We start from the raw sequence: 57671 nt of genomic DNA, 5'->3' as shown, positions 1-57671 counted from the left end.
TAAGCCGATAATATTCAACGACGCGACCAAGCCGAACTCTCGCAGTATTTCACTGTTCGTGATCACAAACGTGGCGAAACCGGAAGCTGTCGTCAGGTTGGTCAGGAATGTCGCGTTCCCGATTCTGATAATGACTCGTTGCAGTGATTTTATTTTGTTGCCATGTGCACGGAATTCCTGATGGTACTTGTTGAGCATGTAAATACTGTTCGGAATCCCAATGACAATCAGCAGTGACGGAATCATTCCGGTTAAGAGGGTGATTTTATAGCCTAGTAAACTCATGGTTCCCACAGCCCAGATTACCCCTGTTAGCACAATACTCAATGGAATGATAACCGCTTTAACGGATCGGAAAAACAGGAACAGTACAATGACACAAAGCAGCATCGCCAGCGCACTGAACAAGTAAATTTCTTTTTTGATACGGATGGAAGTAATTACCCGGATGTAGGGTAGCCCGGAGTAGTGTATTTCCAGATTCGTTTCTTCCGAAAACTGGTCGCAGCGTTCTTTAATGTCTAAAATTAACTTTTCGCGCAACTTGGAGTGCATCTTATCTTTATTGACCGTGATGCCCAATATATAGGCTTGGGTCTCCGAATTGTAGAGCAATCCATGATAGAAAGGCAGGCTGTTAAAATTTTGCGCCAAACTATCGAGCTGATTTTGAGAGGTGATTTCCTCGGGAAATACCTTGTACATTTCAAACTTACGTTCCTCTGCATTTTTGTGCAGGTTGTATGAACTTGAAACCGAAATCAGATCTTCGACGCCATCAATTTGCTTTAGTTCGCGGTTTAATTCCTGCCATTTTCGAAAATGAGCCAATTTAAAAAAGTCAGGATCTTCGATACCAACGACAATTAAATTGCCTTCTTCACCAAAAATATCGAGAAAGCGTTGGTAATCAACGTAGGCGCTGTCTTTTTTAGGGAGAAGCTGAGCATATTCATAGGACATTTCAACTTGCTTGGCCTGGTAACCCATGAAAATGGTTATTAAAGCAAGTGTAATTAGTACGGTGATTCTGTTTCTAAGGATGATTCTTGAGAGCCTGACCCACATAATGAAATTCTTCAAAAAAATGATGTGCGAAAGTAGTTAATAATATTTGGAATACGAAAGATGCAGATTGCACCTTTAGCAAACTTTAACTTTGATTTTCCGCAGCTAATTGCAGGGTGCAATTGTATCCGTTATAACTGGTTATACGATGGTCGGATTGGTCGGACACTCGGCCAGTCCGTTGGAAGCCGAATTTTAACTTTTTGGTGCTGATAAACGTATTTCCTAATAAAAACCAAACACGAATTGGCATGAAAAAGTACTATTACCTTGTTGCAACGCCCGAATCTCTGATTGTTTCGCATTTGGCTCCCGGAGAGTTCGGTAATTATTTGGCAATTGGGACAAAAAAGCAAATCAGGGGGCAAGCGATTTATTTTGAGATTGATCCGGATAAAACCACTTTGCATCAGGATTATATCGATATGAAGATGAAGCCCTATGAGGACGGAGAGCCAAAACGTTCGGTTTATTTGTCAATTTACCGGGCATTTGAGAAAACGCCCATCAACGCCTTTCGAAATCTTTATCTGGTAACCGACGATGGGCGGGTGTTAGAAATTCAAGCGCATGATTACGTTAAGAATGGCAAAGATCCGATTCATCTCTATCAGCAACTAGTGCCTAACACAACCCGGGTAGCCAGTAAGCTGGAGCCGGTAGACTTTATCCGGTTGCTGACCGATGCCCGGAAGTCGGTTTCTGCACCCAAGGTATTTCTCTGCGATTTACTGCTGAACGAATTGGTTCACGATCCATATGCACCCATCCGGAATTTGCCTTATCCTAATCCGGATCATTTACGAGATTGTTTGATCAAATTGAAAGAATCGCCGGGCAGGCAAACCAAGACAGTGCTTCGTTGCCTGGTTGGTGACATTTCGTACCGGACAATCAAAACCGGATTCTATGTCGGCGATCAAACGCATTATCTGTTTTATCCAATGCCTTCAATGAAGGATTTGGAAGGGAAACACTTTTTATGGTGGAGATCCGCTTTAACACGGCATTTTTAATCGAATCTGATAAATTATTAGCAGTCTGAGGGATAGCTAGGTTTTGTTCGGCTTTCTCTCTGGACTGCCCGAATTTTCTTTGTTTTTGGAGTGATTTTTTTTTGAAAAAAGTTTTTTGTTTTCAAAAATGCTCTTATTTTTGCATCGCTTTTGAAACACAAAGCAACAGTTCTAAAGACAAAAAAATTCCCTAGTAGCTCAGTTGGTTAGAGCGGCGGACTGTTAATCCGTAGGTCGTAGGTTCAAGTCCTACCTGGGGAGCCAAAATGTTAAGTAGAATTAACGAAAGAGCTTGAAATCAATGATTTCAGGCTCTTTTTGTTTTTAGCCTACCCTGAAATGTTGGTTTGCAGCAGCGAAACAACGATTAGCCCGACAAGAATTAGCAGGATAATCGCAATCAGGACCCGAATCAGTGGAGGGAGATCTTTTTTTTCCAGATGGTGAACATGTTCTTCCCAGTGCAGATGCGCATTTTCTTTCGCTTTGGAGGGAGGGTAGCCAAAGTGCTTCTTGAATTTTTTACTGAAGTAAACGGGGCTGCCAAATCCAACTTTTCTGGTAATTTCCGGAATGGTCAAATTGCTGTCTTCCAATAGTTGTCGGGCTTTAATCAGGCGTTGGCGGCAGATATATTTCCGGGCCGACATTTGCACGGATTCTTTAAATCGCCTGTTTAATTTAGACCGACTGATCCCGATCTTAACAGCCAACTCAGAAGCGTCAAATTGCTCGTTTGTGTAATGCTCTTCAATGATGCTTTTCACCTTATTGAGAAACTCCTGTTTTGTTGGCGACAGCTTTGTCATTTAGCTATTTTGAGTTGGTTCCCAGATTTTTAAAGGTACAAAAAATGCAAGACTATTGCTATCGGTTAGCATGGGGCGCATTGGCTGTTTAATCCGGCAGCAGACCAGGTACTTTGTTTGGGGGAGGGGCGAATGCATCAACAAGGCGGAACATCCTCGCAATTAGAAATCGGCTAGTTTCATTGGGGCTCAGTTTATTTAAATTCAACCATTTTGGCGGCCGATTTGTTAATGGGGTGAGCCTTTTCGAAATTCGGTTTTGTCTCCAATGTGAGGCGCCGGGTGAAATGGGTTTTTTCAAAATGAAATGAAAACAGCTATATGATTAGTGTAAAACTATTACTTTTTGGACTTTTTGTGCTTGTGGTTGAGTATTATTCCTTTGTGGCAGTGCGCACTACTTTGCGCTCGGGGAGTGGGCAAATGCACAGCCTTATTCTGGTGGGATACATTCTTTTAAGCTTGGCGACTTTGTGGAGCCTTTATGCTTTTCCGCATTTTGGGCGAACAGCCTGGCCTTCGGTTTGGTTGAAATTAGTTGTGAATGCCTTCATCGGTGTCTTTATCGGGAAGACGCTTGTTGCGGCCATCCTGTTAGTAACGGATTTGATTTTAGTTGTTCCGAATTTGGTTAGTTTTCTGTACTCGTTTAAGGATCATCCGGTTGGGAGTCCACCCGAAGGCTCTCGGTTTATCAGTCGGTTTACCTTTATTTCTCAGTCGGCATTGCTTGTCGGCGGAGCGCTGACAGCGGGTTTGGCTCTGGGGATTGGAAATCGCTACCGATACAAAGTTCGGCACGTAAACTTAGAGTTGAAGAATTTACCGGAAGCTTTTAAGGGGATGCGAATTGTTCAGATTTCGGATATTCATGCGGGAAGTTTTGATGATCCGTTGGCTGTTTCTGAAGGGGTAGAAGCGATCATGCGTGAGAACCCCGACCTGATTTTATTTACGGGTGACCTGGTGAACGACCGGGCTGATGAGATCGTACCCTATATCAATGTCTTTAATCAGCTGAAGGCTCCCCTTGGGGTCTACTCGGTTTTGGGGAATCACGACTACGGCGACTACTACAAGTGGCCCTCGCCCGAGGCGAAAAGGCAAAATTTGGAGCAACTCAAGCAATATCATGCAGAAATGGGCTGGCGGTTGCTGGTGAACGAGCATGTATTGTTGAATCGAGATAATCAGCAACTAGCGTTGATTGGCATTGAAAACTGGGGCGCGAAAGGTTTTACCCAATATGGCGATCTGAAAAAAGCCGTAGCTGGTCTGGATCAGATTGATGTTCCGGTGAAAATATTGCTCAGTCACGACCCGTCGCATTGGGAGGCCGAAGTGCGACAGCACTATCAGGACATCGACCTGACCTTAAGCGGACATACGCATGGGATGCAATTCGGAATTGATATTCCCGGCTTTAAATGGAGTCCGGTACAGTACATGTACAAGCAGTGGGCGGGTTTGTATCAGCAAGAAAACCAGCACCTTTATGTAAATCGTGGTTACGGCTACATTGGCTATCAGGGGCGGGTTGGCATATTGCCGGAAATTACCTTGATTGAACTTAGCTGATGAAAAGGTCTACAAAATGATTTCCGGTGTGATTTGTGGAAATTTCCCGGGCTTTCCCTCTTTGTCCTTCATCACCTGGAAAATGACACGGATGAAGAAAGCGCTTCTGAATGAAATGTTTATTTTTGCCTCATGAAAAACGAAAAACCTCAAAAATCAATTGTCGGAATCGGTAGTGCCTTGGTTGATGTGCTCATTCAACTTAAAAACGACCAATTGTTGGAGCAGTTCGGATTAGCGAAAGGCAGCATGGAGCTGGTTGACGCGGAACTGTCGAAGCGTATTCTGGATGCGACAGCCAGTTTGAATCCGGGCATGGAGACCGGAGGTTCAGCAGCAAACACCGTTCGCGGAATCGCGCAGTTGGGTGGAAAAACGGCATTTATCGGAAAGGTTCACGACGATGCGATGGGGCAATTCTTCAAGCAATCATTCGAAGCACTGACGATCCAACCCCATCTTTTTCAGGGCTCAATTCCATCGGGTGTTGCAGCAACGCTTATTTCTCCGGACTCCGAACGTACTTTTGGAACCTATCTGGGAGCGGCCAGCGAATTGTCGGTCGATGATTTGTCGGACGAGTTGTTTGCTCCGTACGATTACCTGCATATTGAAGGCTACCTGGTATTTAATCACCAGTTAATTGAGGGGATTTTGAAGATCGCCAAAAAGAATGGCCTGATTGTTTCGTTGGATATGGCCAGTTTTAATGTGGTTGAGGCTAATCTGGATTTCCTGAAACAGTTGGTAAACAACTATGTTGATATCGTTTTTGCGAACGAAGAGGAAGCGAAATCGTACACCGGCAAACAGCCCGAGGAGGCTTTGGCTGAAATAGCGAAACAATGCGATATCGCGGTTGTGAAAATCGGAAAAGAAGGTTCGTTGATTCAGTCAGGGGCAGAGGTAATTCGTGTTCCGGCTACTCCGGTGAACGCTATCGACACAACCGGTGCCGGCGATGTTTATGCTTCTGGATTTTTATTCGGTTTGGCGAACGGACTTGGGCTGGAGCATTGCGGAAAGCTCGGAGGATTGATGGCTGCTGAAGTGATTCAGGTACTTGGAGCCAAAATTCCTGATGAATGCTGGCCAAAGATCTTTGCGGAATTACAAATCATGCAGGGAGAATAGTGTTTGTCGTGAAATGCCTGTTGTTTATTCACCGGGTAACTTCGGGTCACCCGGTGAATAAACAGCCAGCGCTTAGAACAAGCCGTGAATGGTCGCGTCAATCTTATCGATAATACTGCTTAAATCTTCCGGGTTGTTCGTGATGTCAATTTTGTCGACATTGATAATAAGTAGTTTACCGTCCTTGTAGCGGTTGATCCACGCTTCGTAGCGTTCGTTCAGCTGTTTCAGATAGTCAATGCGGATTGAGTTTTCATATTCGCGACCCCGCAACTGAATTTGATTGACAAGGGTTGGCACGCTGGCCCGCAGGTAGATCATCAGGTCGGGTGCCTTTACCAATTTGCTCATCAGCTGAAAAAGGCTGGTATAGTTCTGAAAATCACGGGTCGACATTAGTCCCATAGCGTGTAGGTTGGGAGCGAAAATCTCAGCGTCCTCAAAAATCGTTCGGTCCTGAATGACTGTCTGTCCCGAGTTTTGGATGTCGAGTATTTGGTTGAACCGGCTGTTTAAGAAATAAATCTGCAGGTTGAACGACCAGCGTTGCATGTCCTCATAAAAGTCATTTAAATACGGGTTTTCGTCAACATCCTCATAGTGTGGTTTCCAGCCATAATGTTTGGCCAACAGTTCTGTCAGTGTTGTCTTTCCGGCGCCGATATTTCCGGCTATTGCAATATGCATGAGTGCTTATTATTTTTTTGTTTGAACTTCAAATTTATAAAATGCCTTTCGGGCACAAAGCCTATTTCGAAAATTTATTTTTCTCCAGTTCCAAAAGCTGATCCAAATAAATCCGATCGTTTGCCAGACGGGGAATCTTGTTTTGCCCACCAATTTTGCCCCGTTGTTTCATCCATTCGTAAAACAGGCCTTCGGGGGCAACGGTTATCTGTGGGCGTTCCAATGTGATGCTTTTGTGCCGTTTGGCTTCATAATCAGAATTTAAGGTTTGAAGGGTGCCGTCCAAAACCGAGATAAAATGCTCCAGATCATTTGGATGTTGTTCGAATTCAATAATCCATTGATGTGCTCCTTTCTGATTTTGACTCATAAAGACCGGCCCGGCGGTGTATTCGCGAATCGTCGCTTGTGTGCGTGTACAGGCCATCAGCAGCGCTTCCTCCGCATTGTCAACGATCAGCTCCTCGCCAAAAGCATTGATGTAGTGCTTGGTACGCCCGGTGATCCTTATTTTGTATGGATTACGTCGGGTGAATTTTACCGTGTCGCCAATCAGGTAGCGCCAAAGGCCACCGTTTGTGCTAATCACCATCGCGTAGTTTTTTTCCAGTTCAATTTCATCGAGCGATAAGGCCGGAGGGTTTTCTTCGTGAAAACGATCCATGGGGATAAACTCGTAGTAAATGCCGTAGTCGAGCATTAGCAGCATGTCGCTGCTTTCCGGGTTGTCCTGTATGGCAAAAAATCCTTCCGAAGCATTATAGGTTTCCATGTACTTCATTTGATCCGAAGGAATAATTTGCCGGTATTGCTCGCGATAGGGATCGAATTTGATTCCTCCGTGGATGAAAACTTCCAGGTTTGGCCAAACATCCAGAATATTTGTTTTTCCTGTCGCCTCAAGCACCCGTTGCAGCAATACCAAATTCCACGAGGGAACTCCGGCCAGCGAAGTAACATTTTCATCGCGGGCTTGCTCAATAATTTTGACGACCTTTTCTTCGAATTCCTCTATCAGGGCCACTTCAGCCGGTGGAATGCGGATAAAGTCGGACCAAAATGGGGTGTTCTCAATTAAAATGGCCGACAAATCGCCGTAAAACGAATTGTTGTTGAAGCTGTTTACGCGGTGGCTTCCGCCAAGCGTGAGCGATTTTCCGTAAAGGACTCTGGAGTCGGGATTGTTTTTCAGGTACAGTGCAAGCACATCCTTGAAACCCCGGTAGTGAACATCTTCGAGTGAGTGCTTGCTTACCGGAATAAACTTGCTTTTATCATTTGTAGTACCCGACGATTTGGCGAACCATTTTGTCTCTCCGGGCCATAAAACATTTCGTTCTCCCTTTAAAAGACGATTAATGTAGGGTGAATAGTCTTCGTAAGTCCGAACGGGAATCCGACTTTTAAAATCGGACTCGGTCATCATGCTCCTAAAATTATATTGCTGGCCGAATTGGGTGTCCCGTGCCTGATCAATCAGTTCGAAAAGTACTTCCCGTTGCGTGTCAATCGGGTACTTCTTAAATAAATCAATTTCGTAAATTCGTTTGTAGTTCAGCCAGTTGACAATGGAGTTGATGATAGTCATAAATAGATTTGTTACATTCCTTACGAAAATAAGCGTTTCCCTGTAACCGAGTTCAACAAACGGATAAATTTTAAGATAAAAAGTCAAGCTCAGGCCGATGGGCGGGCGGATGGATTTATTTTTTAATTTTACAAAACAAACAACAGCTTATACCGGCACATGAGTTATATCGACATTATATTCGGAGTTTTACTGCTTATTGCTGCAGTTCGTGGGTTTATGAAAGGTTTTATCGTTGAGCTGGCCTCGTTGGCCGCTCTTATATTGGGAATTTGGGGGGCAATTCATTTTTCGCACATTACCGCTGATTTTATCGTTGAAACCTTTCACTGGGAAAGCAAACATACAGGGGTTGTCGCTTTTTTGGTCACTTTTGTGCTAATTATTGTAGGCTTGCATTTGTTAGGCAATGTGCTTACCAAAGTGGTTGAAGCAATCGCGTTAGGGTTTCTGAATAAGCTGGCCGGTTTGCTGTTTGGTATTGTGAAAACGGCGGTAATTTTAAGTGTCGTACTGGTGTTTTACGAACGTCTGGATTCCGGGAGCTATTTAATTTCGGAAGAGGCCAAAGAAGAATCGCAGGTTTATGTGCCTCTCAAAAATCTGGTGCCAACGCTTCTGCCGTTTCTGAACTTTTGGGACGAGGAACAACCGGAAGCTCCTGAAAATCGGATAGACAAAGCGTAGAAGCGGGGCAAAACTTCAGTGGGCTTCAGAATCGCATTCAATAAAAACAGCCTGTCCGGAGATTCATTTTCAATTATACGTTCCTAAACTCCCGCTGTCGGCGATCCGGTTCGGCGGGTCTTCGTTGCTTGCAATGTAGCCTTAGAAGCGGCAACTACTGCAAGTTTCAACCTAAATTATCTGTGTTGGCGGAAAGCTTAATGGTTCATTTTTATATCTTTGACCGAATTTTGATTTCGCCCGCCTAGGAGCCGGAAATCAAAACGAGAGAATTGAATTAAAGATCATTAAATACAGACCAATACAATGAATTTTGTTGAAGAATTACGCTGGAGAGGCATGTTGCATGATATGATGCCCGGAACTGAGGAACAATTGCAAAAAGAAATGACATCGGCCTATGTGGGCTTTGATCCAACAGCAGAATCCTTACACATTGGAAGTTTGGCGCCGATCATGTTGTTGAAGCGTTTTCAGCTGGCCGGTCATAAACCAATTGCGTTGGTTGGTGGTGCTACCGGAATGATTGGTGACCCGTCGGGCAAATCTGCCGAGCGTAATTTGCTGAATGAGGAGACCCTGCAACGTAATCTAACCGGAATTCGGAATCAACTGGCTAAGTTTCTCGATTTTGAAAGCGACGCGGAGAATAAAGCCGTTATGGTGAATAACTACGACTGGATGAAAGATTTGAGCTTTCTGGACTTTATTCGCGACGTTGGAAAGCATATTACCGTGAATTATATGATGGCGAAGGAATCGGTTAGAAAACGATTGAATCCGGATGCGAAAGCCGGAATGTCGTTTACCGAATTTACCTACCAATTGGTGCAAGGGTACGACTTCTATTGGTTGAGCCAGAACATGAACTGTAAACTGCAGATGGGTGGTTCGGATCAATGGGGAAATATCACAACCGGAACAGAACTCATTCGCCGTAAATCGGATAGCGAAGCCTTTGCGCTGACGATTCCGTTAATTAAAAAAGCGGACGGTACAAAATTCGGGAAAACCGAAGCCGGTAACGTTTGGCTGGATCCCAATCTGACTTCACCTTACAGCTTTTATCAGTTTTGGTTGAATACAACCGACGAAGATGCGGAGAATTATATCCGGATTTTTACGATGTTGGGTAGAGAGGAGATCGACCTGTTGATCGAGACACATCGCGAAGCACCGCACCGTCGCGAGTTGCAGAAAAAATTAGCTGAAGAGGTAACCGTATTGGTGCATTCGCGCGCGGATTACGAAATGGCTGTTGAGGCTTCTCAAATTTTATTTGGAGCTGGTACTGCCGACACCTTGCGCCGACTGGATGAGCAAACTTTCTTGTCGGTTTTTGAAGGTGTTCCACAGTTTAGCGTGGCCAAGGCTGAGCTTTCTGCCGGAATAAACGTGTTGGACCTGTTGGCTGAAAAAACAGCTGTTTTCCCGTCGAAAGGGGAGCTGCGCCGAACCATCCAGGGCAATGGCCTGAGTATTAATAAAGATAAAGTTGCCAGTCAGGATGTTGTGGTAAACGACGAATACCTGATTGGTGGAAAGTATATTCTGGTTCAAAAAGGGAAAAAGAATTACTTTTTGTTAATTGCTGAATAAGATGAAATTACGACAGATCTTTGGTGGTAAATCAAAGATCTGTTCGTTTATTCTTACGACCATAAAACTGCCTCTCTATGAATGATTATCTGGAAAGCCTGCCTTTGTTGAAGTCCTTGTTGAAGTGGAAATTACACCTGGCGATCATCGGTGTTGGTGCCATTTTGCTGGCAGTCTTGTTTTCGTCTCCGCTATTTATCGAGCCACTGTTTAAGTCGCAAGCACGAATATATCCGACCAATATTCAGGCGTTTTCCGAAGAGTCGGAGAGTGAGCAGCTGTTGGAAGTCATCTCGTCATCGGATATCAAGCGAAAAATGATTGCCACTTTCAATCTGGCCGACCGGTACAAGATTAAGGCGGACGATCCCTATGCCCAAACGCACCTGCTGAGGCAATACAATAAATATGTTTCGTGCACAAAAACGCGCTACGAGACGGTAGAAATTCGGGTGTTGGATGCAGATCCAATGGTGGCTTGCGCGATGGTTGACTCGCTGATCGCGTTTTATAACAGCAAGATGATGGAGCTGCGCCGGGAAAAGCACGGTCAGGAATTGGCTGGCTTTCAGAATGATTTGCTTCGCAAGCAGGTTGAAATGGATTCGCTAAGTAGCCGGATGCAGGTTTATCGCCGCGATTATGGCTTGCTCGATTATTACAGCCAAACGCAACAATTAACGCTGGGCTACGCCGAAGTACTTGCCCGGGGTGCTGCCCGGTCGTCGGTCGATGATTTGCAAAAACGACTGAACCTTCTGGCAGATAAAGGAGGTGAATTTTGGCAAATGCAAAATGAGATGAATGATCTGATTGGTCAACGTGACCGTATCAGCAAGAAGATTGAAGAGATTTATAGTCTGATCAATCGCCGTGACAATTTTGCCTTGGTGGTTGAACAAGCTTTTCCGGCCGACAAAAAATCGTTTCCAACCCGTTGGCTGATTGTTTTGGTGAGTTTGCTGGCGGTTGAGTTTCTGGCGGTTCTTGTCATTTTCTTTCTAGAGTCGTTTAAACCGCAAAAATCCTAGAAATTGCCTGCCGGAAGGATTAACATATTTCTGTTTTACACGGTTTCCGCGTGTTTTCTGGCATTGAACTTTTATCTGGTCGTTGTTCACGATAGCTTGTGGTTTGCAGCTTTACCGGTTGCTCTGGCATTTGCATTGGCTGCAATCGCACGAATTGACTATTTGCTGCTGTCGCTCGCCTTTTTTACGCCTCTTAGTTTGCCGCTAAAAGAAATTATCCCGGGTCTTTCGTTCGATATGAACCTGCCTACTGAACCCTTACTGTTTGGCCTGTTGCTCTTTTTTATGCTGAAACTCTCGCAGCGTCAAATTCCCGATCGAAACCTGCTACGCCATCCGGTAACTTTGGCAGTCGCTTTCTATCTGGCGTGGATGCTGTTTACCAGCTTAACGAGCAGTATGCCTTCGGTTTCCCTAAAATATTGGATTTCAAAGTTGTGGTTCGTTGTCGCTTTTTATTGGTTCGGCTATGCGCTCCTTCAGCATAAAATGAGTATTTACCGGTTTGTTTTACTTTACGGAATTGGCTTTTTGCCGGTGATCGGTTATGCCTGGTGGCGCCACTCGGGATATGGTTTTTTCGATCATCAGGCAGCGAATTACGTGATGAATCCTTTCTTCAAGGATCACACATCCTATGGTGCCATGTTGGTGTTTTTTATACCGGCATTGTTTGCGATGTGGCGAAACCAACAGCTTACGCGTCTGGTTCGGATGCTGTCCCTTTTCTTGTTGTCGGTGTTTTCTGTTGCCTTGGTTTTTTCGTATACCCGTGCTGCCTGGCTTAGCCTTGTTGTGGCGATTGGCGTTTCCGGTATTTTATGGCTGAAAATCCGCTTTCGAACCGTTCTTGTGCTGGGGCTGGTTTTTGTCGGAATCGTTTTTCTGTTTCAGGATCAGTTGGTGGAGCGGTTGGAGACAAACAAGCAGGAGTCGTCGGCAGAACTGGAGGGGCATTTGAACTCAATTTCGAATGTATCTACTGACGCTTCGAATGTGGAGCGCCTGAACCGGTGGAGCAGCGCTATTGCCATGTTTCGTGAAAAGCCACTGCTGGGCTGGGGACCCGGTACGTATATGTTTGAGTATGCCCCGTTTCAGCGTACTGATTTGCGGACGATTATCAGCACCAACTCTGCGGACGGAGGGAACGCGCATAGCGAATATCTGGGGCCGTTGGCCGAGTCGGGTATCCTGGGGCTTGGCAGCTTTTTGTTGCTTGTTGTGCTCATTCTGAGAACCGGTTTTCGGGTGTATGCTCAGGCCGAAAACAAAACCGATCGGGCGATGGCGCTTGCCGTTTTTCTGGGATTGGTAAGTTACCTGGTGCACGGCTTCTTGAATAATTTTCTGGATACCGACAAGGCCGCTGTGCCTTTCTGGATGTTTACCGTTTTTTTGGTTGTCCAGGATCTTCGGTTCAAACAGCGCAAGCTGAGCTAAATCGTTTTTCCCGCTCTTTCTTCCCGTTTCTTACAAGGTCATTTTGTTGAAACAAAGAAAGGCCTCCGAGTCGGAAGCCTTTCAACGATTAATCCACGAATGGATCGTTTATTTTTTGACACGTTCGCTGTAGCTACGCTCGCGGGTATCGATTTTCAATGTTTCGCCGGCATTGATAAACATCGGTACCATAATTTCAGCACCTGTTTCCAATGTGGCCGGTTTCAAGGCTGTTGAACTGGCTGTGTTGCCTTTTTCGCCTTGAATGGTTTCGGTAACTTCCAACTCAACAAATGGAGGAAGTTCGGCAGTTAAAGCCGTTTCAGTCTCCGCATGGAAGTTAATTTCAATAATTTGACCTTCTTTCATCAAGTCGGCATTCTCAATCAATTCCGGATCGATTGTAACTTGTTCGAAGGTTTCGGTGTGCATGAAATTGTATCCCATATCATCCTTGTACAGGTACTGGTACGGACGACGTTCAACACGTACGGTAGTTACTTTTACGCCCGAGTTAAAGGTGTTTTCAATTACTTTTCCGGTTTTCACATTCTTCAGTTTTGTCCGAACAAATGCGGCACCTTTTCCAGGTTTTACATGTTGGAACTGAATGATTGTAAAGAGTTGACCATTGAACTCAATCGTCATTCCGTTCTTAAAATCAGCTGTACTTGCCATATTTCGATTTAATTATAAGTTTTCCAAAATTGCTGCAAAAGTATAAAAATAATGGCAAAAAAAGCTGCACTTCCCAATTTTTAAATGCCTTTAATTTAGCGGGTTGTTTGATCTCCGGATTTTGTTTTTCGGTTGATCGTATTCACTTACTCGAAAGTGGGCTGACCTTTCTTTTGGTAGGAAATAAGTTCGGCGCGAACAGCACCAACGTTTAAATCCAGCTCAAGAATCAACGGGACTTTGTTTACATCTTTGGTAATATAGAATTTCAAACTGCTGGACGTTTTCAGCAATTTTCCTTCTTCAACCCGGGGCGAAATGACAAAACACTCGATTTCGCCCAATTTCGATTTCACCCTTTCAGTGCCCAAAAAGACAGTCGTCATCATAAAATACTTGTCGGCGTGGTATACCGGAAGCGTGAATTTGTCGCCAACCTTTAAGGATTCAAGCAGGTTGTTCTGCCGCAGATATCCGAAAACACTCAGGATGTCGAGCATGTTGTGTGGTACTTTCCGGCCGCCCGAACGTTCACTGAAAATGGAGTCATTGTCGTAAAAGAATCGGGTTTCGTTGTAGAACCGGTATTTGCGCTCTTTAATGTTTCGAATATGCAGGTAAGGACGAATGGAATTATGACTGAGAATAGTCTCGTAAATATCATCGATATTGTAGAGGGCATCGGCAACGCCAATTGTTTGTCCCCGAAGAAAATAATGCTTTGCGGGTTGGCCCGACCAGATAGTGTCGCTAATTAGGATGACGGCCTCGCCACCTTTTATGAAACTATATTTCAGGCTGTATTTTAGTCGTTCTACCGGCTGGGCAGTTGCGCTGAACAGGGTCAGGCAGAAGAAGATCGTTAAACTGAATCTCATATTTCCCTATTTTTGGTTATCGCCAACAGGACCATTCCAACCTGTGTCTTTTGAAAGAACCCAATCGCACAAACAATTGTTCTGATCCACGCTTAATTTATGTTGCTCACTGGCCGGTCAGGATGTTTTTCTTTGGTGTTCCGGCAATAAAATCTTTCAGGTAGAAAGGCTCAAAATAGGCCAGGTCGGCAAACTGTTTATTTTGAAAAGCGTTCCACGCCAGCTGACACATAAACTGTGCCGAAGTTTCAATACCCGGAATAATGGTCGCGTTGGGATGGGTGAGGTGCGTTTTGCACTTTTCGGCTCCATTGCCAAAAAATAGAATCTTTTTGCTGCTTAGCTCATCTAAAAACGACTGCTCGTTGATGATCTCCGACGAAACCGCTTTAATGAGGTGATTTGGAAGGGCATAGGTTGCTGTGTAAACCTCCATTCTTCGCGCGTCGATCATCGGCACAAGCAGGCAGTCGGTCAACTCGTCGACCCCCAGTTGTTTGTGCTGACTGATCACCTGCTCACACATCGATTGCAGCGGGCTGACAGCGATTAACGGAATTTGATTGGCATAGCATAAACCTTTGGCCAGCGAAACGCCTATCCGCAGGCCTGTGTAGGAGCCGGGGCCTTCACTCACAGCCACAGCTTCCAGCTGTTCCGGGCGTAGATTGTTGCGACTCAAAAGGTCGGCCGCAAAAACACTCAGCAGCTTTGCATGATTCTGCCCCTCGTTGCTTTCCATCAGGTCGACGAGCTCACCGTTTAGCGCTAACGCGACACTGCAAACAGAGGTCGACGATTCCAAGTGAAGAATGTATGCCATATCAGATTTTTTTAGGCTTCAAAAATAAGCATAATTCGTCTACTTCCACACAACTAAAAATCAAGTCCAAGGGCCCTCGGTTCAATTCGCATTTTAAGGATAATTGAACCGAGAGCGCTGACGGATGAGCCTTCGTGGAAATTAGGCTGGAAGCTAATATTTCGGCCGGTTCAGCCGGATTGAAACACCGTTATTTTCAAGGGGATGGATTTGATGAGTCTGTTTTGCCGAAATCAGCTTCCGATAATTAAGTATAATGTTTGTAATGGAACTGTTTTTTTTTGCTAGTTTAGTATGCTGAATTTAACTTATATGGTGAGGACGGTAATTATTGACGATGATCAACTTGCGCGCAAGATATTGCAACGCATTATTAATCAGAGTTTTTCGGAGCTGGAAATAGTGGGTGAGGCCAACTCGGTGGAGGAAGGCATAAAGCTGATCAATGAGACAGACCCCGATTTGGTATTTCTGGATATAGAAATGCCCGACGGTACCGGTTTTGATTTAATCGACCGATTGGAAGAGGTGTATTTCCGTCTGATTTTTGTGACTTCGTACAACGATTACGCGATTACGGCATTTAAGTATTCGGCCTTCGATTATATTTTAAAGCCTGTTCAGCCGGAAAATGTTAAATCGACATTGACCCGGATGCTGAAGTCGTCGGGAGTAAAGCAAAAAGTTGAATATGCTAAACTCCGCAGCCACATTGAAAAGGCGGAAGAGTATGGCGACGTAACAATCGCGCTGCCCGAAATGAACGGTTTCGCCATTATTAAAGTCAAAAACATTATGCGATGCGAAGGGGAACGAAATTACACCCGGGTGTTTTATAAAGATGGCACTTCGGTGCTGATTAGCCGCACCTTGCTCGACTTCGACCAGATGCTGGTTGCGCATGGCTTCTTTCGCATTCACCGGTCTCATTTAGTGAATCTTAGCTGCGTGGTGCGCTATGTTAAAACCGATGGCGGTATGGTTGAAATGACCGATAAATCGCAGCTGAAAGTCTCTCCGAAATTTAAGGACGAATTGCTCGAACGCTTACTTCACAATAAACTCTAGACTTCCTGTAGAATCGACAGAAATGATCGTTTGGTAGATTGATTGCTGGGTTTGATCCTTAGTTGTTCATAGTATGGAAAAGTTTGACTAGTTTCAGGCCGGTATATTACTATAATTAGCTGGAAACGGGATTTTTGTGCGCGAATGAAAGTTAAACAGAGTAGCTGGAATGTCTTTGTTTCTTTGGGACGTTTAAAGATTGGAATTAAGATTTTATATTTTTTGTTTAGCGGAAGTTGTAAGGGAACGAGAACTGTTACGTCGATCGTAAATGGTTCTATTCGTAAACTCAAAAAGCAACTCCGGAAGATCGAACAGCAATCTTCTCAAAGGAATGCAATTCACTCACGAGTAGTTGAGTTGACAAATAGTTTGGCGTTACCTAACGGTAATAGCCTTAAAAAATTATATCCGGTGGTGTCACTCCGGAGGTTCATAAACATAGTCCCAATCCACACGCCAACAAAACGCATACTGCCCTCAAATTTACCATCTCAGCCAATTTACCAGAATTCTGTTTTTTCGTCTGCCTCACCGCATGTGCCGGAGTATCAGCAGTTAACCTTTAATCTGTTGAGTGTATGAGGAGATTTTACCACGTTTTGCATCGATTCAATCCGCAGCTTTTAGAAAGTTGGCTACTCCGGTTCAACGAACTGTTATTGGGCCATTCTCGTTGGGTCGCAAGTTCGACCTTTAAAGTCGTTTTGTTTTTGCTGCTGTTTTTATCGGCAGGTTCCGCTTTTAGCCAAGTGACGATTTGGAGCGAGGATTTTGGAAGCTATTCTACGAATACAGGTGTTGAAGGTCCAGGTACAACAAATGTTGGTGATTATCCGTCGTCAGTTTCGAAATGGACGATAGATGCAAGTGGTCTCGCAATGCAGAATAATGGTGATTATTTTAAGGTCACAGGTGGCTATTTTGTCGGTTGGGATTTACACGGGACTGCATACTGGCGAACTCGAGTAATCCATAACAAAGTATTTGGATGTAATTTGATCGCGCTTGAGCAGTTACTCAAGAATACACGCTCCTTGAAATGCGTAGCGGTGGCGCAGCTGCCCGAGAAAACGCAACTACCAGGTCGCGTGGTGAGAGTGCCGGCGGTAGAAGTTGATAAAGCCATGCCACATCAATGTCAGGTTCGTTCAAATCAAATTCTTTTAGTATGAGCCAAAGCACCCTAAATAAAAAAACACTAAGCCGGACTGTGCTCCCGTTGACCTTGTATTTTACTCCGACTGTAAAAGCACTGGGATATTCCAATGGGTTCGGAAGGGTAGGTTTATTTACTTTTTTCCAGATTGTTTTCTTGTTTTTTAATACGCATGCTCAGGTAATACAAACATACACAACTCCTGGGGCACAATCTTTTACTGTGCCAGCAGGTGTTACGCAAATTACTGTTGAAGCATGGGGGGGCGGTGGTGCCGGTGGCGGCTCAACACACAATAGTAACGGTGGTGGCTCCGGTGGCGGTGGCGGCGGATATTGTACACAAATATTTACTGTAACAACAGGTCAGGTTATCAGCTTTACTGTTGGAAGTGGAGGTATAGGAACAACTGGAAATGATGGTACTGCCGGTACCGCCACTTCGATACTGACGTTACAGGCAAACGGTGGAGGAGGAGGTCTGAGCGACCGAGGCACATATGGATCAGGAGGTGCAGCTACAGGTGGATCGACTAACACTATAGGAGAAAACGGAACAACTGGTTCGAATAGTACAGGCGGAAATGGTGGCGACGGGGCAAACGGTGGAGCCGGAGGGTCAGGAAGAAGCAACGGCATAGGAGATAATGGAGCAGCGCCTGGTGGCGGTGGCGGTGGCGGTGAAGGTTTCGGAAATACCCCATATGCCGGGGGAAATGGTGCTAATGGACAAGTAAAGATAACTTATACATCTTCGTTACCATATGGCTTTTGGTACAAAGCTGATGCCGGAGTTACCGGCACATCGTCGGTTACTGCCTGGGCCGACCAGTCAGGTAATGGGAAAAATGCCTCCAATACAGGTAGTGTCTCTCTGGTTAATAATTCCATCAATTATAACCCTTCGTTGTTATTTTCGAATGTGAATCGGCAATTTACGGTGGCCGGTACGAGTACTGCCCAGGGAATCATCGTTGTAAACAAAACCCCAGCCACCAGTAATGATTTGTCTGGGCTTGTTGGTTCAGATGGTGACAAAGGCATACGACTTAGTAATAGTGTCAACCCGCTGGGCCCAAGCATTACACCGTACGAGTCATGGAGGGGAGATAATAATAGTGATGATTGGGTAAACACCACAACTGGGGGAACAGGCCGCATTAATGGAGTTACTGACAGCGATATGCTGCACTCGTCAAAATGGCACATCGCTAATTTAACCAGGTATCAGGCACTTAGTGGAAGCTATTATCTTGGGGGATATTATTCAGGCAGGTCCTATTCCGGCAATATTGCAGAAGTGCTGGCTTACCCGGGTACAGTTACCAACCAGAGCCAAATCGAATCGTACCTTGCGATCAAGTATGGGATTTCACTCCCCGGTAACTATTTGGCTTCCGATGCATCTACAATCTGGTCGTCCACCAGCGGCTATCAAAACGATGTTCACGGTATTGGACGTGATGACGATTATGGCCTAAATCAGCGTTCATCGAAAAGTGAGAATCCGGGTACGGATATTTTGATTATTCAAAGCGGAACTTCGTTTACCTCACCAACCAATGCACAAACGGGAACAGCTTTAAGCGATAAGCAGTTTTTCATCACCGGGCATAACAATGGTTCTACAACTACAGTTTCTGCATTGACCACGGGGATTAATACTATTGCCAGAAAGTGGTATGCGCAGGTGAGTAATTCACTGCCAACAGAGAGTTTCCAGTTTAATCTAAGTGGAACCTCTTTTGGGACCTATTGCAAAATCGGAGTTCTGATTGCGGATGACGCTTCTCTGACAACCAATCGCCGGTTTGTGGAAGGAACGCTCAACTCGTCTACTCTAACCGTAAATAACCTGGCGATTACAGGAAATAAGTATTTTACCGTTGCTACGCTTGCGACCCCAAGCGTTGGCGCAATAGGAACCAGTCAGACCATTTGCCATGGTAGTACTCCCAATGTATCTTCAACTACAAACGGTTCAGGTTTCGGCACAATTAGTTATTTGTGGGAAAGTTCCCTCGATGGGTCAACCTGGAGTTCAATCTCCGGAGCAACCAGCAGTACCTATTCGCCGGGAGCCTTAACGCAAACGACTTATTACCGGAGAAAAACAGTAGCGACTTTAGGTACAATATCCTGTACTTCAGCTGTTACTGCCTCGGTCGTGTATACCGTTCGTCCGGTTTTTACGTCTGGAACAATTTCCTCAACAGGAGAAACAATTTGTTCCGGAACAGTTCCGACCACCCAGATAGGCAGCACTACGGCAGCGAGTGGAGGAGACAATTCGATCACCTACCAATGGCAGTATAGTACCGACAACACATTTGCCACAGGGGTAACAACAGTTACTAACAATTCGGCATCCTATACACCTACACAAACACTAACGCAAACCACTTATTATCGGCGTCAGGCAAAAGATGGAACCTGTAATACCAGTTTTGCAGCATCAGCCAATGTCTGGACAGTTACTGTAAATGCGCTTCCATCAACCCCTACCACAACCGGAGCACAAATATGTGTGGGTAGTCCGTCAACAACTCTATCGGCAAGTGGAGCAGTGAGTGGGCAAGTATATAAATGGTACGATGCCGCAACAAATGGCAATTTAGTTAAAACAAGTGCCAACAATACCGACAATACTTATTCAACCCCAGCATTGAGCGCTACTACAAACTACTGGGTAGCCATACAGAGCAATGAGGGGTGCGATAGTCCTCGCCAACTCGTAACTGCAACCATGCCGTCTCAATCAAGTGGTGATCAAAATGCTGCGGGCACAGATGCCTGGATCGGCCATTTTTACAAGCGGTTGGATTTAGTTAATTCACCTCCTTCAGATGCCAACGCTTTTACTGACTATTATGGGCAATCAACGGAGACAGAAACATTTGACAGAAATTTCAATAGTTCCTGTTTTTCGGTTACTTCAGGTGCAGGGACTAATTCGATCTATCCGGATTATTTTGCTGTTCGATATCGGATGACATCATCAAGAGAGGGGATTTATGTGGTTAATATTGCGAGTGACGATGGAGCCAGACTGACAGTTGATGGTTTTAAAGTGTATGATCAGTGGAGGCAGCGAGGCTATACGACGGATCAAAAGATCTTGTTTGAGTTAACCGGCACAAGCAATCTAATGTTCGAATTTTATGAAAGTTCGGGAGGCAATAGAGTATCATTTCTAAATCTGGAGAAAGTCCCTAACTCCATTACTACGACAGACCTGGATTACTGTGTGAGTGATGTCGCAGCGACCATTTCCGGTAATAATGCGTTTACTGATAGCCCGATAAGCAGCACAAGTGGTTTTACGGTCGCCTACCAATGGCAGAGCAGTGCGGATGGTAGTTCCGGGTGGACGGATGTGTCAGGTGCGACTTTGCAAAATTATACCCCGCCAACCACAACTGCGGGGACGGTGTACTACAGACGAAGCCTTACAGTAAGTAAAACAAATCTCGGATCGATCGCTGTTTCGGCAGAGGATACAGAATCAGGGGTAGTAAAAGTTACGGTCACACCCGAAACTGCCATTGTAACCCACCCGTCTAGTTCCGGAGAGACAGTGTGTTTGAACGGATCCTTCACTCCTCTTTCAGTTTCAGCAACAGGAAGTAGTTTAGCCTACCAATGGTACGAAAATACGACGGCATCTACTTCCGGTGGAACATTGTTGTCTGGAGCAACTGCTGCAAGCTATGCTCCATTGGCAACAATTGCGGGAACCAGTTATTATTATTGTATTGTTTCGGGAACTTGTGGTTCAGTAACTAGCAGTGTTTCCGGTGCTTATGTGGTCTCGTCACCCGCATCCCCAACAGGAACTTCTCCCCAGAATTTCTGCTCCGGTAGTAGTTATTCCGTTAGCGATCTGGTCGCGTCAGGGACAGGAATTCTCTGGTACACCAGTTCTTCTGGTGGAACCGCTTTAGATCCGGCAACAGAACTTACAAGCGGAACTTACTATGCTTCGCAAACGGTGGGTGGTTGTGAATCTACCGATCGTTTGTCAGTTAGTGTTGCTGTAGTTGCAGACTTATCAGCAACCGGAGTCGTAACTAATTCGACCTGTGCTTCAGCAAATGATGGCATCATCTCAATCACAAGTAGTTTCGATCCTTCGGTTAGCTACAGCTGGATTAAAGCCGATGATCTTTCGTTCTCGGCATCCAGCAAAGATCTCTCTGATCTAAGTGCCGGAGAGTATATCTTGACAGTTTCGGAAGGAGTCTGTAGTCAGCAAACATCTTTTATAGTCGGAATAGATGACCGTGTTGCAACAATTGATTGCCCGGTAGGTTCTACCGTGACATGCTACAGCGAGCTGCCGACTATTGCCAGTATAGAGTCGTTTGAAGCCGCAGGGGGAACGATCACAAGTAGTTGCAATGGTACAACTGGATTGTCATTAACAGTGGATGATGTCATTGTGCCCCGCGATATTGATACATCGACGCCTTGTAGCGTTGAACGAACTTTTACCGTGTGGGATGGATCTACAGAATTGGATCACTGTCTCCAGATCTTCACTTTGTCGGGTGCTACTGCACCTTATTTTAGTGATGTCGATGGTAGCGACTATCTGGAGACCATTACCTCATCGATGCCGGGATGTTTGCTTGAGATACCGCTGCCGGATTTTTTAGGCGCTTGTAGTGGAGTAACTTATAGTTATTCGCTTACTGCCGGAGGCTCTGTCGCTGATTTGGTGTTAGATACAGAAAGCAAACTTCTAAGTGGTACCTTTCCTGAAGATGATTACACGATTGAATGGACGATTACAGATGTTTGTGGATCGGGTTCAGCAACTGCTTTTCAGGATATTATCGTTAGCAGTCCAACAATTACCTACGATGGCGGCTCTACGTCAACTGCTGTTGGTTCGGGTGTGAAGCCTATGCTCACCTCTACCCACAGCTACGAGGTGGATGGTGGTACTGCTGAAGGCGGGTTTAGTTATACTTGGGGGCTGTTTGTTAATGATGGCGGTGCTCTTGGTGCGGCTGTCGATGTGGCTGATTATACGATTACCCCAACAAATGACGCATCTATTACGATCCGTTTCAATGAAAGTATCGACGCAGGAAATTATATCATATCACTTACAAAAACGAATACATCAACATTATGCACAAAACAAGAAACTCTGGCCGTGGCCATCCAGGAAAATACCTTTGATGTGAGCTTAGCTCCGTTTGGGAATCATTGTCAGGCGGGGGAGACCGATACGCCGAGCAAGATTACATGGGAAATCACTTTTGAAGGAAATGGGACTGAGCCATTTTCATTTGATTATACCATTAATTGGAGTGACGAATCCAGCACTATTGATGTTTGCTCGGGTACGGTTGAAGACATCTCGCAAAGTTCGAGCAGTCTGACACATACTTCCGGCTGTCTGGATACAGGAAGTTACCCATTTGCGGTCGTTTCAAAAGCTGACGGTTCACTCACTGTAAAACTTGAATACACGCTTTCAAGCAAGACCGCCAAAAATTTTACGGTCAATATTGTGGTCTCTGCCACCGATCAATTCGCTGTATCGGAGGTCGACCAATCAGACGGTGATAATTCGGAAACACTCGAATCTTGGGGCGTCCCAAATACCTCTGAAATTCAAACAGATTAAATAGTTGAATAAATTAAAAAAACAAGAATTCAAAATTTCTAAAAGTTAAACTCTAAAATTTCTAAAAATGAAAAAAGTTTTATTGTCTTTATGTCTTTTGGCCATAGTGGCCATCACTTCTACTGCCTTTGGGCAATCTCACACAGATCCAAAGATTGAGACGGTAAATGCGGTTAAAACGTATACTGTCGATTCACACGCAAACAGTGTGTATGCTTGGTCTATTTATTCTTGGACTCCATCCGATGATTTTACAGCTGACGCTTGGACTAAATCAGCAGCCGATGCAAGTGCTTATACAAAGACGGATGCCACTAACTCCACTGAAATTAAATGGTTAACCCCTGGCTCTTACGTTGTTGAAGTGGTAGAATCAAACGGAGCATCTGGTTGTACCACGATTCGTCGTTTTGGTGTTACGATTATCGATCTGGACTTGTTGGTTGTAACAAAATATGGAGCTACTACCATTACTGGAACTGGAAATGATAATGAGATGTGTAATACAGATGAAGGAAATATTTATGGTGAATTGGATGCTGACAACTTGAACGATGGTTCGTCGACAGTAGACCCAGCACTCGGGACGATGACTTTCACTTATGAAATTACATTATTTGCGGATAAGGCAGGTGTATCAGGTGAAGAATTAGCGGCTATATTGCCAACAGCTCTTTGGAAATTTGATTTGGCTAATACTGTTGTTTTACCGACGAGCCAAAATTCATCAGCTACCAATGTAGCTAGTATTACATGGGCAATTGAAGCTGGTAGTGTAACAGACGGTGTCACAGCAGCAAACACCAGTTTTACTACAGAAGGTACCGGAACAATTAACGTTCCTGCGGACGTTAAAACAGTAACCATTACTGCGACTATCCAGAATGTTGCTGATGTTTTAGACCAAAATTACGTGATCAACATGTCGGTGGATCCTTCAACGGTTTTGGTTGAAAATAGTGCAATACATAATGGTGACTATGCTGAAGGTCAGGAAGACGCTGACTATAATGGAATTGCCGATGCAGCTTCTCACACGAACAGTGCAGTGCAGATTACTGTAAAACCTATTCCAAATACTTCGAAAATTACTGTTGACTAATAACTCATTTCAATTCCACCGGCCAGTTCCGGCCGGTGGAATTTTTATATGCAAGTAAAAATTGGCACTTGGGTTATTGCCCTGATCTTTTGTATGACCGGGGTCGTGCAGGTAGAAGGTCAGGTTAGTTATTATGTAGGGCAAACGATTGAACTTTCAGTTGAAAATCATGCCGGGAGTAGTTACCAGTGGAACGTATATACCGATGCTCAATCGGTTGTTTCGGCTGACGCTTCGGCTTACTCGTTTACCTCTGCTGCCAATAGCTCAGCTACTGCTATTATTTTTTCAAAGGAAGGAACCTATTACCCAACGGTTTTTGAAACCAATGCCAGCGGATGTTCTGCTGGTCGGAACACGCCAATTGTCATTCTCGAAAATGATCTACAATACGCCCTCTTTCCCACGCTCTCCACAACACTGTGTTATGGAGACGCGATTAATACCAACACAATTGAATTGAGTTTTACCGATGAGGACGGCACAGCGCTCGACGAGGCTTTGTTTCCCATCAGCCTAAATTATTCGATCGATGGTGTGGCGCAAACGGCACAAACCATCACCTTTTCCGATCAAACTTTAAGCATCAGCACTTCGCAGTTAAGCGGAACCGGCTCCGTTGATCGGACTTACGAAATTGAACTAACCGGAGCAACCGATGCCCAAAATCAGGAAATCCTTCCCCAAACGGGACAAAATATTTTCAGCTTAATTACCAAAGCCGAACCAAACATTAGCCTGGCACAAACCGACTATACGCTCGATCTTCACGACCGAATGAGTTTCTCGGTAAGCGGTCAGGATAACTTTATTTACACCTGGGTGCTTACCAATCCGCTAAATTCGTCAACAACCCTGAGCTCAATTATCGACGAAACCGGGGAGTTGGCTTTCGACCTGGCGGGCGAGTATCTTTTACGCGTGAAAGCCGAAGGTTCGAACGGCTGTGTAAGCGACTGGCAAACGGTGTCGATCGTAGTTATCGCGCCACCACCGCCACCAAGCCATGTTACCCCGGTATTAGCGATTAGCGACATCAACCAGGGGTGGGAAAACGAAACGCTCACGGGTAATGTGCTTACCAACGACTTGTACGACTCGGGAACCCTGCAGCTGACTGTTATTGCCCAGCCCGACGCTTCGGCCGGAACGCTCACCTCTTTTAACCGAACCACGGGCGCTTATACCTTTGTGCCGGCAACCGGTTTTACCGGCGACGCGGCTTTTGAGTATACCTTGTGCGAAACCAATGCCGAAGGCAAAAGGGTGTGCTCCAACGCCTATGTGACGATTCAGGTGTTGGATACCGATTTCGAGGCTGCCTATCCGGTTGGAAGCGACAAGATATTTGCCATAGAAATGAATGGTACTCTGACCGGTAATTTCCTGGAGTACGATTTTAACCTCGATGGCGCGTCGGTAGCCTTGGAGCAGGTAACAAACAACGAACTGGAAGGGAATATCTCGTACCGAACCAACGGTGTATTTACCTATCAGCCCGAAACGGACTTTTACGGACAGGAGAAGTTCAATTACGAAATTTGTAATGCGGGTGTCTGCGATTGGGCCACCGTGACTATTTATGTGCTCGATACCATTTACGAACAAAACGATTTGTTCGCCTCCGATGTCAGTTTCTACAACTCCGGTATTTTGTCGGCTCAGCTGCCCGATAATCACCGGGGCGATGGCGCGACAAGCGCAAGCTATTCCGTTGCGCAGGAACCGTCGTCGGGTACGGTGGTGCTGAATAGCGACGGAAGCTTTGAATACCTGCCTAATGTTGGCGAAACCGGCTATTTCACCGATGCCTTTGTTTATCAGATGATCAGTTCGCTCGACACGTCGATGGCAACTGCTTACATTAGTTCGTACATCGAAGAGCCGGTGATCATCGTGAAAAGTGAGTTTACCGTGGGGGCTTGTGCCTCGGTGGTGCTCGACGCGTCGAAGAGTTCCGGTGTCGGACCGCTAACCTACAGCTGGTCACCATCAACCTATTTGTCGGATGCCAGCTCATCAACACCGATATTTACACCGGGGCAAAGCACAAGCTATACGCTTACCCTCACCGACGGGTTGGGAAATACCGTTCAACGCACTGTTCAGGTTGAAGCTGACTCGCAGGTTGAAGCGATTACCGACGCCTTGGTGTTTGTCGAGAATTCGTCGGAGTCGATTCTGTTGGACGCTACAGCCAGCACAGGCGACAACCTGTCGTTTAGCTGGACTTCGTCGGGCAGTGGGGTAATTGTGTCGGGCGCCAACACCTCGACTCCCGAAGTGAAAGGTGCCGGAAAATATTATCTGACCGTGACCGATGAAAATGGTTGTATGGACATGGATTCGGTGACTGTGGGCGTTTGGATTCAGGCTGTTGACGATGAGGCTGAAGTGCTGGTAAACAACTATGTGAGCATTAATGTACTGCGGAATGATATTCCGCAGGGAGCACTCGACCCCACAACGGTGAGCATTTTGGTACAACCAACGAACGGTATTGCCGAAGTGCAGACCGACTCGGTGATTGTGTACACTCCGAACGACGAGTTTTCGGGTGAAGACAACTTTGTGTACCGAGTTTGCGACTATTACGACCAATGTGATGATGCCACGGTGCTGGTGATTGTGAGCGAGGAAGGCTTCTTTATCCCGAATGCGTTTACACCAAACAACGACGGCTACAACGACTATTTCGAGATTAAAGGTTTGTCGGACTACAATAATGTGCACCTGAAAGTGTTCAACCGATGGGGAAATCTGGTTTACGAAGCCGAGAACTACGGCGACAGTGAAGGTGAAACCGGCTTCTGGGATGGGGTAGCCAACCGGGGTGTTCGTGTGGGCGACAAAATGGTTCCGGCAGGTACCTACTATTACATTCTGGATTTGGGCAACGGCGACAAACGCTTAAGTGGATTTATATTTATCGAACGTTAATGAACAGAATCAAGGCATATAGAGACATTCAAATGGCTGGCTTTTGGGGCAGGGGAGTAACATCGGCTGTTTGCTCGTTGATGTTTGTGTTGTTATCGCTGTCGGGGCGGGCGCAACAAGACCCCATGTACACCCAATACATGAACAATATTTTGTCGATCAACCCGGCTTATGCCAGCCTGGGGACAAGTCTCGAGGTGATGGTTATTTCCCGCAATCAGTGGATTGGAATCGACGGCGCACCCATTACACAGGCACTTTCGGCTCAGTATCCAATGAGGAATTTTGATACCGGAATCGGGCTTTCGTTTCTCTCCGACGAGATTGGTCCCGTCCATCAAACCGGGGTGTATTTCGATTATTCGCGTAAATTGCGGGTTGGCTACCGCAGTTATGTGTCGTTGGGCTTAAAAGCCGGTGTAAATTTCTATAGTACAGACTATTCGATCTTAGAATACAACGATAGTGGAGATCCGTTGCTTGGAGACGATGTAATTCGAAAATTTTTACCCAACTTTGGAGTCGGCACGTTTTTTTACAATGAACGGTTGTTCCTTGGCTTGTCGGCGCCAAAATTACTGCGTAACCAAATTACCGATGTTGGTTATTCGTCGCAGTTCGCCAGCAAGGAGGAGATCCATTTGTTTTTGATTTCCGGTTATGTGTTCGACATTAACCGGGATGTTAAATTTAAACCTTATACGTTGGTAAAATATGTGGGAAGCGCGCCGATCTCAGTCGATTTGTCCGCTCACTTTCTTTTTTACGATCGATTGTGGTTAGGTGCAAACTGGCGAATTGGGGATGCTGTAGGCGCGACTCTTCAAGCTTTTGTTACAAAGCAGTTTAAAGTCGGATATGCTTACGATGTTACGGCAACGGATCTGAATTCGTTTAACCGTGGTACCCACGAGGTATTTTTAAGTTTTGCATTTAATTTGGGGAGAAGACGATTTATGTCGCCTCGCTATTTCTAGTTCATGAGAAGGGATGTCTTGAAAATTGCTATTCTGGTCTGCTTTGTGGGGCTCAATTTATTGAGTGTCGCGCAAACGACTGCCATCATGCGTGGTGACCAGTATTACAATGATCAGGCTTTCGCGAAATCAATCCGGTTCTATCAGAGCGCTTTTGAAAAGGATAGCACTGATCTCGAGGCGCTTCGCAGATTGGCCGACGCGACTTTCATGGCAAATCGTTTGGACGAATCATTGCAATGGTATGCCCGGCTGGTGAATTACGAGGACGCGATAAATCAGGACTTTTTGGGCTATGCCAACGCGCTGTCTCAGGCCACCCGATACGAGGAAGCCGCCTATTGGCTGATGCGTCTCGACTCGAAGGATCCCGACGACGAGAAAGCGAGAGCCATGAAACAGAAGCTGATGGACTTGTTGGGCTTGTTTCGCGATTCGGCATCGTATACCATCACCCCTCTTTTTGTAAACACGAAAGACACGGAGCTTGGGCCGGTAATCATCGGCGACCAATTGGTGTTTTGTTCTACCGGACTACAGTTAGGGCTTACCGGAAGCCCGTTTCTTGAAGATGAACCCTACCTTAAATTGTACGCCTCCGATATTTTGCCCGATGGACAGGTAGGTCCGCCAAAATTATTCGCTCCAACCTTGCGCAGCCGATTCCACGACGGACCGATTGCCTATGCGCCCAAAACCGATCAGGTGTTTATTACGCACAACCATTTTGGAAGTCAAACGCAAAAGGCGAGCGACGATGTCCATCTGAAAATTCAACGGTCGACACGCGAATTTGATCGTTGGAATTATGCCTACGAACTTCCGATGAATAACCGGAAGTATTCGGTTGCCCATCCGGCGACAAATTCCGATGGCTCTGTGCTCATTTTTGTTTCCGATAAAATGGGCGGATACGGGGGCACTGATCTTTATGTCAGTCGGCTCGAAAAGGGGCAATGGACAAAGCCTGAAAACCTTGGGCCGGAGATCAATACGGCTGAAAACGAACTTTTTCCCTACCTCGCGCCGGATAGCACCTTGTACTTCTCGTCAAACGGGCACGGAGGGCTGGGGGGCCTCGATCTGTTTAAAGTGCTGCCCGAAGGTGGCGTTTACAAAAGGGTTTGGAATTTGGGCTACCCAATGAACAGTCGGGGAGACGATTTCGGACTGGCATTGACCAAGGAAGGGGATCGCGGGTATTTTAGCTCCAACCGCGAAAGCGGAAAAGGCAGGGACGACCTTTACTATTTTGTGCAAAAGATTGAAAAAGTTCCGATCCTGTTTTTTGTGACCGATTCGGAGAGCGGAAAGCCGGTAGCGGATGTTGAGCTTGGTGTGTTGAACGCAAACGGAGACACCATCGCGATGGCATTCGGAAATTTTGAGGGCGTAAGCAATGTGGATCTGAAGGATGGCGAACGTTGCCGGGCCTTTGTGTCACGTAGAGGATATTTACCGGCACAGTACGAACTAACCGTTAAAGGGCAGATTTTTAACAGTCCTTCGCAGGTTGATATTGCGCTGACTCCAATTCCAAAAGGAGATCTTCCGCCAATGGAATTGGACGATCAACCTCCATTTTATGTCAGCATAGATCCGGCTCACCCCGATCAAATCAACCATGAATACTCAATTTATTACGATTTTGGCAAGTGGGCGCTGCGTCCGGATGCTTTTAAGGTGCTTAATCCGTTGGTTGATTATCTGAAGAAAAACCCGGAACTCGAAATTCGCATCGCGTCCTACGCCGATTGGCGGGGAAGTAAGGATATCAATCGATTGTTGTCCGTTGAGCGAGCCCGAATTGTAAATAACTATTTTGTTTCGCGCAACATCAACCCTAGCCGAATTCAGTACAGCGGACTAGGCGAAGCCCCGCTTCCGGATGGGGTAACTGATATCAGCAGGATCAGTGAAAAGCAGGCGTCCGAAAACCGGCGAACAGTGATTCGTATTGTTCGAAAACAGCCATAATCTACTACTTACTCTTTTCATAGCCGCCTGGTGTTGAAGGTTAATTTAATGCGTTCGAAACCCATTTGGCACAATAACATAATCTCATTTGTGATTGAAAAGCTCTAATTTTGTACAACTATTTAATGTTGTATAAAAACGACCCGCATCAGTAAAGTAGAATTGGCCATGAAAAGAATCCTTTTAATCGCTTCTTGCTTAGTTTTCCTGACGAGAATTGTCGGGGCGCAAAATGGAGAGGCATTAAAAATCGACGCGCTTACTGCCGAGTCGAAGGAACATTTTGCCGAAGCCGCGAAATTATTTGAAGAAGCTTACCAGGCCTTCAGGGCGCAAACCCTGGCAGATACCCTCTGTGTTTTTCATGCCGGACTGAATTATGTCCGAATCGGGCAGTTCGCGAAAGCAATTCCGTTTCTTGACGAATGTATCGGGTTGAATATTAACCCAGGCTCGAGCACTCGTCTTTTGGCTGATTCCTACGTTGGGTTAAAGCAGCCTGGAAAGGCCGAGGAATTATTGCTGGAAGGCAAGGCAACAATGCCGGAAGATTCAACCGAGTTTGATGAAAAATTGGCTTATCTGTATTTCAATAACGGGCGGTACGACAAAGCGACCGACTGCTTTCAGCAGGTAACGCAAGCTCATCCGGAGAATAAAAATTACCTGTATTTGCTTGGACTGAGCCTGCATCGTATTCAAAAGTACGATCAGGCAATTGCTGTTTTTGAGCTCATGCAGACTGAATTTCCGGAGGATAGGAGAGCAACAAAATTGCTGGGAGTGACTCTGTTTGAGCGTGCCGACGAGCTGTATCGGGCACAGGTGGATAGCCTGGTCCGCCATGACCAAACGAGTGTGGGCGTTCATCCGGAGTTTGAAGAACTAAATGAACATTACGCGCAGGCTCGTGCAATGCTCGAAAAATCATTGGCCGAATATCCCTACGATCAGCTTCTGATTAGTTCGCTGTATAAACTCTACCAAAGGCAGGGAGATGCACAACGGGCCGAACACATGGAAAAGCGAATTAAATGAGCCATTCATTTTTCAGAATTATTGATTGAAATAGCCTCCCGTAGAGGTTTTTTTTGTGCCCGGAACCAAGGCCTTTGTTTCGGTTGCCGGCTAAAAAACGCACTGTATCATCGGAGTTTGGCCTTCTTTCCCGATCGGGGAGATGTGGATCGGGAACAGAATAAGACAAAAGTGTCTTTTATGAAAATCATAACTAATATACTGACGTTTCGCTTTATCAGACCAGTCTGATGCTGCATGAACGATTTGGCAGGACTTTTCGAGTGGAAGACTTCATTTCGGTATCGATAGTCCGGCATTCTGTTGAATTATAATTAATATTGGGTTGTTTAAGTGGCAGATAGTCAGGCTTTAATGGTGTATTTCTTCCGGGCTTTTCGTAAATTGGTTAGACCCAATTCAGCTTTTCAAACTTAGTTTTTACCTTAAATTTTAGTCCTATGAAAAAACTTGTATTGTCGATTGTGGCGATAGCTATCATGGCTGGCGTTTACGCGCAGAAGAAAAACGGAACGGTGTTTATTGAGCATCCCGCGATGGAAAAGGTCACAAATATGTGGCAGGCTTTTGCCAAAGGTGATTCTGCAGCCTTTGTTAGTTTCTTTGCCGATTCGGTTCACATTAGCCGAAACGACCGAAAATTTACGATGAAAAATGCCGAACTGCCGAGTTTGTACAGTTGGTGGATTAGGGAATTTGATGCGATTAGGTTTGAAGTAGACACTCCGGCTTACGCTGATGCGATTGAATACGAAAAAGGCGGACTCTGGGTACAGGATTGGATTCGTGTTGCCGGAACGCACACCAAAACCGGAATCAATCTGGATCTGCCCACTCATAACCTCTACCGGTTTAACGATGACGGCAAAATTTCGGTTCTGATTCAATATTACAATAACGATCTGTTTCAGGAGATTAATAACAGCGAACGAACCATCAAGAATGGAGTGGTCTATATCAATCATCCGTATATTCTTTCGGTTCGGAAATATGTCAATGCGCTTTGTGCCAAAGATATGGATGAGTTGATGAGCTATTTCTCTCCAAAGGCGGGTTTTGCAAGCTTGATGATGGACTGGGGAGATTCATTCATGACGATGGAACAACAGAAGGACGTGTGGCAGATGATTTTCGATAATAATGATAATATGACGATGACCCAGTTTGGTTACCCGGATTGTATTTATTACGAGAAAAATGGTGACTATGTCGTTTATTCCTGGTGGGTTTTCCGCTCCACTTCGAAAGAAGGGAAGAAGATCGAAATGCCGGTCATGCTGTCGGATACCTTCGATGAGGAGGGCAAAATTGTTAATTCAGTCTATTACTACAGCACAAACCATTTGGAATAATATCGCTTCGCAATACCACATAAATTCAATTTGTTCTACTTTGAATAGCAATTTGCCGGTGGCCTATTGCAGCGCGAAAATTAAGCAACTAATAGAGTCTGTGTTGAACCGAACCCATTGTCTGACAGTGGGTTCTGTTTTTAGCTTGAACCATTGCCCGGTTTGACTGTTTGGCTTACGAAAATTGATTGGCGGAATGAACAACTACGAAATGCAAACCTGCGATAACTGTGGCGACGGAATAAATTGCTACGGTGATCTGACTTGTGAATGTGCAAACCTGCAAATCCCTGAAAAAATATCCGACTATATTGGCGCGACTTTCGATCGCTGCCTCTGTCGCTGCTGCATTCAAAAGTTGATTGTGGAGATGGGAGAATGAGACGCAAGCCGCAAGCGTACCAAGTCCGAATAGTCAAATGTCATTCGTTGCCATTAATAGTCTCATTGGTCGTTCTGGAAACTGACTGCGACTGATCACTTCCGCTTTCCGTAGGCATACCAGTAAAGCGTTCCAACAAAAAAGGCACCGCCAACGATATTGCCCAGCGTGGCAGCAATCAGGTTGTCGAATACAAAGCCGGACCAACTTACCGAAGAGCCCTCGAAAATAGCCAGAGGAATGAAAAACATGTTGGCAATGGAGTGTTCGTATCCCAACGCGACAAAGGTCATAACGGGCCACCAAATGCCCAGAATTTTGCCGGTGGTGTGCTGTGCCGACATGCCCATCCACATGGCCAGACAAACCAGCCAGTTAGCACCAATACCCTTTAAAAAGGTTTTGTAAAACGGATCGGAGGTTTTGTTGTCGGCAATGTCGAGAACCACTTGATGCCAGGGGTCGTTCTGGACCAGATCGGTGAGGTGGACCAAAAAATAAGCGATAAACAGCGAGCCAATCAGGTTCCCGAAATACACCAGCCCCCAATTTCGCAATGGAGCTGTCCAGTGTTGTGTTTTGTTGAGTACGTTCGGCATAAAATAAGCATTGTTGCCGGTAAACAGTTCGGCGCCGGCCATCACAACCATCATCAGGCCAACCGGGAAGGTGGCACCAAAAATGAATTTTGCCAATCCGGGATTCGCCGCGGCAATTTCGGGAATTCCGCCTCCAACCATAATCGAGAGCAAACCGCCGAACGAAATGTATGCGCCGGCTAAAAAGCTGAGTACTAATATCTTCTTAACGGAATAATTGTCCTTTGTGATGGCTGTTTCTCCGGCAATTTCCAGTATGCGTGGTGGTGTGTTTAAACTCATTTTTTTAGAAATTAGTATTTAGACATGAGACGATTGGGCAATTATAAGTCAATGTTGTTTCGCTAGGGAGAGCCCGATGAAACAGTTGTTTTTCTCTGTGAAACCCTGTGTGAAAACTCCGTGCGATCTCTGTGGGTTTTAAAAACAATGGTAAATAAACTAACCACAGAGTCTCACAAAGGAACTCACAGAGTGACACCGAGTTTTTTCAAATAATCGTAAATATTAATTCGTCCATGGTCAATCGTCCTGTTGTTCTTTCCTTGTTATTTGCTGATCACCTGCTGAAAGAATTTCTCCAGAATATCTTTAGCCTGCTGAATTTGTTCCGGTGTATTTTCCGGAACCTCAGTTAGCTGATAGCTTTCGCCCAGAGCTTCCCATTTGTATTGCCCCAGCTTGTGGTAGGGAAGGATCTCAATTCGCTCCGCAAATTTGTTGGCTCCAAATTGTTCGCCCAGCCAATGCAATTGTTCCTGACGATCGGTGTAACCGGGAATCAGCACATAGCGCAGCCAATAGGGCTTTTCGCTTTGTTCGCGAAGTGCAACGAGGTCGAGTGCCGTTTGCAAGCCATTTCTTCCGGTCAGCTTTTCAAATCCCTCGCCATTGGTGTGTTTGATGTCGAACATCACCAGGTCGGACAAGTTGCTGATGAGCTCTTTTGCATAAACATTCGAAACCGTGGCATTGGTGTCGATATTGGTATGAATGCCCTCCGCTTTCAGGCGGTGAAACAGCGGAATCAGGTTTTTACTTTGCAATAAAGGTTCGCCTCCCGAAATGGTCACACCTCCGGTTTTTCCGAAGTAGGTTTTCATATTCACCGCACGCTTCACAATTTCGTCAATCTCAATCAGTCGGCCTCCATCGTGTTGAATGGTGTCGGCATTTTGGCAGTACAGACATTTCAGGTTGCAGCCTTGCAGAAAAATAACCAGTCGGATGCCCGGCCCATCATGTGTGCCAAACGACTCAATGGAGTGTATTTTAAGTTGATGAGCGGTTTCGGTCATGCGTTGAAGCAGGCTTTTTATTGGACAATAGACCCGTGTCCGGCTGATTCAGCCTGAAACACGGGTGTATGCTATTTGGATTAATTTTTTTGAATTACATGGAATCGTGGAAGGAGCGGGTGAGCACTTCCATTTGTTGTTCGCGCGACAAACGTACGAAATTTACCGCGTAGCCGGAAACACGGATAGTCAGCTGCGGATATTCTTCCGGGTGAGCCATCGCGTCTTCGAGCAATTCGCGGTCGAGCACATTCACATTCAGGTGTTGGGCGTTTTTACCGAAGTAGCCATCGAGGGTGGCAACCAGGTTGGCAATGCGTTCCTCTTCGTTTCTGCCCAACGATTTTGGTACAATCGAGAAGGTGTTCGAAATACCATCCTGCGAATCTTTATAGTCGATTTTGGCCACCGAGTTCAGCGAGGCGATAGCGCCGTGCGTGTCGCGTCCGTGCATGGGGTTTGCGCCGGGGGCAAACGGAATGCCTTTGGCGCGTCCGTCGGGCGTTGCACCGGTTTTCTTTCCGTAAACAACATTCGAGGTAATGGTGAGCACCGACATGGTTGGGTTTGCATTTTTGTACACCGGAAGCTGTCTCAGCTCGTTGCTGAAATGGGCCACCACATCGCGGGCGATATGATCTACCCGGTCATCGTCGTTGCCATATTTGGGGAAATCGCCTTCAATCGCAAAGTCAATCGTCAGCCCGTCTTCATTGCGGATTGGTTTTACTTTGGCGTGTTTAATGGCCGAAAGCGAATCCGCAACAATCGACAGCCCGGCGATCCCATAAGCCAGATTGATGCGCGGGTTGGTGTCGATCAGCGCCATTTGTCCTTTTTCGTAGTAGTATTTATCGTGCATGTAGTGAATGATGTTCATCGATTCGTTGTACACGCGGGCAACTTCTTTCATGGCTAGTTTGAAGTTGGCAATCACTTCGTCGTACACCAGATAGTCACTTTTCAATGCCGGAATTCCGTTCACCACCTGCGTTCCGGTATTCTCGCAACGGCCTTGGTTGAATGCCAGCAGCATTGTTTTGGCCAGGTTGGTGCGGGCACCAAAAAACTGAATGTGCTTGCCCAATTCCTGGAACGATACACAGCAGGCAATTCCATAGTCGTCGGAGCAACTGGTGGTACGCATCAGGTCGTCGTTTTCATACTGAATGGATGACGTGTCGATGGAAACTTTAGCGCAATAAGCTTTAAAGGGTTCCGGTAATTGCTGCGACCACAAAATGGTGATGTTGGGTTCGGGCGATGGGCCTAAATTGTAGAGCGTGTGCAGAAAGCGGAACGCTGTTTTAGTTACCTTGCTGCGGCCATCCATCAACATGCCGCCAATCGATTCGGTCACCCAGGTAGGGTCGCCGGCAAAAATTTGCTCGTAAGCCTCCATACGCAGGTGGCGTACCATGCGCAGTTTCATCACAAACTGATCAATGTATTCCTGCGCCTGTTCTTCGGTAATGAGGCCGGCCTGCAAATCGCGTTCAATGAAAATATCGAGGAAGGATGAAACGCTCCCCAGCGACATGGCGGCTCCGTCTTGTTCCTTCACGGCAGCCAAATAGCCCATGTAGGTCCATTGTACCGCTTCCTGTCCGTTTTCGGCCGGACGCGAAAGATCCAGTCCGTAGGTTTTGCCCATGTCAATCATTTCGTACAGGGCTTTGATTTGCTCAGCGACTTCCTCCCGCAAACGAATCGTAGCGTCAGTCATCGGACCGGCAATGTTGCTCAGGTCTTCCTTTTTCCCTTCAATCAACCGGTTGATGCCATACAAAGCCAGTCGGCGGTAATCGCCAATAATCCGGCCACGGGCGTAATTGTCGGGCAGGCCGGTCAAAAAGCCCAGCGAACGGAAAGTTCTGATCTCATCGGTATAAGTATCGAAAACACCATCGTTGTGTGTTTTCGCGTATTTGTTAAAGGTTTCGGCAATGTGCGGATCGGGCGTGTAGCCATGTTCGGCCAGCGCCCGGCTTACCACCTTAAAACCACCATAGGGTTTCATGGCGCGTTTTAGTAACTCATCGGTCTGCAAACCTACAATCACCTCCTTGTCTTTGTCGATATAGCCGGCTGGAAACGAATTGATCGTTGATACAATTTTTGTGTCCACATTGCGCAATCCGTTTTTTGCCCGTTCTTCCTTCATGGCTTGTTTGCAAATTTCCCAAAGAGCTTGGGTGTTTTTACTGGGGCCAGTCAGAAAATGGTGATCGCCGGTGTAAGTGCTGATGTTCTGCGAAACAAAGTCGCGCACATCAATGCTGTTGCTCCAGCGTCCTTCTTGAAATGGATCTCTCGTTTTTTTCATCATTAATAGTCTATCGGGTGATCGTTTATTTGGCTGCAATAGCCATCTTGTTTTTGTTTAATTGTCTGAAATTTGAAATTCGAAGTTCCGGGTTTTTAGCAGTTGGAACCTTGGTTTACGCCCCGTATGATCGGCGAGTAGGGCTTTTATCTCGTCGATTTCGTCTGTTCTGAAGCTCAGAATTAGATTCTTGTGGTTAATTGGAATCATGATTTTACGTTCTCCGGAGCGATGTTCGTTTTGCTGTGCCCAATAGTTTACATCCAGTTTTCGCATGTAGTTCTGAAAATTCTCGTATTCTTCCTGCGCAAAACTAAAGCTTAAATTTTTGTAGTTTACGTGAAATTTGTCGCATTCCGCACATTTGTAAATCCGACCATTAACTGTTTGATTGATGGTTTGTTCTCCTTTTCCCTGAATCATAGTCTTGTTTTCTATTTAAAACGATTCAAAATAACAAATGTTTTCTGAGCTATGCAATCGCTAAATGTTGGTATTTTTTAATGCCGGCCATCCGATCCCGGTTCAGCCCGAAAATAGAAGGGCGAACGGATCGTTTATGTCGTTGAGCACAAGGCAGGCGGCATGGACAGATATCAGGAGCTAGTCTAAATGATCCAAAACTGTCGGGTCGACTAAGTTCGGGATCGTAACATGTAGGGCTGGCGTTTGTTTCATTTCCTGTTGAATGGCAAACATGGCTGCTTTGTTACGTGCCCACGAACGGCGGGCAATGCCATTGTTTACATCGTAAAGCAGCATCATTTTCAAGTTCGCGTCGGCTTGCTCGCTGCCATCGAGCACGAGGCCAAAGCCGCCATTGATGACTTCGCCCCAGCCAACGCCTCCGCCATTGTGTAGCGATACCCAGGTGGCACCACGACTGGCGTCGCCAATCACATTTTGTACAGCCATATCAGCGGTGAAACTGCTGCCATCGTAAATGTTGCTGGTTTCGCGAAAGGGCGAATCGGTGCCGCTCACATCGTGATGGTCGCGACCAAGGACAATAGGAGCGGAGATTTCGTTGTTTCGGACAGCTTCGTTAAAACGCAAGGCGATTTGAATCCGGGCGTCTGAATTAGCATATAGAATCCGGGCTTGCGAGCCAACTACCAGCTTGTTTTTTCCTGCTTCTTCCATCCAATGAATGTTGTCGTCGAATTGGCGGCATGTTTCAGAGGGTGCCTTTTGGCGTAATTCACGCAGCACCTCCAGCGCTAACTGGTCGGTATGGTTCAGATCATCAGGGGAGCACGAACAGCAAACCCAGCGGAAGGGACCAAATCCGTAGTCGAAATACAAGGGACCCATGATGTCCTGAACATACGATGGGTAGCGAAATTTCTTATTGTCGTCGGTCATTACATCGGCATTGGCTTTGCTGCATTCCAACAGAAAGGCATTGCCGTAGTCGAAAAAATAAGTGCCGCGAGCTGCGTGTTTGTTTATTGCTGCTGCCTGTCGGCGAAGAGATTGCCCGACTTCAGCTTTAAACCGGGTCGGATCTTCGGAAATCATTTTTTGAGCCTCTTCAAAACTCAAACTAACCGGATAATAGCCTCCCGAGTATGGGTTGTGCAGCGACGTTTGGTCGGTGCCGATTTCAACAAACAGGCCCACTTTTTCGAACTCCTCCCAAACGGAAACCACATTGCCATGAAAAGCGATGGAGACGGTCTCCCGTTCTGTTTTTGCCCGTGTTACGCGGGAAACCAATTCATTTAGGTTGTCGATTATTTCATCGACCCAGCCTTGTTGGTAGCGTTTTACGATGGCCTGAATATTTACCTCGGCACAAACAGTGATACACCCAACAATGTTGCCGGCTTTGGGTTGTGCTCCGCTCATGCCGCCAAGTCCCGCGGTTAGAAAGAGCTTGCCCTTGGGCGATTCATTCGGTTTTAGTCTTTTTCGGAAGGCATTCATGACCGTAATGGTTGTTCCGTGAATGATTCCCTGTGGGCCAATGTACATCCACGAACCGGCAGTCATTTGGCCATACTGTGTAACACCCAACGCATTGTATTTTTCCCAGTCGTCGGGTTTTGAGTAGTTGGGAATCATCATTCCGTTGCTGATGACAACGCGTGGCGACGATTTGAATGCTGGGAACAACCCAAGAGGATGTCCGCTGTATAGATGCAGGCTTTGCTCATCGGTCATCTCCGCCAGATATTGCATTGTTAGCAGGTACTGTGCCCAGTTTTGGAAAACCGCGCCGTTGCCCCCATAGGTAATTAACTCGTGAGGATGCTGCGCTACTGCCGGATTGAGGTTATTCTGAATCATCATCATCATGCAGGCTGCCTGAACCGATTTTGCCGGATATTCACAAATTGGCCGGGCGTACATTTCGTAGTTGGGACGGAAACGATACATGTAGATACGTCCATAATTTTTGAGCTCATGCCAAAATTCGGTAGCCAGTTCGGCATGCCATTCTTTCGGAAAATACCGTAGGGCATTTTCAATGCTCAGTCTCTTTTCATCGGCCGACAGGATGTCTTTGCGTTTGGGAGCATGGCTTATTGTTGTGTCGTAGGCCTGAGGAGCCGGTAGTTGTGCGGGGATGCCTTGTGTGATTTGCTCGTTGAAATTCATAGGTCAGGTTGATTCAGTTTTCAAAATTAGTGGTGCTCGTTGCCGGGCGTCAAAACGCGTCAAATAGTTTACTGAGCGATGTTCGGTAGGGTGCTCGGGTTGCTGTCGAAACCTGGTCGGCCAGCTGCGTTAGTTCATTCTTTTTCACCATATCGATGGCGTATTGCATGAAATCGTTCAAGAGCAGATCTTCCTCGATATGTGGAACCGTTTGGCGAATGTGCTGGTGAATGGCATCCAGAATTGGGGTTGAATGAAGCGGAGCATGGAAGTCGAGTGCCTGAGCAGCACAGAAAAGCTCCAGACCAATGATGCGTTCCACATGGTCGATCACCTGCAGTAATTTTCGTCCGCTAATCGAGCCCATACTCACATGGTCTTCCTGCCCCAACGAGGTCGGAATACTGTCGGCGCTTGCCGGGAAGCAGAGACTTTTGTTTTCGCTGGCCAGGGCAGCCGAGGTGTACTGTATGATCATGAATCCGGAGTTCAAGCCGGTTGCCTTCAGCAACAATCGTGGGATGCCGTCGTAGTTGCCAGTGAGTGAAAGGTAGATGCGACGGTCGGAGATGTTGCCGATTTCGGAGACTGCCAGACAGGCGTAGTCCATTGGCAAAGCAATCGGTTGGCCGTGAAAGTTTCCTCCGCTGATTGTTGAGCCATCTTCAAAGATAATCGGGTTGTCGGTTACCGAGTTGATTTCGGTTTCCAGCGTTTCCTTCAGATGGAGCCAGACATTCCACGAAGCACCGTGAACCTGCGGTATGCAACGCAGTGAGTAGGGGTCTTGCACCCGGGTGCAACAAGCATGCGATTCAACAATGTCGGAATTGGAAAGTAAGTTGGCAATCGTTTCGGCCGACTGCCGGTTGCCTTTGTAGGGACGAAGTTCGTGAAGCTTCGCCTGAAATGGCCGGGCCGAACCCGATAGTCCTTCAATCATCATCGCGCCGACAATGTCAGCCGTTGCAATGAGGTTATGCATTTTCACGACAGCCATCAGCCCATGAGCGGCCATAAATTGAGTGCCGTTAATCAGCGCTAATCCTTCTTTGCCATGCAATGATAGTGGTTGAAGTCCAAGTTCATCCAGAACATCACCAGCTGCTCTTGTTTCACCCTTGTACTCGACTTTCCCGAGCCCGATGAGTGGCAGAAACAGGTGAGACAGCGGAGCCAGATCGCCCGATGCACCAACGGAGCCCTGTTTGGGGACCAACGGAATGACTCCCGTTTCAAGGTGCCAGATGATGCGGTTGAGGGTTGCCTCCTGAATTCCGGAAAAACCCTGCGCCAACGCATGAACTTTTAACACAAGCATGAGTGCCGAAAATTCGGTGGAAATTGGGTCGCCGGTTCCAACGGCATGGCTTTTCAGAATGTTTTCCTGAAGCTTATCTGTATCGGTTGGGGGGATGGGCGATGTGCATAGGGGGCCGAAGCCGGTGTTGATGCCATAAACCGCTTTTCCCGAGTGGGTGATATCCGACACAATCTGCTGGCTTTTCCCGATCTTTTGTCTGCTTGTTTCGTTCAGTATCCCTTTTAATTCGCCCCGACTTAGAGCCAGGGCTTTGGAGGCTGTCAGGAAATCTTCACCGTAGTTAAAAAAGGCTTTGCTCATCGTTCTTTGGTTTAACGAACAGTTAGTACGAGGCTGGTTAACTCAAAGTTATGGTCTTAATTCGAGAATTACCCTTACAAAACTCATCCTTTGCTGCGATCCGTTGTAGGGTGGATTAAATTTTGGGGTTTGAATTATTTCGGAAGAGGGCGAAAAGAAAAGGATGCTGTGCCCGGTGAAATGCCTGGCTATGAAAACAAAAAAAGCAGCTCGAAAGCTGCTTGATTTTGGTTGACCCGCCAGGGCTCGAACCTGGACTCTTCTGGACCAAAACCAGACGTGTTGCCAATTACACCACGGGTCAATCATTATTGCCTTTTGTTTAAAGACAGCGGCAAAAGTATAAAATATTTTTATTCCCAAAATAGTTTTCTGCAAAAAAATAGCTCGAATAGTACGTTTTTTTCGAATGGTATTTGATTTTCAAAGGGATATAACGATAAAAAAAATCAACGAAAAGTGGTGTCAGAAGCCTGTCTGCTTTTTGAGCTTCTTTAAAAGCTTCGTTCCTCTCGATTTTATTCCCGCAGATGGATGAATTTCGAGTTCATGTTCGATTAATAAGATAAGCTCGGATTTGAGTTCACATTCAATTTCTGAAATATTGAACAGGATTTGCAGGGCATGTACACGCACCGCGATGGCAACATTCGCATCGGTGAAAATCGACAAAGCGAAATCGAAGAGCTTCCCGATTTGCTGATACGGGATTTGATGTCGGCTGATAATTTTCAGAAAGTGGCGAAGTTTGGACTCATTTTTTGTGGCATAGACGAACTCGATCATTTGAGGGATGAAATAGGAAACCTGAATTGGATTCTTTTCGTTGACCTTGTCCAACACCCATGCGGCGCGCCAGTTTAGCTGGTGGCTTTCGCTGAACGCAATTTCAACCAGTTTAAACATCTCTTCCGGATGGCTTCGAAAATAGTCGCAGAGTGCGGAGGTATTTTCCCATTCAATCATGAGTTCCTGAATTTCTTCCCGAGTCATAGTCGCTGTTTCAAATGAAAGGATAAATTTAGGCTAAAAAAAAGACGATTTATGATTGACGTTTGTTGTGCCCTGATTTTTAACGAAAATTGCTTGCTGTCTGTTCAACGAAAAATAGATTCGGATCATCCCGGTCAGTGGGAATTTCCGGGCGGGAAGCTGGAGCCGGGTGAAACCGCGGTGGCTTGCATCAAACGCGAAATCCGGGAAGAACTGAACTGCGCCATTGAACCTGACGCTTATCTGTTCCCGGTTGACCATGATTACGGAACGAAACATATTCGACTGTATCCGTTTGTAGCACAACTTTCCGGAGTGACGTTGAACCTGGTCGACCATGAAAAATTACAGTGGCTGACGGTTCAGCAATTGTTCTCGATCCAATGGCAAGAGGCTGATTTGGAGCTAATAAAACGAAATCTGGGGGCAATTCTATGCCGTATGCGGCATTATAATGAAAAGGGTAGAGAACAGCAGCGCCCAGCCTAAAATGGAAATCGTCATGTACAACACGGTGTACTTTTGGCGGCTGTAATATTTTTTCAGCAGGAATGCTCCAATTGGTATACTCAGTAAAAAAGGAGTCATTACAATGATGCCCCAAAAACCATACTTTTTACGAAGTTTGGCGATAAAACGTGTTTTTCGGTTGATCCGGATGGTCGGTTTTTTATGGCGGTCAATCAGGTGGCATAAATCAACCCGAATATAATGTTTGAGCGCACAGTAAAACGTTTCGTGATGGTCGTAATAAAAACGAATGAGGAAGCCGCTTAGAAAGTAGAAAAAGTAAAATCCGGAAATTCCGCCAATGGTCACAAGAACAATTGTTTGGGCAAAATTCAACCCAATCAGCATTGCGTAAGGGAACGTCAAAAAATATTTGACTGTGGCCAGTAGATAAACATGCAGTAATTTTAAAACAATTGGAAAACTCATACTCAACGATACTCCTTCATCGATTAAGAACGATAAATTTCCGTAAAAAGTTTGACATGTGGATAGATTCTTCGATAAGTTTTTAGTCTGTTAACGAATATTTACGGTGGAAGTGAAAAAAAACGGGTTTGGGTATCATGTTGCTGTAACAATGCCTAATTTTACTGGAAAATAAAATCAATCGAAATGAATAAAATTAACGAATGGTTTACAGAAAAAGGCTGGGCAGAGGGAGTGTTGGTCGCTGCTCACGATTCTGTAAATGTAGAAGAGTTTTACAAGCAATATCAAGCCAATCCGGAGTTGTGGAAAGCCGTTTTCAAGTTCATGAAGCAAGATTTGTCGGCGATGGAGGTCGGGAAATACCCGTTGGTTGGAACGCAGGCTTTTGCTATGATTTCGGAATACGATACGAAAGAGCCGGAAAACGCCAAGTGGGAAGCGCATAAAAATTACATCGACCTTCAATATGTAATTTCCGGTGAAGAGAAAATGGGAATCCTTCCGTTGAGCGAAGCGAAAAACGCCATGGAATATAACGAACAGAAAGACCTGATTTTTTATGGTGAAAACGATGGTGAGTTGCATTTAGCAACACCCGAAGCTTTCTTTCTGTTCTTTCCGGACGATGTGCACCGTCCGTGCATTAAAGCAGACGAGTCGGCGCCGGTGAAAAAACTGGTCGCTAAAATCGCGGTAGCAGATTGAAAATTAAAGCTAAAAATAGTGAAAGGTGAAATTGGGCTGTAACAAGGCTGGTTTCACCTTTTTTTGATGACTATGTTGATGGAATTATACTCGGCGGCTAATAATAGTTCCCTTCTTTCAGGGTCTCGTAAATGGTTGTGTTCATGAGCAACAATAAGAAGAAATAGCCAAAATCTTCTATCGGGATGTTAATAATTCGCAGTCCGATAATGTGTTCCGGATGGTATTCCACAACCGGCAGGCTGGTTAAAATGCCATTCACAATGAGAAATGGCAGGATGCCAATAAGGTAGGCCAGAAAGAATTTGGTGAGGTGCGGTTTAAATTTGTTCCGGAAAATAACGTATGCCAGGTACACTGCCAGAAACAGAAAGTTAAAGAAGGTGTACAATTGTGAGCGGTAGTAATAACTCAGCCAAGCAGATACAGCGACCAGTAGCACGATAATAACAGCAAAAAAAGTTGGCCTTTCGAAATTGGGGAGGTAGGCTTTCAGTACTTCGTAAATGAACATGGTGCTATATGGAATAACAAAGAAAAATAGCCATTCCTCAACGGGCAAACCTTTAATGTAAATGCCGGTTAAATAGTTGGGGTTGAAACTCCAGATACCGGCCTCGGTGAACCGAACATCCCACACCAGAAAAACAATTGCGGTAACAATAATCGACGGAATCAGGTACTTCCAGCGAGTATAAAAGTGCACTTTTTTATCAAAGCTGAGTGCCAGTGGAATGGCGATTGAGGCGATCAGGAGCCCGGCGTAGGTGTACTGTTCCAGTTGCATTTATAAACTATTAAAGGCGTTTTTTAGGTACGCGTTGGCCAGCAGATACATCTTCTTCGGGTTCGACACCCGATAGCGTTTTTTCAGGATCTCGACCGGCTTAGCGCGCTTAATTTTTCTGAAAAGGCGAATGTAATAAATGTATGCAAGGTATACACCGAACCGCACCTCCTTTTTTAAGGCTTTAATTCCGCTGTACGCTTCCGCGAAATCTTGTTCAATATCGCGTTCAATCCGATCTTTCGAGGCTTGGTCGAAATGGTTGAAGTCGATGTCTTTAAAATAGATACGGCCTTTGTTTTCGAAGTCGTCCTGCGCGTCGCGTAAAAAGTTGACCTTCTGAAACGCGGCTCCCAGTTTTCTGGCCGACTCTTTCAACTCCTCATATCGTCCAGGCTCGTCGAAGTAAAACACCCGAAGACACATTAAACCCACTACCTCGGCCGAGCCATAAATGTAGTTTTCAAGTTGGTCGGCATTGTAGTTCGTTTCATACAAATCCATTTCCATACTTTTCAAAAATGCTTCGATCAGATGGTGGTCAATCCCATACCGGTGCACCGCCTCCTGAAAGCTGTCGATAATGGGGTTGATACTGAATTTGCGGTCGATCGCCCGCCAGGTTTCTGTTGTAAACTCGTCGAAAATAGCTTTTTGATCCTGTTCGAAGAATGTATCTACAATTTCGTCGGCATAGCGAACAAAACCGTAAATACTGTAAATACCCGACCGGTATTTTGGGTTCAGCATTCGAACTCCAAGCGAGAAGGAGGTGCTGTAGTTCTTGGTGGTTATCCGGCTGCAGTCCAGATTGTTTTTACGATAGAGCTCCATGATCGTTCAATATTCGTTCGGTTACTAATCGGGAAGAAATTACCGTCATTGGCAGGCCTGTTCCCGGAACGGTGGAAGCGCCGGTGTAATAAAGGTTGGCCAGTTTTTCATCCTTGTTTGAAGGGCGAAAACCACCCACCTGGTTCAGGTCGTGCGCCAGCCCAAGGCCGCTTCCACGGTAGAGGTTGAACATGCCTTCCCATTGAATGGGGTTGTACACAATCCGTGTTTCGGTGTGCCCCATAAAATCGAAACCGGTTCGCTCACCCATATCGCGAACAATCGCGTCGGCAATGGCTTCCGCATCGTCCCAGTTTTCTTTAAACCGAAGGTCGGGCACCGGACACAGAATAAAAACGCTTTCCTTCCCCTCGGGCGCATAGTCAGGATTGTGCATCGACTGGATGTTGACGTAGTAGTATGGTTTGTCGAGCTTAATGCTGTTTTTGAAAATTTTGTGCGCATATTCCTCGAAATTTCGCCTTAAAAAGTAGTTGTGGTGATACATGTTATTCACTTTCGTGTCGAGCCCCAGGTAAATGGTTAGTGGCGCTAGTGTCCACTTTTTGGCATCGAGCTTCGCCTCGCTAAATTTTTGGCGGTTGAGAACTTGGCCGCGGAACGAAGCAGCGTCGGCATTCACAACAAAAACGTCGGCCTCCCAGCGCTTTCCGGTTTTATCAACAAAGGCCGAAAGTTTTCCGTTCAACTCTTCGTAGCGATCAATTTCTACGTTGAAATGCATTTTTACCTTTCGCTGTTGTAACTCCGCAACAACGCCTTCAACAATTTTGTACATGCCGCCTTTCACGTTGTGATAGCCATCGTGAACAAGCTCTGTGTAGTTCAGCATGGAATAAACGGCTGGTGTGTCGAATGGTGTGGATCCTAGGAAAAAGCCCACCAAGGAGAAAATGACCTTCACCTCGAACGAATCGAAGTTTTTCTCCATTTCTTTCCACATGGAATAAAACATTTTTGGGGCATGTTTTAGCGGCACACGAGTTAATTGCAATAGGTAGCCCAGCAAGCTGTCGAAGTTTTGCTTGATCACAATGTATTCAGTATCGTGAAATATTTCACCGGCAGCTTTCAGAAAACGTGTTAGTTTCTCTTCCAGACCAACTTCCAGATCCTTAAACTCGTTCGCCAGTTTTTTTAGGTCTTTGTAAATCAGATACGATCGTTTGTCGCCCTCAAAATGAACAGCATAAAGTGGGTCGAGCTCCACAAACTCAAAAGGTATATCGATGTTGCAATACTTGGCCAACTCTTTAAATTCGTAGCTCATGCTGAAGAAAGTAGGAGCCATGTCGAACTTAAAGCCATCTTTTTCCAGTAAATTTAGTCGTCCACCCGGGCGATGGTATTTTTCAACCATTTCCACCTCGTAGCCGTCAGTGGTCAGCCGAAGGGCAGTAGATAAACCGGCTAGTCCGGTTCCTATGATGAGTACTTTTTTCATCAGTGAATAATTTGATTTTAAATTGCCTGATGGAACTTTCATGTTGCTGAAAACTTTTTACAGATCGTGTTTGTGTTCGGAGCAACATGTTCGTTTCATTGTTTGTTTAATGAATGATGTCTATATTTAAACAAAACAGAAGCAAAAAGTTTTATTGATTTGGGGAAATAGTTTAATAATCATATAATATAGTTAAAATTGAAAGAAAAACGCATGAAAAAAGCCGCAATTGTTGGTGCCGGAATTGCAGGTTTAGCTGTTGCCGTACGTTTGGCCCGCTCGGGCTGGGAAGTAACTCTGTTCGAAAAGTCGGCTCGGGTAGGGGGTAAGCTGAATGAGTTCTCCCTGGCTGGGTTCCGTTTCGATACCGGCCCGTCCTTGTTTACCCTGCCCGGCTTGCTGGACGAGTTGCTCGACGACGATTTACGCGTTGCCTACCGGAAGCTGGAGCTTGTAAGCCGGTATTTCTATGAGGATGGAACTATTCTGAATGCCTTTGCCAATCCGGAACAATTTGCCGAAGAAGTGGAATCGAAGACTTCCGATTCGAAGCAAGCGGTGTTGAAGTACCTTTCAAAGGCCGCTTTTATTTACCGATTAACGGCTCCCATCTTTATTTTCAGCGCTTTCCAACGCCTAAAGGATTTGTTGACCTTCCCGAACTTCTGGCGGGCATTGCAATTTCCACGAATTCAGGCATTCCGAAGCCTTCATCAGAAAAACAGCACAGCTTTTTCCGATCCCCGACTGGTGCAGCTGTTCGATCGTTTTGCGACTTACAACGGATCAAATCCGTATCAAGCCCCGGCAACCTTGCAGGTCATTGCGCATTTGGAACACAATGTTGGCGCCTATTTCCCGGACAAAGGGATGTACAGCATTGTTGAGGCGCTGCAAAAGCAAGCCCAACGCCTTGGGGTTCAGATTCGCCTGCAATCGGCCGTACAGCAGGTTGTGGTGGCGAAAGGCGGAACGAAAACGTTGCTGGTCAACGGGCAGTCATCCGATTTTGATTTGCTGGTGAGCGATGTTGATATTCATAGCTTTTACCGCAAGTTGCTGACCGATTCCAAGCCCTTCAACCTAAACAGCAGGGAAGAGGCCTCGAGCTCGGCGCTGATTTTTTATTGGGGAATGAAGAAAACGTTTCCGCAGCTGGAATTACACAATATTTTCTTTAGTGAAAATTATGCTGACGAGTTCGATTGCCTGTTTCGAAAGAAAACAATTTCACCCGATCCGACCGTGTATGTATACGTGAGCAGCAAACAGAATCATTCGGATGCGCCTGAGGGAATGGAAAACTGGTTCGTGATGGTGAATGCTCCATCGGGGGCCGGGCCGGACTGGGCCACTTTGCGCGAACAGGTTCGAAAACAGATTATTGGTAAATTAAATCGGATCTTGAAACAAGATGTTGAGCAGGATATCGTGTGCGAGGAAATTCTGGACCCGACCGGTTTGGAGAACAAAACATCATCCTTGGGCGGAGCGATATACGGGGCAAGCTCGAACAGCCTTTTTTCGGCTTTCCGCCGCCATCCGAATTTCAGGAACGATTTGCCGGGGGTATACTTTGTAGGCGGCAGTGTGCACCCCGGAGGCGGCATTCCGCTGTGTTTGGCTTCCGCTAAAATTGTGGGGCGTTTGGTTGACGAAAAGGAGGGGAAGCATGAACACTAGTACCCAATCCGTTTTCTACGCCCGCATGATCCTCGCGCTGCTTTACCTGGTTGGTTGCGTCGGTTTTACAATCCCGGCAACAGAGCCTTTATTTAGCCTGCTTAGTCCGTTCAATCTCCTGTTGTCCGGTATGGTTTTGTTCCTTTTTCAGGAGAAATGGACGGCCGGGCTGGTGCTTGCTCTGCCTTTGGTGGCGCTGATCGGATTTGGGGCTGAATTGCTGGGCACCCAAACCGGATTGCTGTTCGGAAATTACAGCTATGGTCCGGTGTTGGGGCTGAAGCTTTGGGACACCCCCTTGTTGATCGGTCTGAACTGGCTGGTTTTGTCCTTCGGAATTTATACCGGGCTGCGCCGTTTGCCGTTGGGGTGGTGGTTGCCGCCGCTTGGAGCGCTGCTGATGGTGGCATTCGATTATGTAATGGAGCCGGTGGCAGTTCGCCTCGACATGTGGAGCTGGCAGGGAAATGTTATCCCGCTAAAAAATTATATCGACTGGTTTTTGCTTTCCTTCGTGCTGTTTGCCGGAATGAAACTGTTCCGGTTGAACCATCGCAACCAATTGGCTGTTTGGATTGTACTATGTCAGTTCGTTTTCTTTTTAGTGCTAAATATTAGTTTGAACCTGATTTGATGGGACTACTGATCGCCATAGGTATTTTGTTTTTCTGGGGACTGCATTTGGCCTACAGTCTTCTGCTGGCGCCGGTAAGCGCAACTTCGGGATGGACTTATATCCACCTGTTGATACAGGCTTATTTGTACACCGGTTTGTTTATTACCGGGCACGATGCTATGCATGGTTTGGTGAGCGCGAACCGAAAGATGAACGATTTTTTTGGCTGGCTGGCCTCCATTTTGTTTGCCGGCTTGTCGTACCGAAAATTGCGGGCCAACCATTATCTCCATCATCAGTTTCCGGCAACAGAGAAAGATCCGGATTACTACATCCGCTCGCAAAATGTGTTTGTGTGGTGGGGGGTGTTCCTTGGTCGCTATGCAACCATCTGGCAGTTTCTGTTTATGGCGGTGGTATTCAATGTCCTTAAAATTTGGGTTGAAGTGCCACAGCTGCTTGTCTTCTGGATTGTTCCGGCAGTGCTGGCTAGTTTTCAGTTGTTCTTTGTCGGAACCTACCTGCCGCATCGTAAACCGCATGAAGCAAACATGGAGCCACACCGGGCACGCAGTCAGAGGGGGCCGCATTGGTGGGTGATGCTAAGTTGTTATTTCTTTGGCTACCATTGGGAGCATCACGAAATTCCGCGTGTTCCCTGGTGGCAGCTGTATCGCGAAAAGGATAAATTGAAACAGAAGGGGAGGGCGAATGACCATGCGTAACGCATTTCTGCTACTTTGTTGTTTTCTGATAGGGCTTCAATCCTGTGGGCAATCCGCGCAACAGCAGTTGCATTGCGAATTGTACGAAGCCTATGTTGATGATCGGGTCGCCGATTGGCAGGGAATTATCGGGCGGATGGAGGCGCTGGACGATTCGACCGCTGAGTGGCAACGCGAATTATTTTTGGCGCGCTACGGGTACATCGGCTATTTATTGGGCAACAAGCGAAAAGATGAGGCTCGCGATGAGCTGAATCGTACAATCCATGCTTTGCGTGCTGTGCAGGCCCGGTTCCCCAATAATGCCGCGTTTTATTGCTTGGATGCTTGTTTCCATTCCTACCAAATTAGCCTGTCGATGGTGCAGGCGCCCATTCTTTACCCGGCGCATCAGGCGGCAATGCGAAAAGCCGAACGACTGTCGGAAACGGAACCGCTTCTGGCCTTTGAACAGGCCAATATGTATTTCTACAAGCCCCGTTTTTTGGGGGGCAATAAGAGGAAAGCCATTGAAAAGTATCAACTGAGCCTGTCGCAGTTAAGTTCGGAAAAGTGCCGTTCCTGTTGCTGGTTCGAACTTATGGTGCAGCTTTTTTTGTTAAAAGCCTATTACGAAACCGGACAGAAGGACGATTTCAACCAGTTGAAGGCCGAATTGGTGCAGCTGCATGGATCGCTAAACTGGGTGGATGGTTTTTTAAATAGCAAGGTGCTGGACGATTAACGACATCCAGTCCGTGAGTCGGTTTTGTAGAAAAGCATGACCATGAGGAGCATACAGTGCGGCCAAGTTCCATCATTTTGTCGGAATTTCATTCGCTGGATGTATATACGTCTACTTTTTTATGTTTGGCGAAAAGAAGATACGTTTTTCTGTTGCCTTCAATATAAAAGGACTAGTTTACAACAATTGGGTAAAAAACAGCAGTAATCCATTGCGAAGTATCCTTGACCAGGAATGGGTCCGTGAGGTATTTTTCCATCGGAGCGCCAGCCATCTGAATGTTGTGGGCTTCCAGCCAATCCTGCATAAACTGGTGGGTTTCACCAAGTGAATCGTAAGCGCCAATGTGGTCGGCTTCGATATAAGTTCTGCTTTGTAGCGTTGCTTGCTGAATCAGATCGGTTCCTTCAGTGATTTGAGTAACCGGAATCCCGCATTCCAAATCAACAATTTCTCCGTCAATTTTATGGTAGATTGCAAAAGGCATATCGTTCATTTCGATATTTCTATGTTGAATTGCGGTGTACAATACACCATACATGCGAGCCATGGCAGTCGATATTTGGTTGAACTCCACCTCTTCGCGCAAACTAATGTAGTTCATATCGGGCAAGGTTTGCAGACGAACCAAGGGTTGCTTTTCCTGCCAAATGGTCTCCGATACAACCTTCAGATTCTCTAATCCTTCTTCCAAATCGGGACCAATCATACTTTCGAACATAAGTCCCATCCAACGATAAAGCGGGTTGTCGCCCAGATCAGTTTTGAAACCCCATAGTACGGTCGTTTGGTTATTTTCTTCTACAAACCGAAAGGGTGCTGTCGCGAGTCCTTTCTCTCCAAAATCCAACGCTACAACAATTGAATCGTATGGAACAGAGCTGCTTATCGTTAAAGATCCGGAACCAACTTGTTTGTGATCGCTTTGCCATTGGTAGCCAGCCCCTTCGCCAATGCCGAGCTGTTGGTAGTTAACCTTCATGTCCGGATCGATCTGATTCCAGACTGCCCACTTCTGCCACGAATGCAAGTCGTTGACCTGATTGAAAACAACACGAACCGGCGCGTCAATTTGGATGTGTCGGTTAACCTGGATTTCCTTCGGCAGGAACCAGGCGACAATCACAAAAATTAAGGCTAAGATGATCAGGGTGGCAAGTAATTTTTTGAGCAATTTCATGAGTAATCAGTTTTTAGGTGTGTTTGGTTGATGATTGGCTTTTTCACCTAAAACCATAAATCAGGTTATTTGTTCAGCTTTTTACCGGGAATTTGGAATTGAGGAAGTGAATTTTAGTTCATTTGGAGCCTATTCAACAGCGTTATTCCGGGTATGGTGGCGAGATTCGCTAACGGCCTGTCGATTTGTCGCTCCCAGGTTTCAATCGAGAGCAAAATAGCTGGTGAATGAAGGTGCAGCTCCATTTGGTTCGGAACTTCGCGTATACGGCCGTTTTGCCTTTTGGTCAGCGGAGCAAAAAACAGCAGGTGGCGATGGCATCGCGGTTAAAGCGCGTGAGGGTAATCACTGAGTAGCGGTGATGAGTGACCGACGTTTCTTTGAATCGAAATTCAATCTGAGCATCCATAGTTCCCGGGGGACGGGCGAGCTTAGCGTGTCCATGGCGTTGGTAGATTTATCGGACTATCATTCCGAATCAGTGCGTTGAGGCGAAGCATTCATTTTAAGCAACAAGTCCGTTTCGGCCTCGAGGACAATTTTTTCGAGAATCCCGCGAGTCTGGTCAGGGTAGTTTATTTGCAATGGTTCATCGTAATGCAGCCAGTCAGCCAATTGGTCGGCCGAATCGTGCCAGTTGGTAAGCACCCGAATGCCCATGTTTCCGGCAAAGACCGCATTGCAGGCTTGTTCGTATTGGTTTTTCATTGGTATCACGCATAGCTTTTTACCCATGTGTATGGCTTCTGCCGGGGTTTCAAATCCTGCTGTACAAAGAATACCGGCACAGCTGATAAATGATTCGGTAAAGTCGGTCAACGATACCGGACGAAACCAGATCGATCCTTTCCGATAGCTTTCTTTTCGGTGTTTCGAGAACACATGCCACTGGAATTGAGGGAAACAGCGGAGTATATGCTCAATTTCTTCGTTACTGAAGGCCGGAAGATAAACCGTATAGTGGCCCCGATTGACCGGCTTCGCGTTTCGGATTGCTGAGCGGATGACGGGTGTGTAGTTCTGTTCGTCCATTGCCCTGAAGTGAAAGCCATACTTGCGGCTCGCGGGCGCGTAATTCGTCAAAATCAGGTGCCCCAATAAATCGGTATGCGAAGGTTTGGGAGCTCTGTGGTGAAGCACCGCATTTTGGTGGCTCAGCCCAATGCATTTTTTTCCGCGTAGTTTGCAGGCCCAGGCAGTTACGGGTTCAAAATCGCAGATTACCAAGTCATAGTCTTGCACGGGCAAGCTGAGTAAATCGCGAATAAAGCGGATTGGTCTGGAGCGCCGAACGGTTTCCCATAAGCTTACTCCTCCGAGTTTGCCGAAGATGAAACTTAGTCCGTAAAACTGGTATTTCACCGCGAATGGTAATTGCAGGTCGCCCTGAATACCGCTAACCAGAACATCTACGTTTCCTAACTGCTCCAATAGTGGAACAATTTCGGTAGCCCGTGCGAGATGCCCGTTACCGGTTCCCTGTATGGCGTATAAGATGCGGATGTTTGTTTTTTTCATCGTGTTTGCATTATTGGTCGTTACAGTAGGTTGGCCACTGCGAGTTCTTTAAAAAGCGATTGATAAACTTGTTTCTGATCCGGAATGTCCGGCTCATCGGCTAGCGTATCTTCGTCATTATCCTCAAAGTAAATTAGTTCCCATTTTCCATTCTGATATTCCGCAGCGGTGTAATGCTCAACCCAGTCGCCACAGTTTAGGTAGTGCACCGGTTTGCCGGGCATCATCAGTATTTTATCCTTCGGAACGTGAGTATGCCCGCAAATGACTGTTTCGTAATTTTGAGCTGCCGCCGCCGCTGCTATCGCTTTTTCAAAGGTGGTTGGCCGACCTTCGTTTGACGATTTTTTCTTCAATCGTTTGTATAGGATGAATCCCTTCACGCCAAATGGTTTAAGCAGTAGGTTGAGGCCGGCATTTATAACCGTGATCAGTCCGTAGGCCGCCGCTCCGATCTTGGCAAGCCATTTGGCTTTGTGGATGATATGATCAAACAGATCTCCGTGAAAGATCCAGGTTTTCTTGCCATCCAGTTCGAGGATGAGCTGATTGACCACTTTCAACTTGCCGATTTCAGTTTGGTTAAACTTCCGCAGAAACTCGTCGTGGTTACCCGTTATGTAATAGATTTGAACACCCTTTTCCAGCATCTTAATCAACTGCCGAACCACCTTGAGATGGGGCTTAGGAAAGTAATTCCGACTAAACCGCCACGAGTCAATAATATCGCCGTTAAGCACTAAAGTGCCGGGGTTTATCGACTTCAGATATTTCACAATCGATTTGGCCTTGCAGGCTCTGGTTGCCAGATGCAAATCGGAGATAACCGATACTTGAAGCTTTCTCGCTTTCATAATTCATCAAATAACTGATGCAAGAAACCCCTTTCTTGTTACGAAGCGATTAAGCAAAAATGAAATATTGAACACTAAAAGTGTCTAAAAACCATTAAGTTTGTGTCCGAAAAACGCGGCGTGTTGGCAATGGTCAAACGCGTTTTTTGGGAGTCCTTCGTGTTCCGGACGGAAGGCGCTGAATCAACTATAAATCAGGTCGGTGACCGAAAAATGTTAATTAGATGGGAAAGAACGCATTGTTTGTTCTGCTGATGCTGCTGCTTGGCGCTTGCAGCCAACCGGCTCTGCCAAAAGTCGAAATCGAAAGCTCGATGGGAACTGTGGTGTTAGAGATCGATACGATTGGTGCGCCCTTGACCGGCGGCAATTTTCTTAACTTGGTTGATCGGGGAGTGTACCTGAATGCATCGTTTTACCGGGTCGTGCGACCAGACAATCAGGATGAAAGTCCGGTTAAGATTGAGGTCGTACAAGCGGGGCTGAAGGATGATGGGATTATTCGTAATTATCCGGCAATAGCTCATGAAACAACTTCACAAACCGGGATCAAGCATCGGGATGGTACCCTGTCGATGGCACGAAACCAGCCCGGAACAGCCAGCACCGAGTTCTTTATTTGTATTGGCGATCAGCCGGAACTCGATTTTGGGGGGCAGCGCAACCCCGACGGTCAAGGTTTCGCCGCTTTTGGTGAAGTGGTTGAAGGAATGGATGTCATTCGTCAAATTCAGCAGCAAGCCGATCAGGGGCAGTATCTTCTCGAACCGGTTCAGATTTACAATATCAAACGAGTGAAGTAGAAGCGCGGGCAAACCGCTTCCTTCGCTTCCGGTTGTTACGTATTGTCACTTCTCAGCTTCCGTTTTTTTATAAACAACGGTTCCCCGAAAACACCGGCTCGGATGGGCGGTCGCCTGTTGTTTTCCTAACGTGCGGGAAACGGGCTTCATTCTTCTTTGCTTCCAAACAACCGGCGTTTAATGAAGGTGGCGAACAATCCGGCGATAAATGCGAGCACGGGCAACATCACTTTGTCGAGCAGCCAGGTGGGATCGTTCTGCAAGTTGTCCCAAATTCCGGTCCACAGTTTGCCTTGATTCACTTTGACTTGTATCTTTATTGTTTGTGGTGACGCAAAGTTATTCCACGAGCCGTTTACATAGTTTTCGATTTTGATGGTTAAGGTTTTTTCACCCGGGCTTTGAGGTTCAACTTCCCAATCAAAATAATGGGTTTGGCCTTTCACAAAGCGGCTGTAGTAAATCGACTGGTCGCTGATTAATTTGAAATCATCCGGGTTGAATACCAAGGACACGCGCAATGAGTCGCTAAGCTTGATGTCGTGGATGTTGGTGTCTCCGGCAACTTGTTGTTCACTGGATTGCAGACTTCTGGCGATCTCCCGGATCGCGCTGCTTTCGTCAATTTGCTGTTGAACCAGCGCAATGATTTTTTCTTCGCGATGCTCCGACATCGAATCCGGAGCATAAACCATCATTTGGCCGGGAAATAATTCGCTAGCCGGAGCTGTTACCTTTTGAGCCGGCTTTTTTATGGCTTCCACAGGTTGAAGCACGGGGCTCTTGCTGATGACGGAAGCAACTCCTTCATTGTCTTTTTGCTGGCTGGCTTGTACGATAGGCTCCGGTTCAACCGCAACTGAATCAGTCACAACATCGTCCGAACGACTTTCTGTGACCATATTCTCAACGGGTTCTGCAATTTTTTGCGTATTGTTTCCACATCCCCATAGTGCGAGCAGCAAAACGATTGTCGTCCAAATTCCTGACCAGCGATAGGTGTTTTTGTCCATATTTGCTGAATTAAAGCTTGTCCTTTGTTTTCAAATTTTCTGCAAAGTACAACATGTTTGGGGTAGAAGTCAAGTATTTGGTTTAGTTCCTGCTTGAAGGTGATTGTCGCCAATGTGTGGCAGAACCCGAAGATGTGCTGTTTTTTTACACAAATTTCAGTAGCTTTAAACAAGCATGCGGCTTATGTGTTTTAATGAAGGAATTTCGGTTCTCGCATTGCTGCCGCGATTCAACCGTGTATTTGAAATATATTAATGAACAAACCGTTTGGGCCGTTTGGCCGATAAGTTTTTAATAAAATCAACAATAATGAAAGAAACAACCGGAAAGATTACCTTTAAAGGTGGTCCGTTAACCCTACTGGGAGAAGAAGTAAAAGTTGGTCAGAAAGCACCGGATTTCACGGTGGTTGGAGCAGGACTGAACCCAATTAAATTGAGTGACTATGATGGTAAAGTTCGCGTTTTGGCGCTTTACCCATCAATCGATACAGGCGTATGCCAATTGCAAAACAAGCGTTTTAACGCCGAGGCTGCTAATTTGGGCGATGCCGTCATTTTGTCTGTTTCCTGTGACTTACCTTTTGCTCAAAGCCGTTTTTGCGCTGCCGAAGGATTAGATAAAGTGGTTACCGCATCAGATCACAAAGACGTTGAGGTTGGAACCAAATATGGTTTCTTGATTAAAGAGCTTCGTTTGCTTGCTCGCGGAACAGTTGTCGTTGACAAACAAGGCGTGATTCAGTATGTTGAAATCTGTCCTGAGGTTACCGACGAGCCGAACTATGAAGCTGCTTTAGCGGTCGTCAAAAAACTATTGTAATCAATTGAGAAAACAATTCTGCGAAGCAGGTTTCTGAAAAGGAGCCTGCTTTTTTGTTCCCGTCTCTCTTCTCTGGGACACTCGAATTGTATTCGATTGATTGGTTCCGTTTGGGTGAGTTTTCGAGCGATTACAAATCGCTCGTCCCGGGTGGTCTGGGACAATTGTATTGTATTCGATTGATTGGTTCTGTTCGGGTGGGTTTTCGAGCGATTGCAAATCGCTCGTCCCGGATAGTCTGGGACACTCGAATTGTATTCGATTGATTGGTTCTGTTTTGGGTGGGTTTTCGAGCGATTGCAAATCGCTCGTCCCGGGTAGTCTGGGACAATCGAATTGCATTCGATTGATTAGTTCTGTTTGGGTAGGTTTTCGAGCGATTGCAAATCACTCGTCCCGGGTAGTCTGTGGGACAATCGAATTGTATTCGATTGATTGGTTCTGTTTTGGGTTTTCGAGCGATTACAAATCGCTCGTCCCGGGTGGTTCGTGGGACAATCGAATTGCATTCGATTGATTACCCAATTCGTTGCCAGGAGCCGACCCATTCACACTGATTTTTCACGAGGCCTGCTTTTACCGGATTGTTTAGCGTATATTCAATAGCCCGGTGCAAATGCACATGATCCCGGATTGTCGTATCATAGCTTTCTTTTTGCCAGAGTGACTTGCCTATCAATCCATAGTGCTCGTTTATCTTTCTGGCCGTTGTTCGTTTTACCGACTGCAGAATATCTTGCAGATAAACCGGATTATTGCGTTCATCATGCTTATTCAACGAAAATACCCAATGAATATGATTGGACATGATACACCAAGCCCAATTATTTAATTTTTGATTCTCCCAGAAACGGAATGCATCAGCTAAAATCTCTCGGTTTGGTGCCAACGACAAGTCGAT

General features: G+C 46.0%; 48 protein-coding genes and 2 tRNA genes (1 of these 50 running past the window's edge). 26 read left to right on the top strand and 24 right to left on the bottom strand.

From position 1 onward, the window contains the following. Positions 1-990: the beginning of an RND family transporter gene (locus ABZD21_RS07570; protein ID WP_372774083.1), read on the bottom strand. Its footprint begins 1371 nt before the window's first position; only the first 990 of its 2361 coding nucleotides appear in the window; the start codon lies at positions 988-990; its stop codon lies beyond the left edge, outside the window. Between the two features lie 329 nt (positions 991-1319). Here ABZD21_RS07570 and ABZD21_RS07565 point away from each other — a divergent pair, with 329 nt between their 5' ends. Continuing rightward, positions 1320-2084, top strand: coding sequence for a hypothetical protein (locus ABZD21_RS07565; RefSeq protein ID WP_372774081.1), 765 nt, complete (start codon positions 1320-1322; stop codon positions 2082-2084). A gap of 187 nt (positions 2085-2271) precedes the next feature. Further along, positions 2272-2348: transfer RNA gene (locus tag ABZD21_RS07560), tRNA-Asn, on the top strand. A 65-nt stretch (positions 2349-2413) separates the two neighbouring features. On the opposite strand, the gene ABZD21_RS07555 is transcribed toward ABZD21_RS07560, so the two are convergent. Continuing rightward, positions 2414-2893: a helix-turn-helix domain-containing protein gene (locus tag ABZD21_RS07555; RefSeq protein WP_372774079.1), complete on the bottom strand. Its 480-nt coding sequence runs from the start codon at positions 2891-2893 to the stop codon at positions 2414-2416. Between the two features lie 321 nt (positions 2894-3214). Here ABZD21_RS07555 and ABZD21_RS07550 point away from each other — a divergent pair, with 321 nt between their 5' ends. Beyond that, the gene (locus ABZD21_RS07550) at positions 3215-4471 is read left to right on the top strand and encodes a metallophosphoesterase (protein ID WP_372774077.1); all 1257 of its coding nucleotides are present in this window, start codon (positions 3215-3217) and stop codon (positions 4469-4471) included. A 132-nt stretch (positions 4472-4603) separates the two neighbouring features. Further along, positions 4604-5605, top strand: coding sequence for an adenosine kinase (locus ABZD21_RS07545; RefSeq protein ID WP_372774075.1), 1002 nt, complete (start codon positions 4604-4606; stop codon positions 5603-5605). 72 nt (positions 5606-5677) lie between these two features. Here ABZD21_RS07545 and ABZD21_RS07540 read toward each other — a convergent pair whose 3' ends face one another. Both ABZD21_RS07540 and ABZD21_RS07535 read right to left on the bottom strand, forming a co-directional pair. Beyond that, positions 5678-6292 carry a deoxynucleoside kinase gene (locus ABZD21_RS07540; RefSeq protein ID WP_372774073.1) on the bottom strand — a complete coding sequence of 205 codons (615 nt, stop codon included), beginning with the start codon at positions 6290-6292 and terminating at the stop codon, positions 5678-5680. 61 nt (positions 6293-6353) lie between these two features. Next, complete coding sequence (locus ABZD21_RS07535) at positions 6354-7880, bottom strand: GH3 auxin-responsive promoter family protein (RefSeq protein ID WP_372774071.1); 1527 nt, start codon at positions 7878-7880, stop codon at positions 6354-6356. A 159-nt stretch (positions 7881-8039) separates the two neighbouring features. Here ABZD21_RS07535 and ABZD21_RS07530 point away from each other — a divergent pair, with 159 nt between their 5' ends. The 4 genes from ABZD21_RS07530 to ABZD21_RS07515 all read left to right on the top strand — a co-directional run bounded on the left by ABZD21_RS07530 (position 8040) and on the right by ABZD21_RS07515 (position 12640). Next, the gene (locus ABZD21_RS07530; protein WP_372774069.1) at positions 8040-8567 is read left to right on the top strand and encodes a CvpA family protein; all 528 of its coding nucleotides are present in this window, start codon (positions 8040-8042) and stop codon (positions 8565-8567) included. 306 nt (positions 8568-8873) lie between these two features. Next, a complete protein-coding gene (gene tyrS / locus ABZD21_RS07525) occupies positions 8874-10166 on the top strand; it encodes a tyrosine--tRNA ligase (RefSeq protein ID WP_372774068.1) in 1293 nt (430 codons plus the stop codon). 77 nt (positions 10167-10243) lie between these two features. Further along, entirely contained in the window at positions 10244-11197 is a 954-nt protein-coding gene (locus tag ABZD21_RS07520) for a hypothetical protein (protein ID WP_372774066.1), read from the top strand. A gap of 3 nt (positions 11198-11200) precedes the next feature. Then, on the top strand, positions 11201-12640 hold the full coding sequence (locus ABZD21_RS07515) for an O-antigen ligase family protein (RefSeq protein WP_372774065.1): 1440 nt from the start codon (positions 11201-11203) through the stop codon (positions 12638-12640). Positions 12641-12748: 108 nt separating this feature from the next. Here ABZD21_RS07515 and efp read toward each other — a convergent pair whose 3' ends face one another. The 3 genes from efp to tsaB form a co-directional block, all read right to left on the bottom strand. Beyond that, positions 12749-13318 (bottom strand): elongation factor P, encoded by a 570-nt coding sequence (gene efp, locus ABZD21_RS07510; protein ID WP_372774063.1) that lies wholly within the window; start codon positions 13316-13318, stop codon positions 12749-12751. A 146-nt stretch (positions 13319-13464) separates the two neighbouring features. Next, on the bottom strand, positions 13465-14196 hold the full coding sequence (locus tag ABZD21_RS07505) for a DUF3108 domain-containing protein (RefSeq protein ID WP_372774061.1): 732 nt from the start codon (positions 14194-14196) through the stop codon (positions 13465-13467). A gap of 106 nt (positions 14197-14302) precedes the next feature. Continuing rightward, on the bottom strand, positions 14303-15019 hold the full coding sequence (gene tsaB, locus ABZD21_RS07500; RefSeq protein WP_372774059.1) for a tRNA (adenosine(37)-N6)-threonylcarbamoyltransferase complex dimerization subunit type 1 TsaB: 717 nt from the start codon (positions 15017-15019) through the stop codon (positions 14303-14305). A 312-nt stretch (positions 15020-15331) separates the two neighbouring features. On the opposite strand from tsaB, the gene ABZD21_RS07495 reads away from it, so the two are divergent. The 10 genes from ABZD21_RS07495 to ABZD21_RS07450 all read left to right on the top strand — a co-directional run bounded on the left by ABZD21_RS07495 (position 15332) and on the right by ABZD21_RS07450 (position 32654). Next, on the top strand, positions 15332-16087 hold the full coding sequence (locus tag ABZD21_RS07495) for a LytR/AlgR family response regulator transcription factor (protein ID WP_372774058.1): 756 nt from the start codon (positions 15332-15334) through the stop codon (positions 16085-16087). Between the two features lie 581 nt (positions 16088-16668). After that, complete coding sequence (locus ABZD21_RS07490; RefSeq protein WP_372774057.1) at positions 16669-17262, top strand: hypothetical protein; 594 nt, start codon at positions 16669-16671, stop codon at positions 17260-17262. Further along, positions 17259-22886 (top strand): glycine-rich domain-containing protein, encoded by a 5628-nt coding sequence (locus tag ABZD21_RS07485; protein ID WP_372774055.1) that lies wholly within the window; start codon positions 17259-17261, stop codon positions 22884-22886. The genes ABZD21_RS07490 and ABZD21_RS07485 overlap by 4 nt, the downstream gene beginning before the upstream one ends. Positions 22887-22953: 67 nt before the next feature. Further along, complete coding sequence (locus ABZD21_RS07480) at positions 22954-23988, top strand: hypothetical protein (protein ID WP_372774054.1); 1035 nt, start codon at positions 22954-22956, stop codon at positions 23986-23988. A 48-nt stretch (positions 23989-24036) separates the two neighbouring features. Continuing rightward, the gene (locus ABZD21_RS07475; RefSeq protein ID WP_372774052.1) at positions 24037-26928 is read left to right on the top strand and encodes an Ig-like domain-containing protein; all 2892 of its coding nucleotides are present in this window, start codon (positions 24037-24039) and stop codon (positions 26926-26928) included. Then, the gene (locus ABZD21_RS07470) at positions 26928-27905 is read left to right on the top strand and encodes a type IX secretion system membrane protein PorP/SprF (RefSeq protein WP_372774050.1); all 978 of its coding nucleotides are present in this window, start codon (positions 26928-26930) and stop codon (positions 27903-27905) included. The genes ABZD21_RS07475 and ABZD21_RS07470 overlap by 1 nt, the downstream gene beginning before the upstream one ends. Before the next feature lie 3 nt (positions 27906-27908). After that, entirely contained in the window at positions 27909-29882 is a 1974-nt protein-coding gene (locus tag ABZD21_RS07465; RefSeq protein ID WP_372774049.1) for an OmpA family protein, read from the top strand. A gap of 168 nt (positions 29883-30050) precedes the next feature. Further along, positions 30051-30920 carry a tetratricopeptide repeat protein gene (locus ABZD21_RS07460; protein ID WP_372774048.1) on the top strand — a complete coding sequence of 290 codons (870 nt, stop codon included), beginning with the start codon at positions 30051-30053 and terminating at the stop codon, positions 30918-30920. 440 nt (positions 30921-31360) lie between these two features. Continuing rightward, a complete protein-coding gene (locus ABZD21_RS07455; RefSeq protein WP_372774047.1) occupies positions 31361-32272 on the top strand; it encodes a nuclear transport factor 2 family protein in 912 nt (303 codons plus the stop codon). 196 nt (positions 32273-32468) lie between these two features. Then, the gene (locus ABZD21_RS07450) at positions 32469-32654 is read left to right on the top strand and encodes a hypothetical protein (protein ID WP_372774045.1); all 186 of its coding nucleotides are present in this window, start codon (positions 32469-32471) and stop codon (positions 32652-32654) included. Positions 32655-32749: 95 nt separating this feature from the next. On the opposite strand, the gene ABZD21_RS07445 is transcribed toward ABZD21_RS07450, so the two are convergent. The 8 genes from ABZD21_RS07445 to ABZD21_RS07410 all read right to left on the bottom strand — a co-directional run bounded on the left by ABZD21_RS07445 (position 32750) and on the right by ABZD21_RS07410 (position 42098). Continuing rightward, complete coding sequence (locus tag ABZD21_RS07445) at positions 32750-33535, bottom strand: formate/nitrite transporter family protein (RefSeq protein WP_372774044.1); 786 nt, start codon at positions 33533-33535, stop codon at positions 32750-32752. A gap of 266 nt (positions 33536-33801) precedes the next feature. Next, complete coding sequence (gene pflA / locus ABZD21_RS07440) at positions 33802-34551, bottom strand: pyruvate formate-lyase-activating protein (protein WP_372774043.1); 750 nt, start codon at positions 34549-34551, stop codon at positions 33802-33804. 94 nt (positions 34552-34645) lie between these two features. Further along, positions 34646-36880, bottom strand: coding sequence for a formate C-acetyltransferase (gene pflB, locus ABZD21_RS07435; RefSeq protein WP_372774041.1), 2235 nt, complete (start codon positions 36878-36880; stop codon positions 34646-34648). Positions 36881-36934: 54 nt separating this feature from the next. Further along, complete coding sequence (locus ABZD21_RS07430) at positions 36935-37300, bottom strand: DUF6686 family protein (protein WP_372774039.1); 366 nt, start codon at positions 37298-37300, stop codon at positions 36935-36937. A gap of 180 nt (positions 37301-37480) precedes the next feature. After that, positions 37481-39481, bottom strand: a complete 2001-nt coding sequence (locus tag ABZD21_RS07425; protein WP_372774037.1) for a urocanate hydratase — start codon at positions 39479-39481, stop codon at positions 37481-37483. 49 nt (positions 39482-39530) lie between these two features. Further along, entirely contained in the window at positions 39531-41105 is a 1575-nt protein-coding gene (hutH, locus tag ABZD21_RS07420) for a histidine ammonia-lyase (RefSeq protein ID WP_372774036.1), read from the bottom strand. Positions 41106-41333: 228 nt separating this feature from the next. Then, positions 41334-41409, bottom strand: a tRNA-Gln gene (locus ABZD21_RS07415). Between the two features lie 161 nt (positions 41410-41570). After that, on the bottom strand, positions 41571-42098 hold the full coding sequence (locus ABZD21_RS07410; protein ID WP_372774035.1) for a hypothetical protein: 528 nt from the start codon (positions 42096-42098) through the stop codon (positions 41571-41573). A gap of 51 nt (positions 42099-42149) precedes the next feature. On the opposite strand from ABZD21_RS07410, the gene ABZD21_RS07405 reads away from it, so the two are divergent. Then, positions 42150-42587 (top strand): (deoxy)nucleoside triphosphate pyrophosphohydrolase, encoded by a 438-nt coding sequence (locus ABZD21_RS07405; RefSeq protein WP_372774034.1) that lies wholly within the window; start codon positions 42150-42152, stop codon positions 42585-42587. Here the strand turns inward: ABZD21_RS07405 and ABZD21_RS07400 are convergent. Next, positions 42531-43037, bottom strand: coding sequence for a hypothetical protein (locus tag ABZD21_RS07400; protein ID WP_372774033.1), 507 nt, complete (start codon positions 43035-43037; stop codon positions 42531-42533). The two genes, ABZD21_RS07405 and ABZD21_RS07400, sit on opposite strands and share 57 nt — an antisense overlap. A 186-nt stretch (positions 43038-43223) precedes the next feature. Between ABZD21_RS07400 and ABZD21_RS07395 the strand changes: the two genes are divergently transcribed. Then, entirely contained in the window at positions 43224-43745 is a 522-nt protein-coding gene (locus ABZD21_RS07395; protein ID WP_372774032.1) for a YhcH/YjgK/YiaL family protein, read from the top strand. Between the two features lie 97 nt (positions 43746-43842). On the opposite strand, the gene ABZD21_RS07390 is transcribed toward ABZD21_RS07395, so the two are convergent. Genes ABZD21_RS07390 through ABZD21_RS07380 form a run of 3 tightly spaced genes read right to left on the bottom strand, consistent with a single transcriptional unit; the run spans position 43843 to position 46831 of the window. After that, positions 43843-44532, bottom strand: coding sequence for a lycopene cyclase domain-containing protein (locus tag ABZD21_RS07390; RefSeq protein ID WP_372774030.1), 690 nt, complete (start codon positions 44530-44532; stop codon positions 43843-43845). Then, complete coding sequence (locus tag ABZD21_RS07385; RefSeq protein ID WP_372774029.1) at positions 44533-45366, bottom strand: phytoene/squalene synthase family protein; 834 nt, start codon at positions 45364-45366, stop codon at positions 44533-44535. It lies immediately after the preceding gene. Continuing rightward, positions 45350-46831, bottom strand: coding sequence for a phytoene desaturase family protein (locus ABZD21_RS07380; RefSeq protein WP_372774027.1), 1482 nt, complete (start codon positions 46829-46831; stop codon positions 45350-45352). The genes ABZD21_RS07385 and ABZD21_RS07380 overlap by 17 nt, the downstream gene beginning before the upstream one ends. Positions 46832-47044: 213 nt before the next feature. Between ABZD21_RS07380 and crtD the strand changes: the two genes are divergently transcribed. Genes crtD through ABZD21_RS07360 form a run of 4 tightly spaced genes read left to right on the top strand, consistent with a single transcriptional unit; the run spans position 47045 to position 50579 of the window. Continuing rightward, a complete protein-coding gene (crtD, locus tag ABZD21_RS07375; RefSeq protein WP_372774026.1) occupies positions 47045-48514 on the top strand; it encodes a 1-hydroxycarotenoid 3,4-desaturase CrtD in 1470 nt (489 codons plus the stop codon). Beyond that, a complete protein-coding gene (locus ABZD21_RS07370) occupies positions 48504-49148 on the top strand; it encodes a carotenoid biosynthesis protein (RefSeq protein WP_372774024.1) in 645 nt (214 codons plus the stop codon). The genes crtD and ABZD21_RS07370 overlap by 11 nt, the downstream gene beginning before the upstream one ends. Beyond that, positions 49148-49855 (top strand): fatty acid desaturase, encoded by a 708-nt coding sequence (locus tag ABZD21_RS07365; RefSeq protein WP_372774023.1) that lies wholly within the window; start codon positions 49148-49150, stop codon positions 49853-49855. Before ABZD21_RS07370 ends, ABZD21_RS07365 begins: the two co-directional genes overlap by 1 nt. After that, on the top strand, positions 49842-50579 hold the full coding sequence (locus tag ABZD21_RS07360; protein ID WP_372774021.1) for a hypothetical protein: 738 nt from the start codon (positions 49842-49844) through the stop codon (positions 50577-50579). Before ABZD21_RS07365 ends, ABZD21_RS07360 begins: the two co-directional genes overlap by 14 nt. 172 nt (positions 50580-50751) lie before the next feature. Here the strand turns inward: ABZD21_RS07360 and ABZD21_RS07355 are convergent, their stop codons facing one another. The 3 genes from ABZD21_RS07355 to ABZD21_RS07345 form a co-directional block, all read right to left on the bottom strand. Then, positions 50752-51759 (bottom strand): GyrI-like domain-containing protein, encoded by a 1008-nt coding sequence (locus ABZD21_RS07355; RefSeq protein WP_372774020.1) that lies wholly within the window; start codon positions 51757-51759, stop codon positions 50752-50754. Between the two features lie 468 nt (positions 51760-52227). Beyond that, on the bottom strand, positions 52228-53277 hold the full coding sequence (locus ABZD21_RS07350; RefSeq protein WP_372774018.1) for a glycosyltransferase family protein: 1050 nt from the start codon (positions 53275-53277) through the stop codon (positions 52228-52230). Between the two features lie 20 nt (positions 53278-53297). Further along, the gene (locus ABZD21_RS07345; protein WP_372774016.1) at positions 53298-54131 is read right to left on the bottom strand and encodes a UDP-2,3-diacylglucosamine diphosphatase; all 834 of its coding nucleotides are present in this window, start codon (positions 54129-54131) and stop codon (positions 53298-53300) included. Positions 54132-54355: 224 nt separating this feature from the next. On the opposite strand from ABZD21_RS07345, the gene ABZD21_RS07340 reads away from it, so the two are divergent. Next, on the top strand, positions 54356-54934 hold the full coding sequence (locus ABZD21_RS07340; protein ID WP_372774015.1) for a peptidylprolyl isomerase: 579 nt from the start codon (positions 54356-54358) through the stop codon (positions 54932-54934). Between the two features lie 146 nt (positions 54935-55080). Here ABZD21_RS07340 and ABZD21_RS07335 read toward each other — a convergent pair whose 3' ends face one another. After that, positions 55081-55947 carry a hypothetical protein gene (locus ABZD21_RS07335; RefSeq protein ID WP_372774013.1) on the bottom strand — a complete coding sequence of 289 codons (867 nt, stop codon included), beginning with the start codon at positions 55945-55947 and terminating at the stop codon, positions 55081-55083. Between the two features lie 310 nt (positions 55948-56257). On the opposite strand from ABZD21_RS07335, the gene tpx reads away from it, so the two are divergent. Beyond that, positions 56258-56770, top strand: a complete 513-nt coding sequence (gene tpx, locus ABZD21_RS07330) for a thiol peroxidase (protein WP_372774011.1) — start codon at positions 56258-56260, stop codon at positions 56768-56770. Between the two features lie 517 nt (positions 56771-57287). Here tpx and ABZD21_RS07325 read toward each other — a convergent pair. After that, a partial coding sequence (locus tag ABZD21_RS07325) for a transposase (protein WP_372774010.1) occupies positions 57288-57671 on the bottom strand: 384 nt, incomplete at its 5' end.

Source organism: Mangrovibacterium sp. (genome assembly GCF_041596335.1).
Taxonomy (GTDB): Bacteria; Bacteroidota; Bacteroidia; order Bacteroidales; family Prolixibacteraceae; genus Mangrovibacterium.
This window is presented reverse-complemented; position numbering and strand designations above follow the sequence as displayed.

What these genes read in the sequence shown, in the direction of transcription:
- ABZD21_RS07565 (WP_372774081.1), top strand. Translation starts at nt 1,320, where the DNA reads ATGAAAAAGTACTATTACCTTGTTGCAACGCCCGAATCTCTGATTGTT.
- ABZD21_RS07555 (WP_372774079.1), bottom strand. Translation starts at nt 2,893, where the DNA reads ATGACAAAGCTGTCGCCAACAAAACAGGAGTTTCTCAATAAGGTGAAA.
- ABZD21_RS07550 (WP_372774077.1), top strand. Translation starts at nt 3,215, where the DNA reads ATGATTAGTGTAAAACTATTACTTTTTGGACTTTTTGTGCTTGTGGTT.
- ABZD21_RS07545 (WP_372774075.1), top strand. Translation starts at nt 4,604, where the DNA reads ATGAAAAACGAAAAACCTCAAAAATCAATTGTCGGAATCGGTAGTGCC.
- ABZD21_RS07540 (WP_372774073.1), bottom strand. Translation starts at nt 6,292, where the DNA reads ATGCATATTGCAATAGCCGGAAATATCGGCGCCGGAAAGACAACACTG.
- ABZD21_RS07535 (WP_372774071.1), bottom strand. Translation starts at nt 7,880, where the DNA reads ATGACTATCATCAACTCCATTGTCAACTGGCTGAACTACAAACGAATT.
- ABZD21_RS07530 (WP_372774069.1), top strand. Translation starts at nt 8,040, where the DNA reads ATGAGTTATATCGACATTATATTCGGAGTTTTACTGCTTATTGCTGCA.
- tyrS (WP_372774068.1), top strand. Translation starts at nt 8,874, where the DNA reads ATGAATTTTGTTGAAGAATTACGCTGGAGAGGCATGTTGCATGATATG.
- ABZD21_RS07520 (WP_372774066.1), top strand. Translation starts at nt 10,244, where the DNA reads ATGAATGATTATCTGGAAAGCCTGCCTTTGTTGAAGTCCTTGTTGAAG.
- efp (WP_372774063.1), bottom strand. Translation starts at nt 13,318, where the DNA reads ATGGCAAGTACAGCTGATTTTAAGAACGGAATGACGATTGAGTTCAAT.
- ABZD21_RS07505 (WP_372774061.1), bottom strand. Translation starts at nt 14,196, where the DNA reads ATGAGATTCAGTTTAACGATCTTCTTCTGCCTGACCCTGTTCAGCGCA.
- tsaB (WP_372774059.1), bottom strand. Translation starts at nt 15,019, where the DNA reads ATGGCATACATTCTTCACTTGGAATCGTCGACCTCTGTTTGCAGTGTC.
- ABZD21_RS07495 (WP_372774058.1), top strand. Translation starts at nt 15,332, where the DNA reads ATGGTGAGGACGGTAATTATTGACGATGATCAACTTGCGCGCAAGATA.
- ABZD21_RS07490 (WP_372774057.1), top strand. Translation starts at nt 16,669, where the DNA reads ATGAGGAGATTTTACCACGTTTTGCATCGATTCAATCCGCAGCTTTTA.
- ABZD21_RS07485 (WP_372774055.1), top strand. Translation starts at nt 17,259, where the DNA reads ATGAGCCAAAGCACCCTAAATAAAAAAACACTAAGCCGGACTGTGCTC.
- ABZD21_RS07480 (WP_372774054.1), top strand. Translation starts at nt 22,954, where the DNA reads ATGAAAAAAGTTTTATTGTCTTTATGTCTTTTGGCCATAGTGGCCATC.
- ABZD21_RS07475 (WP_372774052.1), top strand. Translation starts at nt 24,037, where the DNA reads ATGCAAGTAAAAATTGGCACTTGGGTTATTGCCCTGATCTTTTGTATG.
- ABZD21_RS07470 (WP_372774050.1), top strand. Translation starts at nt 26,928, where the DNA reads ATGAACAGAATCAAGGCATATAGAGACATTCAAATGGCTGGCTTTTGG.
- ABZD21_RS07465 (WP_372774049.1), top strand. Translation starts at nt 27,909, where the DNA reads ATGAGAAGGGATGTCTTGAAAATTGCTATTCTGGTCTGCTTTGTGGGG.
- ABZD21_RS07460 (WP_372774048.1), top strand. Translation starts at nt 30,051, where the DNA reads ATGAAAAGAATCCTTTTAATCGCTTCTTGCTTAGTTTTCCTGACGAGA.
- ABZD21_RS07455 (WP_372774047.1), top strand. Translation starts at nt 31,361, where the DNA reads ATGAAAAAACTTGTATTGTCGATTGTGGCGATAGCTATCATGGCTGGC.
- ABZD21_RS07450 (WP_372774045.1), top strand. Translation starts at nt 32,469, where the DNA reads ATGAACAACTACGAAATGCAAACCTGCGATAACTGTGGCGACGGAATA.
- ABZD21_RS07445 (WP_372774044.1), bottom strand. Translation starts at nt 33,535, where the DNA reads ATGAGTTTAAACACACCACCACGCATACTGGAAATTGCCGGAGAAACA.
- pflA (WP_372774043.1), bottom strand. Translation starts at nt 34,551, where the DNA reads ATGACCGAAACCGCTCATCAACTTAAAATACACTCCATTGAGTCGTTT.
- pflB (WP_372774041.1), bottom strand. Translation starts at nt 36,880, where the DNA reads ATGATGAAAAAAACGAGAGATCCATTTCAAGAAGGACGCTGGAGCAAC.
- ABZD21_RS07430 (WP_372774039.1), bottom strand. Translation starts at nt 37,300, where the DNA reads ATGATTCAGGGAAAAGGAGAACAAACCATCAATCAAACAGTTAATGGT.
- ABZD21_RS07425 (WP_372774037.1), bottom strand. Translation starts at nt 39,481, where the DNA reads ATGAATTTCAACGAGCAAATCACACAAGGCATCCCCGCACAACTACCG.
- hutH (WP_372774036.1), bottom strand. Translation starts at nt 41,105, where the DNA reads ATGAGCAAAGCCTTTTTTAACTACGGTGAAGATTTCCTGACAGCCTCC.
- ABZD21_RS07410 (WP_372774035.1), bottom strand. Translation starts at nt 42,098, where the DNA reads ATGACTCGGGAAGAAATTCAGGAACTCATGATTGAATGGGAAAATACC.
- ABZD21_RS07405 (WP_372774034.1), top strand. Translation starts at nt 42,150, where the DNA reads ATGATTGACGTTTGTTGTGCCCTGATTTTTAACGAAAATTGCTTGCTG.
- ABZD21_RS07400 (WP_372774033.1), bottom strand. Translation starts at nt 43,037, where the DNA reads ATGAGTTTTCCAATTGTTTTAAAATTACTGCATGTTTATCTACTGGCC.
- ABZD21_RS07395 (WP_372774032.1), top strand. Translation starts at nt 43,224, where the DNA reads ATGAATAAAATTAACGAATGGTTTACAGAAAAAGGCTGGGCAGAGGGA.
- ABZD21_RS07390 (WP_372774030.1), bottom strand. Translation starts at nt 44,532, where the DNA reads ATGCAACTGGAACAGTACACCTACGCCGGGCTCCTGATCGCCTCAATC.
- ABZD21_RS07385 (WP_372774029.1), bottom strand. Translation starts at nt 45,366, where the DNA reads ATGGAGCTCTATCGTAAAAACAATCTGGACTGCAGCCGGATAACCACC.
- ABZD21_RS07380 (WP_372774027.1), bottom strand. Translation starts at nt 46,831, where the DNA reads ATGAAAAAAGTACTCATCATAGGAACCGGACTAGCCGGTTTATCTACT.
- crtD (WP_372774026.1), top strand. Translation starts at nt 47,045, where the DNA reads ATGAAAAAAGCCGCAATTGTTGGTGCCGGAATTGCAGGTTTAGCTGTT.
- ABZD21_RS07370 (WP_372774024.1), top strand. Translation starts at nt 48,504, where the DNA reads ATGAACACTAGTACCCAATCCGTTTTCTACGCCCGCATGATCCTCGCG.
- ABZD21_RS07365 (WP_372774023.1), top strand. Translation starts at nt 49,148, where the DNA reads ATGGGACTACTGATCGCCATAGGTATTTTGTTTTTCTGGGGACTGCAT.
- ABZD21_RS07360 (WP_372774021.1), top strand. Translation starts at nt 49,842, where the DNA reads ATGACCATGCGTAACGCATTTCTGCTACTTTGTTGTTTTCTGATAGGG.
- ABZD21_RS07355 (WP_372774020.1), bottom strand. Translation starts at nt 51,759, where the DNA reads ATGAAATTGCTCAAAAAATTACTTGCCACCCTGATCATCTTAGCCTTA.
- ABZD21_RS07350 (WP_372774018.1), bottom strand. Translation starts at nt 53,277, where the DNA reads ATGAAAAAAACAAACATCCGCATCTTATACGCCATACAGGGAACCGGT.
- ABZD21_RS07345 (WP_372774016.1), bottom strand. Translation starts at nt 54,131, where the DNA reads ATGAAAGCGAGAAAGCTTCAAGTATCGGTTATCTCCGATTTGCATCTG.
- ABZD21_RS07340 (WP_372774015.1), top strand. Translation starts at nt 54,356, where the DNA reads ATGGGAAAGAACGCATTGTTTGTTCTGCTGATGCTGCTGCTTGGCGCT.
- ABZD21_RS07335 (WP_372774013.1), bottom strand. Translation starts at nt 55,947, where the DNA reads ATGGACAAAAACACCTATCGCTGGTCAGGAATTTGGACGACAATCGTT.
- tpx (WP_372774011.1), top strand. Translation starts at nt 56,258, where the DNA reads ATGAAAGAAACAACCGGAAAGATTACCTTTAAAGGTGGTCCGTTAACC.